Below are 57,509 nucleotides of genomic sequence, written 5' to 3' on the forward strand. Positions count from 1 at the left end.
GGGCGGGGGAAATCAGCCGCAGGGGGGACGGGTAGCGCCGGCCATGACGCCGAGGGCCACGTGATCCAGCACGGTAATGTACTTGCCCTTGACGCTGATGAGCCCTGACTTCTGGAAGCGGCCGAGCAGACGGCTGATGGTCTCGACGGTGAGGCCGAGGTAGTTGCCGATGTCGCCCCGGGTCATGGAGAGGCGGAACTCCTTGGCGGAGAAGCCGCGCTCGGAGAAGCGCACCGACAGGTTGTGCAGGAAGGCGGCGAGGCGCTCCTCGGCGTTCTTCTTGGAGAGCAGCAGGATCATCTCCTGATCCCCCATGATCTCGTTGCTCATCAGGCGCATGATCTGCTGGCGCAGCTTGGGCATCTTGCCGGAGAGATCGTCGAGCACGTCGAACGGAATTTCGCACACCATGGCGGTTTCCAGCGCCTGGGCGAAGGAGGGGTGTGCCTGCTTGTGGATGGCGTCGAAACCGACCAGATCGCCGGCGAGGTGGAAGGCGGTGATCTGCTCGTCACCCTGCTCGGTGATGGTGTATGACTTGATGGTCCCGGAACGGATGGCGTAGAGCGACTTCAGCTCGTCACCGGCCTTGAACAACTCTTCGCCCTTCTGGATCGGCTTCTTGCGCTCGATGATGCTGTCCAGCTGATCGAGCTCGTTGTCGTTCAGGGTGAAGGGGATGCAGAGCTGGCTGATGCTGCAATCCTGGCAATGAATTGCACAGCCACCGCTCTGAATACGTCTGCCAGGTTTCTTGTCCGGGATCATAGGCTCAAATGAATAATTGATTTATATCAAACAAGTTTACCACCATCTCATCCGTTTTGGATAGGGTTTCAAAAGGACGCCAGCCCGATCCAGAGGGTATGAAGTCCGTATGCCATGAGCAGCAAGGCGCCGCCCAGGCGCAGGCTGCGCAGGGTCAGCCAGTAACGCAGCCGATCAGCAAGCCCCCCCAGGGCAAACAGGGTTGGCAGGGTGCCGAGGCCGAAAAAGAGCATAATGAGTGCCCCGCCACCGGCCGAGCCTGCCGCCGCGCTCCAGGTCAGCATGGAGTAGACCAGGCCGCAGGGCAGCCAGCCCCATACCATGCCAAAGGGAAGGGCCTGCCAGGCCGATGTGAAGGGGATGAACTTGCCCGCCAGCGGCTTGATATGGGGCCATAGTCTGGCGCCCATGCGCTCCAGCAGCAGCACACCCTGCCACCAGCCGGCCAGATAGAGGCCGAGCGCTATCATCAGCAGGGCCGCAATGAGACGCAGCCCTGCCAGGGCGTGCCTGCCCGCACCCAGCTCGCTGGTGGTGGCCAGCAGCCCCCCCACCAGGGCGCCGGCGATCACGTAACTCAGGATCCGGCCGAGGTTGTAGTTGAGCAGATAGCCGAGCCGGCCCCAGAAGTGCTGCTTCCGGGCGGGAATGGCCATGGAGAGCGCGGCCGAGACGCCGCCGCACATGCCGATGCAGTGACCGGATCCCGCCAGCCCCACCAGCAGGGCCCCCATCAGATCAAGGCTGGCGGTCATGATGCTTGCCATCCTCCTCTGGCGTCTTCTCCCGGGGGGCCGGCTGCTCCTCGTCAAACAGGATGTTGGAGCCCTGCCTGTCGAGATCCTCGAACTGCTCGGAGCGGATGGCCCAGAAGAAGACCACGCCCGCGATGATGACGAACAGGATGGCGATGGGGATGAGGATGAAGATGATGTTCATGATCTCTACCTTGGTGAAGAAGTCGCTTTGACGACTCGGCTCATGTTAACCCCGTTCAGGCCCAGAACCAGCCGCCATCGGCGAGAAATGTGGCCTGCCACGCAGGCAGGCCGTTCAATCCATGGCCGGGATCAGCGATTGAGCCGCATGGAGTTGGTGACCACGATGAGGGAGCTTAAGGACATGCCTGCCGCCGCGAGATAGGGGGGCAGCCAGCCGCTCGCCGCCAGCGGCAGTACCAGCAGGTTGTAACCGATGGACCAGGCAAAGTTCTCCTTGATGATCTTGCGGGTGCGCAGCGCCAGGGTGCGGGCGGCCAGCAGGCGGGAGAGATCGTCCGCCAGCAGGATGGCGTCGGCGCTGTTCTTCGCCAGATCCGTGCCTCCCGCCATGGCGAAGGAGGCGTGGGCACCGGCCAGCACAGGGGCATCGTTGATGCCGTCCCCCACCATGATGCTGATATCCCCGGCCGCCTCCCGGGCCTTGAGGTACGCCAGCTTGCCATCCGGGGTGACCCCCTTGACCAGCTCGTCGACTCCCAGCTCCCGGGCCAGCCTGTCGCTCTGGGCCGAGCCGTCACCGGTGAGTATGGTGGTCTGGAGACCGGCGGCCTGGAAGGCCTGGATCAGCGCCCTGGCATCCGGACGCAAGGTATCCGCGAGCACAAAGCGGGCCAAGGGCCCGTGCTCGTCGGCCAGGTAGATGGCCAACCCTTGTGCGGCATCCTCGTCATCAGCCAGCCCGATCCAGCGGGCGCTGCCGAGGCGATAAGGCTTGCCCGCTATCTTGCCCTCTATGCCGTGACCGATGACGGGAGTGACGTCGCTTGCAGCCGGCAGCACCCCGTCCACCACGGGCTGGCTGCGAAACGCGCGGGCGATGGGGTGTTCGGAGTAGGCCTCCAGGGCCTGGGCGATGGCCAGACACTGTGCCTCGTCGAGCTCGGCCAGCGTCCGAGTCTGCACCAGGCTGATGTTGCCCGTGGTCAGGGTGCCCGTCTTGTCCATCACCACCCGGTTGGCCTTGGTCAAGATGTCCAGCACATGGCCGCGGCGCAGCAAGATGCCGCTGCGGGTGAGATGGGCGGTGGCCGAGGTGAGCGCGGTCGGGGTGGCCAGCGACAGGGCGCAGGGGCAGGTCGCCACCAGCACCGCCAGAGTGACCCAGAAGGCGCGCTCGGGGGCGTGGAAGTGCCAGAAGGTCCAGACCAAGGCGGCAATCACCAGCAGCACCAGGATAAAGTGGCGGGATAGCACGTCTGCCAGCTGGGCGATGGCGGGTTTGTCGTCCAGCGCGTGATCCTGCAGGCGCATGATCTGGGCGAGGCGCGACTCCTCGATGGGGTGGCTGACCCGGATCTCCAGCGGCGCGTCCGTGTTGATGGTGCCGGCGTAGACGGGATCCCCCGCCTGCTTGAGCAGCGGCAACTGCTCGCCGGTCAGCATGGCCTCGTTGAGGCTGGCCTGACCCTGGAGAATGAGGCCGTCTGCAGGCAGGGTGGCGCCGGCCAGCACCCGGACCCTGTCTCCGATCCGCAGCGTCTTGGCCGCCACCTCGCGCTCGCCATCGTCGTCGATCCGGGTGGCCATGACGGGGACCAGGCGCGCCAAGTTGGAGCTGGACTCCGACGCCTTGCGCCTGGCTCTCAGCTCGAGCAGGCGCCCCAGCAGCAGAAAGAAGACGAACATGGTGATGGAGTCGTAATAGACCTCGCCGGTGTTGAAGACGGTGGCCCAGAGGGAGGCGACGAAGGCTCCGATGAGGGCCAGCGACACCGAGACGTCCATGGAGAGGTGGCCCTGCTTCAGGCTGCGCCAGGCCCCCTGGTAGAAGGGCTGGGCCGAGTAGATCATGATGGGGGTGGAGAGCAGCAGGCTTATCCACTTGAAGTAGATCATGAACTCCTCCTCCACGCTGATGAAGAGGTCCATGTAGAGCGCCACGGCGCACATCATCACCTGCATGGAGCCGAGGCCGGCCAGCGCCATGCGGAACATGTAGCTGCGCACCTCGCGGGCGTAGAGCGCCTCCTGGCTGTGGGTCTGGAAGGGGTAGGCGCGGTAGCCTATCTTGGCGAAGCCCTTGAGGATGTCGCTCAAGCTAAGCCTGTCCGGATCCCACTTGATGCGGGCGCGGTGGGTGGTGGTGTTGACGTTGACATAGTGCAGGCCAGAGAGCTTGCTCAAGTGGCGCTCGATAAGCCAGGCGCAGGCGGCGCAGGTCAGCCCCTCCACGGTGAGCTGGATCTCCCGCATTCGCTGGCTCCCCGTGCCCGTCTCGGTGACGAACTCCTGTTGCACCTCGGCAAGATCATAATGGGTGAGGGCGGCCAGCTCGCTCGGCACCAGCTCCCCCTTGCTGCCCGGTGCGGTGCGGTGTTCGTAGTAACTGGCGAGGCCGCACTCGAGAATGGTCTGCGCCACGGCTTGGCAACCGGGGCAGCACATGGGCTGGACTATGCCTTTGATCTCTAGGGTAAAGTGACTGTCAGTGGGAACCGGTTCACCACAGTGAAAACAGCCGGTCATGGGCATGATCCCTCTTTGCAGCAGCCCTCGTGGGCAAGATAAGGGAGGAGGCGCGCATGCCGGGAGACGGCTGCTGCTCCTCCATGGTTCAACGTCCCTTGGGATCGAGTTCGACGGGGGCCCGGGTCGGCAGTTGTGTCGTCTCCTGCAGGCGCCATTCATGATTGAAGGCGTCGACCCGGACATGCCATTTGCCGGTGACGGGTTTCTCCAGCAGCAGGCGATAGACGCCGTTGCCGTCGGCCGTCAGCAGGTGTTCGCTGTCCAGGCCCGCCAGGGTCGGATGAAACAGGGAGAGGCGCAGCGCCTGGCCGGGGGGAATGTCTCCCGACAGGGGTTTCAGGGTCAGCTCCTTGTCGCTGACCGAGAGGGCGATGCGGATGCCGAGGGCCTCGGCGCGATCGAACTTGCTGAGATCCTGGTTGATCTCCTTGCCCTGCTTGTAATAGTCCTCCGCCACCAGGTTGACACCGTCCTGGCTGGCGATGATGGCGGTGGCGATGCTGCCGATGACGGCGGCGCAGGGGAGGGCGATGATGAACCAGGGCCAGAATTGGCGATACCAGGGTTGGGACATGGTGTTACCGAAACCTATGATTAACAAGATGGAGGCTTTTCAGCCAACACAAGATAACAAAAAGCCTCGAAGAGTCGAGGCTTTTTGCTGAGTAATCACGTGCTTATCACATGTTACTGCTTATGTTACTGCGCCTGGTGGGACAAACTATAGACATAGGATGCCAGCAGGTGGACCTTGTCTTCACCCAGGATATCCTTCCAGGCCGGCATCACGCCGTGACGCCCGTGGGTGATGGTCTGCTCGACCACCTGACGGGAGCCGCCGTAGAGCCAGGTGTTGTTGGTGAGATCCGGCGCCCCGAAGGCGATGCCGCCCTTGGCATCCGGGCCGTGGCAGGCGGCGCACATGGCAAAGCGCGCCTCACCCTTCTTGGCTTCCACTAGATCCACCTTGCGGCCGGAGAGGCTCAGCACGTAGGAGGCCACCTCCTTCACCCCGTCCTGACCCAGGATCTCGCCCCAGGCGGCCATGACCCCCTGACGACCGCCCATGATGGTGGTCTTGATCTGGTCGGGCTGGCCACCCCACTGCCATTCGCTGTCGGTCAGGTTCGGGAAGCCGCGACCACCGCGGGCATCGGAGCCGTGGCACTGGGAGCAGTTCTGCAGGAACAGGCGTTGACCCACCTTCAGGGCTTCAGGATCCTTGGCGATCTCGGTGATCTCCTTGTAGTTCTTGCCGTCCGCCTGATAGGTCAGCTCGCGGAACTTGGCGCCATAGACCTCGTCGGCCTTGGCAAGCTCACGGTCGTATTCCACCGCGCGCCCTTCGGCCTTGGCAGACTCGGCTGCAGCCTTGGACTCGGCCAGCGAGCGAACGTCCTGGTTGGAGCTCTGCCAGCCCAGCAGACCCTTGAAATTGCCAAGGCCCGGGAAGGCGAGCAGGTAGATGAGCCCGGTGACGATGAAGAAGAGGAACATATAGGACCACCACTTCGGCAACGGGTTGTTGATCTCCTCGATGCCGTCGAAGGCGTGGCCCATGGGCTTGCCCTCTTCGGTTCCCATCTTGTCTCTCATGCACCAGGCCAGCAGCAGGAAGCAGCCGAGAATGGTGCCAAGACTGATGACGGTCACAAAAATGCTAAACAGAGTGCTCATTATTGCTTCGCTCCTGCGTTCTTGTTATCAGCACTGGGTTGCTCGTCGTCGGCAAAGACCAGGTTGGCGGCCTCGTCGAAGGAGGCCTTGCGGCGCTTGCTGTAGGCCCAGACGATGATGCCGATCATGATGGCCATCAACAGCAGGGTGTACAGGCCGCGGAAGGTGCCGTAATCCATATTTCGACTCCTTATTTCAGGGCATGACCCAGTGATTGCAGATAGGCCACCAGGGCATCCAGCTCCGTCTTGCCCTTGACCGCGTCGCCCGCGCCCTGGATATCGGCATCCGTGTAGGGCACGCCGAAGTGATCCCGGAACAGGGCCAGCTTCTTGCCGGTCAGCTCGCCGCTCAGCACGTTGGTCTCGAGCCAGGGGAAGGCAGGCATGTTGGACTCGGGCACCACGTCGCGCGGGTTGATGAGGTGGGCACGGTGCCAGTCATCGGAGTAGCGGCCACCGACCCGGGCCAGATCCGGACCGGTACGCTTGGAGCCCCACAGGAAGGGGTGCTCCCACACGCTCTCGCCGGCGACCGAGTAGTGGCCGTAGCGCTCGGTTTCGGCGCGGAACGGGCGGATCATCTGGCTGTGGCAGACGTTGCACCCTTCGCGGATGAAGATGTCGCGCCCTTCCATCTGCAGGGCGGTGTAGGGCTTGAGGCCCTCCACCGGCTCAGTAGTCTGCTTCTGGAAGAACAGCGGGGTGATCTCGACCAGGCCCCCCAGGCTGATGGCAAAGATGATGCCGACCACCAGCATGGGAACGCTCTTTTCAAAAATTTCGTGACGGTTGTTGTTGCTCATGCGTTAGACCCCTTCAAATCAGGCTGGCTGTGCGACGGGTTCCAGGGAACCCTTGGGCGCAGTGACGGTGCGATAGGCGTTGTAGGCCATCAGCAGCATGCCGGTGACGAAGAAGCAGCCACCCAGGAAGCGCACGAAGTAGAAGGGATAAGAGGCCTGCAATGCCTCCACGAAGCTGTAGGTCAGGGTGCCGTCGTCGTTGACCGCACGCCACATCAGACCCTGCATCACCCCGGAAATCCACATGGCGACGATGTAGAGCACGGTGCCCACGGTCGCCAGCCAGAAGTGGACGTTGATGAGCTTGATGCTGTACATGCGGCCCTGGCCGAACAGGTTCGGGATCAGGTGATACACGGCGCCGATGGACACCATGGCAACCCAGCCCAGGGCACCGGAGTGAACGTGACCTATGGTCCAGTCGGTGTAGTGGGAGAGGGCGTTGACCGTCTTGATCGCCATCATGGGGCCTTCGAAGGTGGACATGCCGTAGAAGGACAGGGACACGATCAGGAAGCGCAGTATGGGGTCATAGCGCAGCTTGTGCCAGGCACCCGACAGGGTCATGATGCCGTTGATCATGCCGCCCCAGGAGGGGACGAACAGGATGAGGGACATCACCATGCCCAGCGACTGGGCCCAGTCGGGCAGGGCGGTGTAGTGCAGGTGGTGCGGACCGGCCCAGATATAGAGGGAGATCAGCGCCCAGAAGTGCACGATGGAGAGGCGGTAGGAGTAGACAGGGCGGCCCGCCTGCTTGGGCACGAAGTAGTACATCATCCCAAGGAAGCCTGCGGTCAGCAGGAAGCCCACCGCGTTGTGGCCATACCACCACTGCACCATGGCATCCATGGCGCCGGAGTACATGGAGTAGGACTTCATGCCGGACAGCGGCACTTCCATGTTGTTGACGATGTGCAGCACGGCCACCGTGATGATGAAGGCACCGAAGAACCAGTTCGCCACATAGATGTGGGAGGTGGTGCGCTTGGCCAGTGTGCCAAAGAAGACGATGGCGTAGCTGACCCAGACCACGGCGATGGCGATGTCGATAGGCCACTCCAGTTCGGCGTACTCCTTGGAGGTGGTGTACCCGAGCGGGAGGGAGATGGCGGCCGAGAGGATGATCGCCTGCCAGCCCCAGAATACGAAGGAGGCGAGCGGGCCACCGAACAGTCGGGTCTGGCAGGTGCGCTGCACCACGTAGAAGGAGGTGGCCATCAGCGCGCTCACGCCAAACGCGAAGATGACCGCGTTGGTGTGCAGGGGACGCAGGCGACTGTAGGTCAGCCAGGGGGTATCGAAGTTGAGGGCAGGCCAGATCAACTGGGCTGCAATCAGTACACCCACCGACATACCGACAATTCCCCAGACGATCGTCATGACGGTGAACTGGCGCACAACGGTGTAGTTGTACTCAGGGTGGTTTGTTGTATGGCTCATCGTTGTATTCCGCTTCCGATGCTGTTGTTTGTCGTGCCCGGTGTGCTGGGCCATTTTCACCCCTGTTTTGCAAAATCCTCTCGTTAACATCTGTTAATAAAAGGAAAAGCAAAAGGTGGTTAAATGAAAATTCATTGAGAATGATACTGAAGTGACCAGTAAAATAACAGTACAAACAGTGATATATTTGGCTCCAGCGGGTCTGGTGTCCGCCAGTTTTTACCTTGCGCCAGATCACGAAAATCGCATTTTCAAAGTACCTTACAGGGCTGTTTTTTCATGAAAGAGAGACTCACTTCACGCAAAATCGGGCACTTGACCTTGGTGCTGGCCATTTTGCTCTCCCTGATGGCTTATCGGACCTGGTTTTCGGGCCCCCAAAGCGCGAAATCGGAGGAAACAAATGATCAGATTTGTGATCTGTCCCACAGCCCCTGCCCCCTGCTTGTCGGCGATGCCCCCCTGACGGTCAGTGTCGTCGGCCTGCCGATCCGTCCTGAACATGACTTTGTCTTGCGCCTTCAGGGAGGTAATCCGGCCATCACACCGGTCACATCCTGGCTGGAGGGAAAGGAGATGTTCATGGGACGGATCCCGGTGCAATTTGAGGCCGGCAGCGGGGGCTGGCAGGGAACGACCCAGGTGGGGAGCTGCACCACGGAGACCATGGACTGGTTGCTCACCATCGAGTGGAGCAATGGCCAGCGCCAGCAGCTGGCGCTTTCCGTCGCCCGCTGACCGGAGAGAACCTCAGGTGCCCCGGGAGGGGGGAGAAGTGAAAATTGATTTGAATTTTTCAGGCAGGACGGTACCTTGCATTCACTATCAAGGAGTGAAGCTCATTTAATCATGACTGAAAAACAAGCATTTTATCGCACCCTCAACCAGCAGGCCCAGGCATTGCTGGAGGGGGAGCCCGATCTGATCGCCACCCTGGCGAACCTCTCCGCCCTGCTCAACCAGGAGCTGACCGACATCAACTGGGTCGGCTTCTACCTGCTGCAGGGGGAGACCCTGGTGCTGGGGCCCTTCCAGGGCAAGCCCGCCTGCGTGCGCATTCCGGTCGGGCGTGGCGTCTGTGGCACCGCGGTCGCCGAGGGCAGAACCCAGCTGGTGGACGACGTGCACCAGTTTGCGGGTCACATCGCCTGTGACGGTGCCAGCAATTCGGAAATCGTGATCCCCCTTCGCCGCGCAGGCGAGATCATCGGGGTGCTGGATATCGATAGCCCAATCTTTAACCGTTTCGACGAGCAGGACCGCATCGGCCTCGAAGAAACGGTGCAAATTTTGGAAAGCATGCTCTAAGTCATTGCTAGATGGTTCGCAAAAGGTCCCAAGCTCTCTATAATGGGGCCTTTGTTGTGTTCGGGGCTGCCCCGTGCGTCTATATGAAAGCCAAGGTTATACATGGAAAACACTGAAAAGCTGAAGAACAGTAAAGAGATCGTCGCCTACCTGGTCGAGAAATTCCCGGCCTGCTTCATCGCCGAAGGAGAGGCCAAGCCGCTCAAGATTGGCATCTTCCAGGATCTGGCTGCGCGTCTTGCCGACGACGAGAGAGTCTCCAAGACCATGCTGCGCTCTGCTCTGCGTCAATACACCTCCAGCTGGCGTTACCTGCATGGCCTCAAGGCTGGCCAGGCCCGTGTCGATCTGGACGGCAACCCGGGTGAACTGCTGACCGAAGAGCACATCGAACACGCCAAGCAGGCCCTCAAGGAGAGCAAGGAGCGTGTCTTTGCCAGCCGCCGCACCAACACCAAAGAGAAGGAAGACAAGCCCAAGCAGCCTCGTCGTCCCGCTCCGCGCAAGGCTGAGGCCGCTGCCAAATCCGGCAAGCCGAAAGTGGCGCCCAAGGCGGCTCCCGTTGCCGACGAAGCCCCTCTGGTCAAGGTGGATGCCGCGACCCTGAAAGTGGAACAGGGGGTGCGCGTCGTGCTCGGCAAGTCTCCCGTGCCTGCCACCATCAAGGAAGTGACCAAGGATGACGTACAGGTTCAATTGCAGACCGGCATGATGTTGCGGGTCAAGTTCGAGCATCTGGTTCTCTAAGGAGACGAATGTTGAAGCATGGCGTGATTCGTTTTTCCCTCGTTGCCTGTAGCCTGGCGCTTGCCGGGCTCGCACAGGCCATCGAGCCGGTGCTCAAGGAAAGTGATTTGCCTGTGTTGGCTCAGGAGAGCCAACATGCTACGGCCAGCAAGCGAATTGCCAATCTGTTTACCCGCTCCCACTACAAACAGTTCAAGCTGGACGATGCCTTTTCCTCCGTGGTTTTCGACAAGTACCTGGAGAATCTGGACTACAGCCGCAACCTGTTTCTGGCCTCTGACATCAGCCGTTTTGAAAAGTACCGTACCGGCTTTGACACCGACCTCGAGAGAGGGCGGCTGGCGCCGGCCTACGAGATGTTCAACCTGAGTCAGCAGCGGCGTTACGAGCGGTTTGAATACGCCCTCAAACTGCTCGACACTCCCTTCGATTTTACCCAGCAGGACGACTACGTCTTCGATCGGGAAGGGGCCCCCTGGCCCAAGGATGAAGCCGAGCTCGACGAGCTGTGGCGCCAGCGGGTCAAGTTCGATGCCCTGAGCCTCAAGCTCAGCGGCAAGGAGTGGCCCGAGATCAAGGAGCTGCTTGGCAAGCGTTACAACAACGCCATCAAGCGGATGTCCCAGACCGAGAGCGAGGACGTGTTCCAGCTCTTCATGAACTCCTTCGCCCGTGCCATCGAGCCGCATACCAGCTACCTGTCGCCGCGCAGCGCCGATCGCTTCAACACCGAGATGAACCTCTCGCTGGAAGGGATCGGGGCCGTGCTGCAGGCGGAAGATGACTTCACCGTCATCCGCTCCCTGGTGCCGGGCGGCCCGGCGGCCAAGTCCAACCACCTGAAGCCCGATGACAAGATCACCGGGGTGGGGCAGGACGACGGCAAGATCGTCGATGTGATCGGCTGGCGTCTGGACGACGTGGTCGAGCTCATTAAGGGCCCGAAAGGCAGCAAGGTGAAGCTGGAGATCCAGCGCGGCAAGGGCGCCAGCGCCAAGACTGAGCTGGTGGAGCTGACCCGCGACAAGGTGCGCCTGGAAGACAGGGCCGCCAAGTCCAAGGTGATCACCGCCGAAGGCAAGAAGATAGGGGTGCTCGAGATCCCGAGCTTCTACGTCAACCTGCACGACGACGTGATCAAGGAGCTCTCCAGCCTCAACAAGCAGAAGATCGACGGTCTCATCGTGGATCTGCGCGGCAACGGCGGCGGTGCCCTGACGGAAGCCTCGGCCCTGAGCGGTCTCTTCTTCACGAGCGGTCCCGTGGTACAGATCCGTGATCACATGGGTCGCATCACCGTCAACGGCGACGACGACGGCAATGTCTATTACGGCGGCCCCATGTCGGTGATGATCGACCGCTACAGCGCCTCGGCCTCCGAGATCTTCGCCGCCGCCATGCAGGACTACGGCCGCGCCCTGATCCTCGGCGAGAACTCGTTCGGCAAGGGCACGGTGCAGCAGCATCGCAGCCTGGCCAAGGTCTACGACTTCTACGAGCAGCCGCTCGGTCACGTGCAGTACACCATCGCCAAGTTCTACCGCATCGACGGCGGCAGTACCCAGAACAAGGGGGTGGCACCGGACATCGCCTTCCCCACGGCGGTGGCGCCGGACGAGACGGGGGAGAGCCGCGAGTTCAACGCCCTGCCCTGGGACAAGATCGCCTCGGCCAGCTACGAGCGGCTGGGTGACTTCTCCCGCCTGCTGCCCAGGTTGAAGACGGCCCACGAGGCGCGGATCGCCAAGGATCCCGAGTTCGCCTACGTGCTGCAGGACATCAAGGAGTATCAGGTGGACAAGGACAAGAAGTCGGTCTCCCTGAATGAAGCCGTGCGGCTGGACGAGCAGGCCACGCAGGACGAGAAGGCGCTGGTGCGAGCCAACGAGCGACTGGCCCGTCTTGGCAAGCCGGCGGTGAAGAGCCTGGATGAGCTGCCCACCGACTTCGAGGCGCCCGACGAGTATCAGGTCGAAGCGGCGAACATCACCGCGGATCTGGCGACCCTCAGCAAGCAGGGCTGATCCTCGGCAGCGGTATCCGCAGTCTACAAGGGCGACGTTGGTCGCCCTTTCTTTTGCCTGAATGCAAACTATTTGACCCTGCCGATCCGTTGTGACAGCCTCTGACACGTCGATAACAAAGCGTGGAAGCACACAATAATGACCGATCACTCCCAGGCCATGACGGCCAAATACCGCCAGGACTACCGGGCGCCCCTCTACTGGTGCGACAGCATCGATCTCGATTTCCAGTTGCAGGAGCCCCTGACCCGGGTCACCGCCATCTCCCGACTGCGTCGCAGCGGCGATCACAACGAACCCCTGGTGCTGGACGGCGAGGGACTCACCCTCGTCAGCGTCAGCGTGGACGGCGTGCCCTATCAGCAATACGAGCAGGGAGAGGGCAGTCTGACCCTGTTCAACCTGCCGGCCGAGTGCGTGCTGACCCTGGTCACCGACATCGATCCCGCCGCCAACACGGCGCTGGAGGGGCTCTACAAGTCCGGCGACGCCTACTGCACCCAGTGCGAGGCGGAGGGCTTTCGTCGCATCACCTATTACATGGACAGGCCGGACATCCTGGCCCGTTACAGCACCCGCATCAGCGCCGACAAGGCCAAGTACCCCTATCTGCTCTCCAACGGCAACAAGGTGGCGAGCGGCGATCTGGAGGGTGGCCGCCACTTCGTGCAGTGGCAGGATCCCTTCCCCAAGCCCAGCTACCTGTTTGCCCTGGTGGCCGGTGACTTCGACGTGGAGCGCAACCATTACGTCACCCGGAGCGGTCGCAAGGTAGCCCTCGAGATCTTCGTGGACAAGGGCAACCTGGACCGCGCCGGTTTCGCCATGGAGAGCCTCATCAAGTCCATGCGCTGGGACGAACAGCGCTTCGGCCTCGAGTATGACCTCGACATCTACATGATCGTGGCGGTGGACTTCTTCAACATGGGCGCCATGGAGAACAAGGGGCTCAACATCTTCAACTCCAAGTTCGTGCTGGCCAACCCGGCCACCGCCACCGACGCCGACTACCACGGCATCGAGCGGGTGATCGCCCACGAATACTTCCACAACTGGACCGGCAACCGCGTCACCTGCCGCGACTGGTTCCAGCTCAGCCTGAAAGAGGGGCTGACGGTGTTCCGGGATCAGGAGTTCTCCTCCGATCTGGGTTCGCGCGGCGTCAACCGCATCAACAACGTGCGCACTGTGCGCGGCCCGCAGTTTGCCGAAGACGCGGGCCCCATGGCGCACCCCATCCGCCCGGATGTGGTGATCGAGATGAACAACTTCTACACCCTGACCGTCTATGAGAAGGGCTCGGAAGTGATCCGCATGATGCATACCCTGCTGGGCGAGGCCGCCTTCCAGGCAGGGATGAAGCTCTATTTCGAGCGCCACGATGGCTCGGCCGCCACCTGCGACGACTTCGTGCAGGCGATGGAAGACGCCTCCGGGGTGGATCTCGGCCGCTTCCGCCGCTGGTACAGCCAGTCCGGCACCCCTGAGCTGACCGTGACCGACGAGTACGATGCCGCCAGCGGCGTCTACCGCCTCCATGTGCGTCAGCACACCCCACCGACCCAGGATCAGCCGCAAAAGCTGCCGCTGCATATTCCGCTCGATATCGAGCTGTACGATGAGCAAGGGGCCGTGATCCCGCTGCAGTATCAGGGCAAGGCCATCGGCAATGTGCTGAACGTGCTGGAAGAAGAGCAGACCTTCGTGTTCGATCGGGTACCGGTCAAGCCGGTGCCCTCATTGCTGCGGGACTTCTCGGCGCCGGTCAAGCTGCACTTTGATTACAGCGACGAGGCGCTCGCCTTCCTGATGCGCCATGCCCGCAACGAGTTTGCCCGCTGGGACGCGGCCCAGATGCTGGTCAACAAGGCGGTGATCGCCGGGGTGGCCCGGGTGCAGCAGGGGCAGGAGGTGCAACTCTCCGGGGCGCTGCTCGGTGCCTTCGTCGCCATCTTCGACGACGCCGCGCTGGACCCGGCCCTCAAGGCGGAGATCCTGGCGCTGCCGGGGGAGGCGACCCTGGCCGAGCTGTTCGAGGTGGCGGACATCGACGCCATCCATCGGGTGCGCAATGCCATCCATGACCAACTGGCCGAGGCCTTCGGTGCCCGGCTGGCCAGCACCTATGAGGGGCAGCGCCTGACGGGCTATCGGGTGACCCATGCCGACACCGCCAGGCGTGCCCTCAAGGCCGTGGTGCTCGGCTATCTGGCGGCCCTGGATCCAGAGCAGGCCGATGCCCTGGTGCGGGAGCAGTACCAGGGGGCTGACAATATGACCGACACCCTGGCGGCCTTGCAGGTGGCCAACGCTCATCTGCTGCCATGTCGCGCCGCACTGATGGCCGACTTCGAAGGCAAGTGGGCCCATGACGGCCTGGTGCTGGACAACTGGCTGCGTCTGGTGGGCAGCAAGCCCGCCGCCGATGTGCTCGGCGACGTGAAGCAGGCGATGGCGCACCCCACCTTCAGCATCCGCAACCCGAACCGGCTGCGGGCGCTCATCGGCAGTTTCGCCACGAACCAGGTACAGTTCCACGCCGTGGACGGCAGCGGTTACCGCTTCCTGACCGATCTCCTGATCGAGCTCAACGAGGTCAATCCCCAGGTGGCGTCCCGCCTCATCACCCCGCTCATCCAGTTCAAGCGGCTTGACGAGGGGCGCAAGGCGCTCATTCGCACCGAGCTGACCCGTCTGGCCAGGCTGGACGGGCTGGCGCGGGATCTGTTCGAGAAGGTGAGCAAGGCGCTGGCGCAGTAAGCCCATCGGCAGCGGGCAGGGGAGCCAGGCTCTCCTGCCCGTTTTTCATGACTATTGCCGGGAGGAGGGAAAATGCGGCAATACACCTTTCGGCTGGCCCTCGGGCGCGACGAGATCATGCTGATGTACCAGGGGCACGTCAGGCGGCTGGTGGTGCGCACCGAGCAGGGGCTGACCCTGGAGCTGGGGTTGGAGAAGCTGCGCGGCTTCGTGTCGGACAGCGGTGTATACGGCTACTTTCGGCTGAAAACCCAGGACGATCATCGCTTCATTTCTCTGGAACGCATAAATTAACAAAAGTTGAACATTATTCCGGGTAAATATCTGCTTTAAGTCACTATCTATCCGGTAAATTCCTCAGCATCCAGTGTGATTTTCTAAAATTTGCCAACTTGGCAAAATTTATCACAACCCAAGCCGTGATCTGCCCCTTGTTTTTAACATCTCGTTATCACCTTTGCTCGCCTTCCTCGATCCAAGCCATTACACTTCGCTGCAACTCTGTACCGGTGGGCATCCTGGGTGGATGTCGCCGTGTCTGTGATGTCGTCCGATAAGGAAACTAGCAATGGCATTGAAAGACGCCCCTACCTCAGTTCTGCTCGAAAACGTTCTCAGCCTGGTCCATCAGAAATTGCCCAAAAACAGCGCTTCCCTGGTCGAATGCTTCGTTGCCAAGTTCTACGGCAACATGGCGAGCACCGATCTGCACGATCGCAATGACAGCGATCTCTATGGCGCCGCCCTCAGCCTGTGGAATGCGCTCAACCTGCGCACCGGCACCGATCCCTACATCCGGGTCTACAACCCTGAGCTGACTCGCCACGGATGGCAGTCTCCCCATACCATCGTCGAGATCATCCTGCAGGATTCCCCCTTCCTGGTTGACTCCATCCGCATGGCCCTCAAGCGTCGCGGCATCACGGCGCACATGATGCTGCACCAGCCGCTGCACCTGATCCGCAGCGAGGGAGGCAAGATTGGCGCCATCCTGGATCTGGACAACACGGCGTCCCAGACCTCGGTGGAGACCGCCTTCCTCATCGAGATCGATCACCTGACCGAGGAGGAGGAGATGGAGGCCCTGACCGCCGAGCTCAACTCGGTGGCACGGGAAGTGGCCCTGGCGGTCGGGGACTGGCAGCCCATGCTGGCGCGCCTGAACGAGATCATCGAGGAGCTGCCCAAGCGCAAGCACCCGGTCAGCCAGGCCGAGGTGGACTCCTGTGTCGCCTTCCTCAAATGGGTCGCCGCCCACAACTTCACCCTGATGGGCTATCGTCGCTACGACGTCAAGGCGGTGGAGGGGGATCACGAGATCCTGCCCCGGCCCGAGTCCAGCCTGGGCCTGATGAAGAACTCCATCAAGGACGAGGGGCAGCGCCTGGGCACCATGCCGGCCAGCGCCCGCCACGCGGCCCTGAGCTCCTCCTTGCTGATCCTCACCAAGTCCAACAGCAAGTCCAGGGTGCACCGCCCGGCCTACGTGGACTACATCGGCATCAAGCGTTTCGACGAGCACGGCAAGGTGGTGGGGGAGGATCGCTTCATCGGTCTGTATGCCTCCTCCATCTACAACACCAGTGCCACCCAGATCCCCCTCATCAGTCACCGCCTCGAGCGCATCATGGCCGCCTCCGGCTTTGAAACGGGCTCCCACGCCTACAAGGCGCTGCTGAACGTGCTGGAAACCTACCCGCGCGACGAGCTGATCCAGGCCCGGGAAGAGGAGCTGCTGGCCACCGGTCTCGGGGTGCTGGAGATGCAGGAGCGCGACATGCTGCGCCTGTTCGTGCGCCGGGATGTCTACGGCCGTTTCTTCTCCTGCATGGTCTACGTCACCAAGGAGCGCTACAACACGGCGCTGCGCATCAAGACCCAACAGATACTGCAGAAATATTTCGGCAGCAGCGAGGAGGTGGAGTTCAACGTCTACTTCACCGAGGGCGTGCTGGCACGGACCCACTACATAGTGCGGGTCAACAACAACAACGTGGATGTGGATGTGAACGAAGTACAGAACAACCTGATCGAAGCCGCCCGCAGCTGGGATGACCGCCTGGACTCCGTGCTGCTCTCCCACTATGGCGAGGCCCGCGGCAACGAGCTGCGCCGTCGCTTCAGCACCGCCTTCCCCCGCGCCTACAAGGAAGACGTGCTGCCGGGCTCCGCCGTCGCCGACATCATGGCCCTCGACGGCCTGAGCGAGGCCGAGCCGCTGGGCATGTTGTTCTATCGCGCCCAGGAGGAGGAGAACGATCGCCGGGTACGCCTCAAGCTGTTCCACCGCGCCGAACCCATCCATCTCTCCGACGTCCTGCCCATGCTGGAAAACATGGGGCTGCGAGTCATCGGCGAGACCCCGTACCAGGTGCGCACCCCTACCGGCGAGGTGTTCTGGATCCTGGACTTCTCCATGCTGCTGCGCGGCGATCAACCGTTCGATCTGGAGCAGAGTCAGCAGCGCTTCCAGCAGGCCTTCGCCGCCATCTGGAACAAGCAACTGGAAGATGACGGCTTCAACCGTCTGGTGCTGGGGGCCGGTCTCAGCGGCCGCCAGGTCTCGGTGCTGCGTGCCTATGCCAAATACATGCGCCAGACCGGTGTCTCCTTCAGCCAGTCCTACATCGAGGAGACCCTGACCCGTTATCCGGATATCGCCGAGCTGCTGTTCACCCTGTTCGAGCAGCGCCTGGACCCTGCCGGCAAGCAGGACGCCAAGGTACAGGCCAAGCTGCACGAGCAGCTCGCCGCCAAGCTGGATCAGGTGGCGAACCTGGACGACGATCGCATCATCCGCCGTTATGTGGAGATGATCGACGCCACCCTGCGCACCAACTACTACCAGCTGGACAAGGAGGGCAAGATCAAGCCCTACATCTCCTTCAAGCTGGCGCCTTCCAGCATCACCGACATGCCGCTGCCGCTGCCGAAGTTCGAGATCTTCGTCTATTCCCCGCGGGTGGAAGGGGTGCACCTGCGCTGGGGCAAGGTGGCCCGTGGCGGCCTGCGCTGGTCCGATCGCAAGGAGGACTTCCGTACCGAGGTGCTGGGTCTGGTGAAGGCGCAGCAGGTGAAGAACACCGTCATCGTGCCGGTCGGCGCCAAGGGCGGCTTCTACTGCAAGCAGATGCCGGCGGGCGCACCCCGTGCCGTCATCCAGGAAGAGGGCAAGGCCTGCTACCGCCTGTTCATCCGCGGCCTGCTCGATGTGACCGACAACATCATCGGCGGCGAGGTGATCCCGCCGAAATCCGTGGTGCGTCACGACGAGGATGACTACTACCTGGTGGTGGCTGCCGACAAGGGCACCGCCACCTTCTCCGACATCGCCAACGAAATCAGCCTGGAATACGGCCACTGGCTCGGCGATGCGTTCGCCTCCGGCGGCTCGGTCGGCTACGACCACAAGAAGATGGGCATCACCGCACGCGGTGCATGGGAGTCGGTCAAGCGTCACTTCCGCGAGATCGGCGTCAACTGCCAGACCACGGACTTCACCTGCGTCGGCATCGGCGACATGGCGGGGGACGTGTTCGGCAACGGCATGCTGCTCTCCGAGCACACCCGGCTGGTGGGCGCCTTCAACCACATGCACATCTTTGTCGACCCGACCCCGGATGCGGCCAGAAGCTTCGTCGAGCGCCAGCGCCTGTTCGAACTGCCGGGCTCGAGCTGGGATGACTACAACCGTGAGCTGATATCGCAAGGGGGCGGCATCTTCCTGCGCTCCGCCAAGTCCATCAAGCTGAGTCCCGAGATGCAGACCCTGCTCGGCACCGACAAGGCCAGCATGGCCCCGAACGAGCTGATCAAGGCCCTGCTCTGCCTCAACGTGGACCTGCTGTGGAACGGCGGCATCGGCACCTATGTGAAGAGCGCTCGCGAGAGCGATGCAGATGTCGGGGATCGCAGCAACGACGTGCTGCGGGTCAACGGCCGCGATCTGCGTGCCCGCATCGTGGGCGAGGGGGGCAACCTCGGCTTCACCCAGCTTGGCCGGGTGGAGTACGCGAGCCAGGGTGGCCGCATCAACACCGACTTCACCGACAACGTGGGCGGGGTGGACTGCTCCGACAACGAGGTGAACATCAAGATCCTGCTCAACCAATTGGTGGCAGCCGGCGATCTGACCCTCAAGCAGCGCAACCAGATGCTCTACGAGATGACGGATGCGGTGGCGCAAGTCGTCATCACCAACGCCTACCGCCAGTCCCAGTCCATCTCGGTCACCGCCTTCCGTGGCGCCGAGCAGCTCAAGGAGCAGCAGCGCTTCATCCAGGGGCTGGAGCGCGAAGGCAAGCTGGACCGCGCCCTCGAGTTCCTGCCCTCCGACGAGGAGCTCTCCGAGCGGATGGCGGCGGGGCAGGGGCTGACCCGGCCCGAGCTGGCCGTGCTGGTGGCCTACGGCAAGATGGTGCTCAAGGAGCAGCTCAACTGCCCGGAAGTGACCGAGGAGCCCTTCCTCGCCAACATGCTGGTCACCAGCTTCCCGGCCCAGCTGCAGCAGCAGTTTGGGGCGGCACTGGCCCAGCATCCGCTGCGGGGCGAGATCATCGCGACCCGGGTGGCCAACATGCTGGTCAACGACATGGGGCTCAACTTCGCCAGCCGTATGAAGGACGAGACCGGTGCCTCGGTAGCGGAAGTGGCCTGCTGCTTCGCCATGGCCCGGGAGGTGTTTGGCCTCGGCACCCTGTGGCGCGACATCGAAGCCTGTGACAACCTGGTAGACGCCAACACCCAGCTCGAGCTGATGTTCTACAGCCGTCGCATCGTGCGCCGTGCCACCCGCTGGTTCCTGCGTGCCCGCAACCGCAGCTGGAGCATCGGCGAAAACATCGCCTTCTTCCGTCCGGCCTTCGAGACCCTGGGGGAGCACCTCTACGAGGTGATGGACGAGAGCGAAGTGGCCGAGCACAGACAGGCGGTCGCCGCCCTGATGGCCAAGCAGGTGCCGGAGGCCATCGCCCGTCAGGTGGCGCACATGAGCAGTCTCTTCTCCTGCCTGGATCTGGCGCAGATCGCCGCGGAGCACAAGACCGACATCCTGCGCGCCGCCAACGTCTACTACCGTCTCGGTGCCAAGCTGGATCTGCACTGGTTCCTCGAGCAAATCAACCACCAGCCGGTGGGCAACCACTGGCAGGCGATGGCGCGGGCCTCCTTCCGCGAGGATCTGGACTGGCAGCAGCGCAGCCTCACTTCCGTGGTACTGGAAGGGTGCAAAGAGCAGGGGGAATGCGCTACCATACTGGCCGACTGGATTTCGGAGCATGAGCAGCTCTTGTCCCGTTGGACCCACATGTTGGCCGACTTCAAGACCACCAGCACCCACGAGTTCGCCAAGTTCTCCGTGGCCTTGCGAGAGTTGAACCTGCTCCAGTTGAATTGCCGAACTTCGATATAACGTTTATTGGCATCATCAAAGCCCCGGCCAGTCGCCGGGGCTTTTTTTAAGGAGCAAGCATGCTGTACCCCCTCGCCAGGCATTTCCTGTTCAAGCTCAATCCGGAACAGGCCCACGATCTCTCCATCAAATATTTGCCCCGCCTTCTCGGTACACCGCTCGATTGTTTCTTCCGCCATTCACTGCCCCAACGCCCCGTCACCTGCATGGGGCTTAATTTTGCCAATCCGGTCGGTCTGGCGGCCGGGCTGGACAAGGATGGCGAGTGCATCGATGCCTTTGGGGCCATGGGATTTGGCTTTATTGAAGTCGGTACCGTGACCCCCAGACCCCAGAGCGGCAATGATAAGCCGCGCCTGTTCCGGGTTATTCCAGCAGAGGGGATCATCAACCGGATGGGATTCAACAACAAGGGGGTCGATCATCTGGTCGCCCGGGTACGGGAAGCCAAATATCAGGGCGTCATCGGCATCAATATCGGTAAGAACAAGGATACGCCCATCGAGCAGGGCAAGGACGATTACCTGATCTGCATGGACAAGGTGTATGACCATGCCGGTTATATTGCGGTCAATATCTCCTCGCCAAACACCCCGGGTCTGCGTCAATTGCAATACGGCGATGCATTGGATGAATTGCTGGCCGCATTGAAACAGCGCCAACAGGAGCTGGCGGAAAAATATAAAAAGTATGTGCCGCTGGCCGTTAAAATTGCCCCCGACTTGAGCCAGGATGAAATTAACCAGGTGGCGGCCTCCCTGATCAAAAACGGCATCGATGGGGTCATCGCCACCAATACCACCCTCGAGCGCGACATGATTTATGACATGCCCCATGCCGGTGAAGCGGGGGGACTCAGCGGCCGTCCGCTCCAGCACAAGAGCACCGAAGTGATCCGTCAGCTGGCCAAGGCCCTCGATGGTGCACTGCCCATCATAGGGGTAGGGGGCATCGACAGCGCCATGGCGGCCCGGGAGAAACTGGCGGCGGGTGCCACCCTGGTCCAGATTTACAGCGGTTTTATTTATAAGGGGCCGAGCCTGGTGAAAGAGATCGTCACCAATATATAAAAAATAACCGGCGGCCCTTATTTAACGTTGCTCAAATTCTCGACATGGAATAAAGTCGAGGGACGGCTTAGATAAGGGCTCCACCATGTGCATCCAACCCAATGATAATTGGCAGTGGCATTATGACGCTCAGGATGATCGTCTGATGCTGGATTTATCCGATCGCATGATATTTGCCACCGAATATAAAGGTCGGCAACTCGTCCCCAGCTCCTTCACCACCCAGCCTTTTTGCGTGGACGATGCCGCCCTCTATTACCAGTTGATGGACAAAGCCGCCGAACTCGATTGGAGTGTGCCCCATCAGGTTCAGCTGGTACTCAATGCCATCGCCGTCAGCCGCTTTTATAAACCCTTGATGCCACAAAGCTGGTTCTTTCATGAACAGCAGACTCACTTTATTCCGGATATGGGCGCCCTGGTGTGGATGGAGACTCCCCATGGCCGGGGGGAATTCATGGTCATCGAAGCCGGCGAGCAGGCCAGCGTCTGTCTGAATCTGACCGAGGAACTGGTGCTGACCACCAGCAAGACGCTGCCACGGTTTGCCGTGATCAAGGTGATGAATAACCGGATGCAATCCAGAGTCCGGGTGCAGGCACAATATCGCCACGTCAGCTGACCTCGAATATTGCGAGCGTAGCAGGTTGAAATATGAGCAGGCCTGCAGCCATCCTGTCCCGTTATTTGCCGCCGTACTGCCAATCTGTGTGATTTTTGCCCCCGGCGGGCAAGACCTTCGATATCGTTCCCTTGAAATAGGGAGGCATCGCCCGTTCATTCCGGAGATCCTGCTGCCTGCGAGGGGAGGAGGGCGACCTCATGCCGTACCCGGCGCCGTTAATATTCGTGTGATGCCCAAGGTTCGGGTGCCGAGCGCGGGCCGATAAGGTATAATGCGGCACTATTTTTATGGCATCCCCGTGAGCGTGATGAAAGAATTTTTTGCAACCTGCCCCAAGGGGCTGGAAAACCTGCTGGCCGTCGAGCTGACCAATCTGGGCGCGGAGCAGGTCCGTGAGACCGTGGCCGGCGTCCACTTCAAGGGCGAACTGGCCATCGGCTACAAGGCCTGCCTGTGGAGCCGCTTCGCCTCCCGCATCGTGCTGGTGCTCTCCGAATTCCAGATGAACGACGATCTGGATCTCTATCTGGGAGCCCACACCATCCCCTGGGAAGAGCACTTCTCCGGCACCGCCACCATAGCGGTGGACTTTACCGGGACCAATGCTTCCATCCGCAATACCCAGTACGGGGCGCTCAAGATCAAGGATGCCATCGTCGATCGCTTCACCAAGCGCGGCCACGTGCGCCCGGACGTGGACAAGAAGTCCCCGGACATCCGCATCATGGCGCATCTGGGCAAGGGCAAGGCCAACATCACGCTGGACTTGTCGGGTCCGGCCTTGCATCAGCGCTTCTATCGCCAGGGCACCGGTGAGGCGCCCCTCAAGGAGAACCTGGCCGCGGCCATGATCGCCCGCAGCGGCTGGGCCGGCGAGCCCATGATGGACCCCATGTGCGGTTCCGGTACCCTGCTGATTGAAGCGGCCTTTATCGCCGCCGACATGGCGCCGGCCCTGCGCCGCGAGCGCTTCGGCTTCGATCGCTGGCTACAGCACGATGGCGAATTGTGGCAGAGCCTGCTGATGGAGGCCCAGGTGCGTGCCAAGCGCGGCATGCAGCGCTGCGAAGTGAAGCTGTTCGGCTGTGATGCGGACTCCCGCGTGCTGGCGAAGGCCCGTGACAATGCGAAAGCCGCCGGTGTGGCCCACCTCGTCACCTTCAAGCAGGCCGACGTCACCGCCCTGGAGAACCCGCTGCCCATGCCGGCCGAAGGGGAGGCGCGCCAAGTGGGCATGCTCATCTCCAACCCGCCCTATGGCGAGCGTCTTGGCGAGTTCCCGGCGCTGCTGGAAGTGCACCAGGCGCTCGGCGATGCCCTGCGCCGCAGCTTCCAGGGCTGGCGAGTCACCATCCTCTCCGCCTCGCCCGAGCTGCTGAGCTGCCTGCGCCTGCGCGCCGACAAGCAGTACCGCCTGTTCAACGGGGCGCTCGAGTGCCAGCTGCGCAACTACCAGATCGCGCTGGACTCCGTCGCCTCCCAGAAAGAGGTGGCCCAGGACTTCGCGAACCGCCTGCGAAAGAATCTGAAGGCCCTGGAGAAGTGGGCCAGCAAGGAAAACCTCGACTGCTATCGCCTCTATGACGCGGACTTGCCGGAATACAACGCCGCCATCGACCGCTACCGGGATTATCTGGTGGTGCAGGAGTATGCCGCGCCCAAGGACATTCCCGCCCAGAAGACCCGTCAGCGTCTGCTCGATATGGTGCAGGCCGCCATCAAGGTGACCGGCATGGACGGCGAGAAGGTGATCCTGAAGGTGCGCGAGCGTCAGGAGGGCAAGCAGCAGTACCAGAAGCTCTCCGAAGAGCAGCACCGGATGGAGGTGCAGGAGTACGGGGCGCGGCTGTGGGTCAACCTCTACGACTACCTGGACACCGGCCTCTTCCTCGATCACCGTCAGACCCGCCGCATGCTGGGCCAGATGGCCAGGGGCAAGCGCTTCCTGAACCTGTTCGCCTACACCGGCAGCGCCACGGTGCACGCGGGGCTGGGCGGCGCCCGCGAGACCACCACGGTGGACATGTCGCGCACCTATCTCAACTGGGCGCAGGACAACATGCGCCTGAACTCGCTGGTGGGCCGTGAGCACAAGTTCGTGCAGGCGGACTGCCTGAAGTGGCTCTCCGAGGCGGATGAGCAGTACGACCTCATCTTCATCGATCCGCCCACCTTCTCCAACTCCAAGCGGATGGACGAGAGCTTCGACGTGCAGCGGGATCACCTGCTGCTGATGCAGCACCTCAAACGCCTGCTGGCGGCGGACGGCACCCTGGTCTTCTCCAACAACAAGCGCCACTTCAAGATGGACCTGGCCGGACTCGAGGCCATCGGCCTGAAGGCCCAGAACATCACCGGCAAGACCCGGCCGAAGGATTTCGAGCGCAACCAGCATATCCACAACTGCTGGATCATCACCCACGCCGAGGCGCAGGGCTAATGCTGACCCTGTTTCACACCGACGGTTGCCACCTGTGCGAGCAGGCCTGGGCGCTGGTGGAGCAGGCCGGGCTGGCGGGGCTGACCCGCCGCTGCGACATCCTGGACGATGACGCCTGGCTCGCGGCCTACCGGGTGCGGATCCCGGTGCTCTGCGATGAGGCCGGCCGCGAACTGGGCTGGCCCTTCACCCTGGTGGAGCTCCAGGCGTGGCAGGCCCAGGGGTGATACCGATTTGACGATGAAACGGGGGCAGATCCAGTCTGCCGCCCGTTTTTTCATAAGCAACAAGGAACAAACATGGCTCTTTTGACATTGCACGGCGCCTCCCTGTCGTTCAGTGACTTCCCGCTGCTGGATCAGGCCGAGCTCACCATAGAGCGGGGCGAACGCCTCTGCCTGGTGGGGCGCAACGGGGCGGGCAAGTCCACCCTGATGAAGGTCATCGCCGGCGAACTGCCGCTGGACGACGGTCGCCTGGTGTTGCAGCAGGACTTGAAAGTGACCCGTCTCGAGCAGGATCCCCCCGCCTCGAGCGAGCTCACCGTGTTCGATTACGCCGCCGAAGGGCTGGCCGGGGTGGGGGAGCTGCTCAAGCAGTATCACCATGTCTCCATGGCGCTGGCGAGCGACCCCTCCGATGCCAACATTCGCACCATGAGCCAGTTGCAGGAGCAGCTTGACTATCAGAACGGCTGGCAGTTCGAGACCCGCATCAACCAGGTGCTGACCTTGCTCGATCTCGACCCCGATGTGACCCTCGACAGCCTCTCCGGCGGCTGGCTGCGCAAGGTGGCCCTGGCCCGCGCGCTGGCCTGCGATCCGGATCTGCTGCTGCTGGACGAGCCGACCAACCACCTGGACATCGATGCCATCAACTGGCTGGAAGAGTTCCTCAAGGACTTTCGCGGCGCCATCGTCTTCATCTCCCACGACCGGGAGTTCATCCACAAGCTGGCGACCCGGATCATCGATCTCGATCGCGGCGTGATCACCTCCTGGCCCGGCAACTATGACGACTACCTGCAGGGCAAGGAGGAGTGGCTGCGGGTCGAGGAGCTGAAAAACGCCGAGTTCGACCGCAAGCTGGCCCAGGAAGAGGTGTGGGTGCGTCAGGGGATCAAGGCCCGCCGCACCCGCAACGAGGGGCGGGTGCGCGCCCTCAAGGCGATGCGCATGGAGCGTACCCAGCGCCGCGAGCTGCAGGGCAAGGCCAAGCTGCAGCTGGACGAGGCGGGCCGCTCCGGCAAGCTGGTGTTCGAGACCGAGGGACTGGGTCTGGACTTTGGCGATCGCACCCTGTTCCAGGGGCTGGATTTGCAGGTGCTGCGCGGGGACAAGATAGCCCTGGTTGGCCCCAATGGCTGCGGCAAGTCGACCCTGATCAAGCTGCTGCTGGGCCAGCTCGAGGCGTGCCGCGGGTCGGTGCGCCAGGGAACCAACCTGGAGGTGGCCTATTTCGATCAGTACCGCGAGCAGCTCGATCCCGAGAAGACGGTGGTGGACAACGTGGGGGAGGGCAAGCAGGAGGTGATGGTGCGCGGGCGTTCCCGCCACATCCTCGGCTACCTGCAGGACTTCCTGTTCGAGCCCAAGCGGGCGCGTACCCCGGTGAAGGCCTTGTCAGGGGGCGAGAAAAACCGTCTACTGTTGGCCAAGCTCTTCCTCAAACCCAGTAACTTGTTGATTCTCGATGAACCAACCAACGACCTGGATGTCGAAACGCTGGAATTGCTGGAGGAGCTGCTCACCGATTACCCGGGCACCCTGCTGCTGGTCAGCCACGATCGCCGTTTCATCGACAATACGGTGACAGGCTGCTGGCTGTTTGAAGGGGATGGGCGGATCAGCGATTATGTCGGGGGCTATGCCGACATGATGGCCACCCGCGCCCAGCAGGCTTCCCTGCTGGCGGCCAAGGCGGCGCCGGTCAAGGTGGCAGAGCCTGTCGCGCAGGCGGCAGAGCCGGCGAAAAAAACGCGCAAACTCTCTTACAAGTTGCAACTGGAGCTGGATAATCTGCCGGCCCGGCTGGAGCAGCTGGAAGCCGAGCTCGATGCCCTGCAGGCCGAGATCAACCACCCCGGTTTCTTCTCCCTGCCCGCGGAGCAGACCCAGCCCAGACTGGATGCATTGAATGCGGCAGAAGCCGCATTGGAACACGCCTTCTCCCGCTGGGAGGAGTTGGAAGCGTTGAAACATCAAGACTAAGGAAGTAGATGAAAAAGCAATTATCCATGCTGGCCATCCTGGTCGGCGCCAGCCTCAACGCGCAGGCGGCACAAAGCTCCTTTTTCACCATCGTCGATGACGAAGTCAAAGGCTATGCCAGCGCGATCAGCGCGGATGGCAGCGGCCTCGTCGGGATCAACACCAAGAACAACATGGCCGAGTACTTCTCGACCGTGCGCTCTGCCGACTTCCTGGTCGATCGTTTCCGTTTCGAGCAGGGCTGCTTCTTGTCTAGCTCCGTCTGCGACTCCTTCTGGGATGACAATGCCGGTTTTGCCTACCAGTGGCGCCGTGACTTCCTCGACAAGGTCGATCAGCGCAACAACCTGGGTTACGTGCAACAGAGCGAGACCGACGGCCTGGTGACCGCGCTGGGGGAGGTGCCGGCGGATCGAGTGGGTTACAAGATGGATGGCAAGCTGCGCACCGCCTTTGCCATCGTCAATGACGGCAATCCGGTCGCACTGAAGGATGCGGCCAGCACCCATGGCGTGAGCGTACCGGCCGCCATCAAGAAGCTGGACAACGGCCAGTATCTGGTGACCGGCACCGCCGCCACCGACAAGTATCGCCACAAGGTAGGCGGCGATTTCTACAAGTGGTGCTTCGAGGGCAACGACGATGAGTACGGTGACTTCCGATACTGCCCAGGTGCCGATACCCAGGCCAGCTTCTGGCTGCTCAATGGCTCCGGCGGCCTCAACAAGCTGATGCAGGCACCCGACTATGCCCATCGACGGGATGAGGTGCTGCAGACGGCCTCCGCGCTCGGCGCGGCCGAATACAATGGCACCCTCTATGGCGTGGGTTACAGCTCCACCGGCGAGGTGGGGTCGGGGGACCTGGATGGCCGCAACCTGGCCAGCTACTGGGCTCTGGATCTGAACGCCGGCACAGTGGGCGCCACCAAGGTCATTCCGCTGCCGGATGGCGAGCCGGGCAAGGACGACGGCGTGCTGCAACATAGCTGGGCAGTGGCGGTCAACGACAACGGCTACGTGATAGGCAACCAGCGCTACCGCATCAACAAGGGTCAGAACCGCCCGGTGGAGATGTTCCTGTTCAATCTGGGCAAGCCCGGCACGGCGGCCACTCTTCCCCTGCAGGACAAGCCGCTCTCCGGCTCCGGCTCCGAGGCGGCGGCCATCAATGACCACAACATGGTGGTCGGCTGGCGCGACTCCCGTCATCAGACCCAGCCGGTGGTCAACGGCACCAACCGCATGCAGGAGGCCTTCCTGCTCAACGCGGCTGCCCCGAGCAACAGCTGGTATCTGAACGACCTGATCTGCGGCCTGAACGATGCGGGTGCCAAGCAGTGCGCCCAGAACGGTTACTACTACCACATCGCCTATGCCAGCGGCATCAGCAGCGATGGCACCATAGCCGCGACCGCCTACCGCTACGCCAGCGAGAGCGATCTGAACAACCGCACCAATGCGACCGTGGTGGCCGTCAAGCTGACGCCGGCGGTGGCGGACTACCAGGGCAACACGCCGGCCAGCTATGTGGTCAGCAATGCCCCGGTCAACAACCAGACCGGTCAGGATGGTGAAGGTGGCGGTGGCAGCCTGTTCTGGTTGACTCTGCTGGCCTTGCCCTTTGCCTGGCTGCGTCGTTACCAGCGATAAAAATGTGTCATGAAAAATTAATGCGCTTCAGTATCTTGTGTCACAACCCCTGAATAGCATGGAATTTTTTGTTTGACCCTGCCTCCCCCCTGGGGTAAAGATGAAGGCGACCGGTGAAAAACTGGTCGCTTTTTTTGTTCCACGAAGAGGGTCGTAGATGATGAAGAGACAGAAACGGGACCGTCTGGAGAGAGCTCGCGCTCGTGGTTATCAGGCTGGCGTAGTCGGCAAACAGAAAGAAGCGTGTCCGTATCAATGCCTGGATGCCAGAGGGCACTGGCTTGGTGGTTGGCGCGACGCCATGGAAGGGCGAGGCTCAGGCCTCTTCATGAAGTAACCGATACTTCATCACTCATTTCAAATAGGAAAGGGGCCTTGGCGGCCCCTTTACGTTATCCCTCTGGCACTGAACCAGAGCGGAAGATCAGAATGCGGTGGTGTCTTTGAACAGACCCACTTTCAGGTCGGTCGCGCTGTAGATGGGACGACCGTCCACTTCCACCACGCCGTCGGCAATGCCCATGACCAGCTTGCGATTGATGACGCGCTTGAAGGTGATCTTGTAGGTGACCTTCTTGGCGGTCGGCAGGATCTGACCGGTGAACTTGACTTCACCGACACCCAGCGCACGGCCTTTGCCAGGGCCGCCTTTCCAGCCCAGGAAGAAGCCGACCAGTTGCCACATTGCATCCAGCCCCAGGCAGCCCGGCATGACGGGATCACCGGGGAAGTGGCAATCGAAGAACCAGAGGTCCGGGGTGATGTCGAGCTCGGCCAGGATTTCGCCCTTGCCATGCTCGCCGCCGTGGTCATTGATCTTGACGATGCGATCCATCATCAGCATGTTGGGGGCGGGCAGCTGGCTGTTACCCTCACCAAATAATTCGCCACGGCTGCAGGCAAGCAGCTCTTCACGGGTAAAGGACTCTTTGCCTTGTTCGCACAGGGAGAGGCGGGGATTAGTGGTGTCGTTGTCTAGGGTCACGCTGTTTATCCTTCATATGGGTCAAAGCCGGGCCAATTTAGCGTACAGTTGTTCGCCAAACAACTCCGATCACTTCATTCAATGGCCGAATAGCCGGTCGAGCAGGCGCCGCAGCAGGCCGCTCTTGGCGGTCGTGCCATTGAGCTCGTCCAGCCGCTCCTGAATGCGGCCAAACAGGGTATCCGGCATGTCGGGTTCACCCGCGACGCAACCGGTCAGCAGTTCGATGGCCTCTTCCACGTGATCCACCGGATGGATATGGAACTGGCCAGCCTCGACGGCGGCGATCACCTCGTCGGAGAGATTGAGCTGCTGGGCGTTGGTGCCGGGCAGCAAGATACCTTGCTTGCCGGTGAGACCGTGGATCTTGCACACCCGGAAGAAGCCTTCGATCTTCTCGTTCACGCCGCCCACCGCCTGCACGTTGCCAAACTGATCGACCGCACCGGTGACGGCGAAGTGCTGGTAAATGGGCTGGCGGGCGAGGGCGGAGAGCAGGGCGCACAGACCGGTCAGGGAGGCGCTGTCGCCATCGATCTCGTGGTAGGACTGCTCGAACACCAGGTTGGCCGAGAGGGGGGAGGGGTTCTCGGCACCGAACTTGTTGGAGAGGTAGCCGTGGATGATCATCATCGCCTTGGCATGGATGTGTCCGGCGAGTTCCGCCTTGCGCTCGATGTCCGCCACGTCCCCGTCCCCCAGGTGAACGGTGGCGGTCAGGCGCACCGGCTCGCCGAAGTCGTAGGGGTGACCCGCGACCTGGATGACGGAGAGGCCGTTGATCTGGCCGACCTCCTCACCGTCGGTCTGCAGCAGGATCTGGCCGTCGATGACCCCCTGATCCGACTGTTCCACCAGGTAGTTGAGGCGGTAATCCTGCTCCTCCAGGGCGAGCATGATGTGCTCATCGGTCACGCTGCCTGCTTCCAGCTCGCGGGCCAGGCTGTCGGCCATGCGCATGATGGCGCCGAGCTGTACCTCTTCGATGGAGAGCCACTCCTGATGATCGCACAGGCGGCTGGCGTGGCGACAGAGGGCGAGAAGGGCGCTTGGGGTGAAATCCAGCAACTCCCAGCGCTCGCGCAGCCAGGCCAGATATTGCAGAAATTCGGGCAAGTCCTCTTCGATATTGACCTCGGAAACCAGGTCGGCGCGCAGGAAGATGCGTTCCGCCATGTCTCGGTCCAGCATCTGGAACTCGGCCACCTCCAGTCGATCGCCCACCAGGATCAGCTTGAACCGGATCGGTGTCGCCTCCGGGGTGAAGAAAGGCGTCAGCGTCTTGCCTTCCTGATAGGCATTCCAGTCCAGCTCGCCTTTTTGCATGGCGTTCTTGAGCTTGAACCAGAGGTGGGGCTGATCCAGCAACTCGTCGAGTTGCAGGATGAGGTAGCCGCCGTTGGCTTCCCGCAGCAACCCCGGCTCCAGCAAATGCTGGTTGGCATAGACCGAGCCTTGTTCCGTCTGGTAGTTGATGGAGCCGAACAGGGTGTCCCAGTTCAAGTCGCGACCATAGATGACGGGGGCCTGCTGGTCTTCATGATGAATGAGCAGGTTGATGAGCACGGGGTGCTGGAACTCGAGCCCCTGGGCCACATGGGCGGCAAGATCGGAGAGAAAGTCCACGATCTTGGGGTCGTTGTTCTGCTTGCGGATGATCCGGGTGACGAGGCGCTCGGCATCCAGGTGATGGCTCATCAGCTTGAGCAATTCACCGACCATCTCGCAGAACTCGAAACCGGAGCCCGGTTGCAGCCTGAGCCAGATGGGCTTGAACGGGTTGTTCAGGTTCTCGGTGTAACAAAGATCGAACAGATCGCCATCCTTGCCATTGGAGGTGGCGATCAGGGTCTGGCAGACATTCTCATAATCCGCACCGGGGAAGCCGTTGAGGATCATGACCGGGCAGTCACCGTCAAAACTGGCCAACCGCTTGATGCCCGAAATGGCTCTGGGCTGCAGGGCGGCAAAAGGGATGGGGTCGAGTTCGCTGAGCGCGGGAAACTGCTCAATCGTGAAAGCGGGTTTTAGTTGTTCTGATGTTAATTCAGCCACTTAAGACATCCGGTCGGGAATAGGATCAATTGTCAGCATTATACACAGTTCAATTGAGGGGAACAGGAAACAAGCATCATCGATTTAACATAATATACATTATGCGCGGTTAGGTTAGGCCCGTTCAGGGGTGCCAGAAACACAGCAACCGCAAGGGCTACCGCCGTGCCTGCACCTTTCGAGTACTTCGCCAGGATCTCGTACCACGCCTTTTTCAGCTCGGGATCCGTGGCCCTGACTGCCGCCAGACTTATCAGCACTTCGCTGACGTCCAGGCCGATTTCCTGGGCAATCTTTTTTGCAGTGGCATCAGTGAGTTGCATCTTTCCAGTGGTCAGGCTGGAGATGTGCGACTTGGTAAAACCAAGCTCGGCAGCTACTTGCTGGTATTGGCTGAAATTTTTGGCCCTCATGTAGGCTTGAATCAGCGCTTTAGAGTCCATGTTTCTGTCTCCTGAGTGGTTAGACAATCGGCCCATCATACTCACTTTTCGTCCAAATGCCTCGGTTGTCATTGCGCTAATTAACTGATCTAATCCAGGTCATTTCATTAACTTGCTGACTGACCCATGACCCACTCTAGCCCACAAAACGAAGATCTGCCCGCGCTCATCGAGCGCAAGGTCTACTGGCAGCCAGAGCCGACAGGCGATTACTCCGCCTGCATCGCGGGTCAGGTGGAGATGTTCCGCGACCTGCACGAGCTGCGGGTCTATCTGTCGATGACGTACCCCGACACCGTATTCGAGCTGGTCGAGGTCACAGAAGAGACCTGGCAAGGCTTCTATGACCAGGGAGTGTTTTTCGATGACTGGTCATAACGCCGTGATGCTGATTGACGGGGGTCGCTCATGATCACCTCTACCTCTGGCGTGCTTCGTGATGCCATGACCATGCCCAGCGACGTGATGCCGATAAATAGGGTTATCGGCGCCAACACCCTGATCGACTATCTGTCCTTTACCTGGGCACCGGATGAACTGCGCCGGATGACCGACTTGGCCAAGCAAGGCGCACTGCTCAAAGCCATCCCGCGCTTCGACACGGCCAACAAGGCGCTCCAGGCGGCGTTTGCTGCCCCTGCGGTGGAAGGTCTGCGCTACCTGTGGAAACGTCCGGTGGGCTTCGCTCCCCTCGCCCGTTTTGACAAGGTGACGGAACGGCTGTGTGAAAAGGCCGCCCCCAAACCCTTGGCCGTCAAAGCCCCCTCCCCTGTGCTCACGCCGTCCATGACCGAAATGATGGAGCAGGCCCTGCACTCTGGGTACAAGTCCCGGGCTGACATGCGCCAGGAGCTCAAGGCCGTCTGCTCTGCCCTGCTCCAGTTCTCCGAGTTCGAGGTTGTCCAGGGTGCCAAGTATTGGGAAGCCTATAACGACTTGATCGACTGCTACGGCGTTCAGTTCCTGGATGCCCTCTGCTGCAACGAGATCGAGCTGTGGCTTGAAGAGCTGAATCAGCGTATCGGGGTGCCCATCCCCGAGCCGCGCTTTACCATGCGCCCTCGCCGCTCCGGTCTGCATGGCTACGCCAATTCCGCCGACCTGCTGTGTGATGGCCTCCCCTGCGGCCTCATTGGTTGGGGTGCGGCAAACCATGGCTGTATGGTGAGTTTTTCCGGCGTGGGTTGTGCCGCCCTGGATTTCCAGGCTTTGCATGCTGTTATCTCTCACATTCCTGGCGTGCGCATCACGCGGGTGGATCTCGCCCTGGATGACTACAGCGGCGAACACATCACCTACCAGGGTGCCATTGCCGGCGCCGAGGCTGGCGAGTTCCATCCCCAGCGGGGCCGCGCCCCGTCCTGGATGAAGATTGAATCCGGCGAGTTCGTGATCTCCGAGGTGTCCAAGGGCATCGCCAAGCGCTTTGGCATGGTGCCGACCAAGGGCTGTTCGTTCTACGTGGGCAGCCGCATCAACGGTAAATGCGCTCGGGTATACGAAAAGGGCAAACAGATGCAGTCGGCAGAGTATCCGAACTGGGTACGCGCCGAAGGCGAGTTGCACAACAAGGACCGGATTATTCCGCTGGACGTCCTGATAAACCCTGACCCCTATTTTGCGGGCATGTATCCGCAATTTGAAAAGTGGCTGACGGCGATACAGCAAGCGGAAATAAAACCCGTGCGTCTGACCACCTTTAAAAACAAGTTCAAAACGTCCAGGGACAACGCCGTATTTAATATGTCCAGGATGGCGGGTCGCCTTGTTAATTGGTTAGCAAACATCGAGGGGCTATCCCCTGAGAAGATTGTTAACCAATTAACTGCGCACCTGGAAGAAAGTGATATTCCGGCGCGATTAAGAATGCCGCTCCCTCCTGACCTGGATGAGCTGCCCCTATTTTCGACCTAACCAAGGTTCTTCAACGAGGTAATAACAATGTCTATTCTGTCCGGTGTTCTGGTCACTCGCGTGACCCATGGCTATGGTGTTTCCCGCAAATCTGGCGCTCCGGTGCCTTATGACTTTGCCCAGGTGGAATACCTGGCACTGGCAAATAACGTCAACAAGCCGGAGTGCAATATCACCTCCTGGGGTTATGAGGTTCGCCAATTGGCCCTGCGTAATGACGCCGCCACCATCAAAGAGCTGGTCGATTGCCCTAAATTGGTGGCCGTGGATCTTGTCCTGGAAGCCGATCCCCAGAATCCGACCCGTAACGTGGTCGTCGGTTTCCAGCCCACCAAAAAGCCGCTGTAATCGGCGCGCAACGAGGAGGAGGAGCGAGGGCGCGCAGCGACCGACGACGAGGGCGCAATCATGCTTTGTCTCGATATTACCTCTGAGGGATATACCCGCCTTGCAGAGGGGGATTCATGTCAATACGTGCTCCTGACTTTCCAGGAGCACACCAAACTCACCGATATATCCAACTGGTTTCAGTTCGATATAGCGGTTGTAGGAATAGCCTTTAGCTCTGGCATCGTTATATGGGCTTTGGGTTTAAAAGTGGGCGCAATTGCCCGATTAATCGTAGGTGCAAAAAGAGGATAAACGAGTATGCAAAATTATATCCGTAATGGTTCCATCGCTCTGGTGGGTTCCCTGGTCGCCATGGGGGCGAATGCTGAAGGTGGTGGTGCTGCTGCCGCTGCGGGGGCGGCTCTGGATCAGGCGCAAACTGACGTGAACATGACGTCGCCGAAGGTGATGATGGTCGTGGCTTCGGTCGTCGCCGTCACCATCCTGATCGGCCTGATGCGCAAAGCCTAAGCATGTCTTTGCTTATCGGGACGCTGTGGTTCCTGTTCTTTGTGGAAGGCTACAGATCATCGTTTTCGATATGACACAAGGCGGCCTCGGTCGCCTTTTTTATTGGGGGTCGTGTGAGGGTCCTTTATTTTCTGTTCCTGGTGCCGCTGGGGGCCTTTGCGAGCTGTCCGGCTGGGCTCCATTTGCAAAATGTGCCGATAGGCACTGCAATGCCTTATTGCGTTAAATGGGAATCTTCTACCCTGGGCGGGTGTCAGGTTGAATGCCCTGGCGTCTGTGTTGAAACACCTGCCACGGGTACTATGGGGCCTATAGAGTCTAATGGAGTGGAGTGTACTGTTGGCAATGGTGGTGAAGGTGGTGGAGATACTGGGGGCAGTCCTGGTGGGGATGGTAGCCTTCCTGGTGATACCGATTATATTGATGGTTGGCAGTATTTTAATCATTACGGTTATGAGAAAGTCGGTTATACCCTTTCAAAGATTAACACCAATTTAGGTAAGCAGTTGACGGGCGTTAATTCACGGCTTTCTGATTTAAAGGAGTATTCTAATCAGATTGCTGGTAATGCATTTAAAACTCAATACGAGTTGTCTGGTGTTAACGATAAGCTTAATGAGGCGCTGCCTTATATAAAGGAAATCCCAGGTCGTATAGAAGGGACCAATCTGTATTTGTCTCGCATGGAGGCGGATTTTGATTTGGCTAACGCTCAATTAAAAAAGATTGCTGATAATATTGGTTCTCTTGGCGGTGGCGGTGGTTCTGACTTGGGTACGCTTCCTGGTGATGCTGCGGCAATTAAAAGCATGATGCAAACCGCTATGGGGTGGTGGGGCGGTACTCCTGGGGCGTTAAATTCCATTAGTTATGGTTTGTCGTCTATGTCTACTGATGTTGCCCAATTGAAGGGCATGACTGAGTATTTTGAAAAGCAGCAGGTGGGTTTTCAGGGACAGATGGCCGGTGATTTGGCGGCTATTAAAGATATGATGAAAAATGGTCAAGGTTCCGATGGCGAGGGTAACGCGGGCATAGACTATTCAAAAATGCCAGGTGCAGCGGATAATCCATTACACGTGGCCGAATCAAAATATGAATCCACACTGTGCCAGGATGGTGATAATTGCGCGTTTAACCTGGGAGAAATCAATAAACAGTATGATGACAAGAAAACGGAGTTAAAAGATAAATACAAGGCGATTAAAGATGAAATTGCCGAGATATTTAGATTCCAATTCTCCGGTTCGGCTTCGGTGCCCAAGTGTTTTGATATGTATTCATTCGCTGGCAAGTCGTATTCTATTTGTCCTGATGTGGGCGCTTATTGGGAGCTGTTGGCGGCAGTCATGATGTTTATTTTCTATTTTATCGCCTTAATGATGGTGGCAAAGAGGTAAATCATGGAGTGGCTAGGTGATTTGTTTAGCGGGTTATTCAACGATATATATAATCTTGCTGTCCAGGTAACGGCCTGGATAACGGTGAAACTGGCGATTGAATGGGTCGAGTTCAAGCTGTTCATGCTGGCCTTCTCCTGGGATGTTGCCAGGGAAATCCTGATTAACCTGCAATTCAGCGACTTGATTTCGCAGTCCTTTAATAACTTGCCGGATTCGGTACGGGAGATATTGCTCTATCTGCACTTTGACAAGGGCCTGTCCATCATCACCCAGGCATTTGTTACCCGTTTCCTGCTTAACATATTCGGGTGGTGAGCCATGTCCATCAAAATCCATCACGGCGCCCCTGGTTCTTATAAGTCCTCCGGTGCCATTCATACCGATGTGATCCCGGCCATCAAGGCGGGTCGCTACATCATCACCAACGTGCGGGGCTTCTCGGTGGAGCGCTGCCGCGAGGTGCTGGGTAAGGATGTGCCAGACGGCTTTGAGGTGCTCTATGTTGAGACCGAATCCCAGGAGGGGCGTGATCATCTGGCTCGGTTCTACCACTGGGCACCCAAGGGGGCATTCTTCCTGGTCGATGAGGTGCAGCGGATATTTCCGCCTGCCTGGCGCCAGAGTGACCTGGATAGACTCGATTATCCTGGCGGGCCGGATAAGGCCAAGGAAGATGGCCGACCGGAAACTATCGACGTGGCCTTTGATATGCACCGTCACCACAACTGGGATTTCGTATTAACGACTCCGAACATTAAAAAGGTGCACCAGGTAATCCGGGCTGCGGCGGAAACCGCGATTCGCCATACCAATATGGCGATATTGGGGATTGGTGGCCGTTATAAGACCGTGCTTCACCTTTCCGATAACTCCGGCACCTCTTTATCTGACGTGCTGCAAGCCAAGCCATTCAACAAGGTGCCGAAATATGTTTTCAAGCTTTATGACTCGACTACAACCGGTAAAGTCTCGGATACAATCGCAGGCAGTTCGGTACTACGAGATCCTAAAGTTCTCTTTATTCTGGCGGTTTGGGGACTCTGTTTATATTTTGGCTTCATCAAGCCTGAGTATATTGACGCGCCTGCTAAGGCCCCTGCGCCCTCTCCTGCCGCTGCTTCGACTCCTGGGGCGGTGGGTGCTTCGCCCACTGCTGATGTACGTCCTGGTGGCGCTCCTGCTGCGTCTGCTGATGGCGTCTTTGCTGTAGGGCCCTTTGCGGGCTATCGCCTCATCATCAACTGCCATGTACTGACCAAAAACAGCCGGGACGTCTACAACGTCGAGTATTGCTTTGCCCTGCGCAAAGGCGATGACGAACAAGCCATCTATGCCGAGGAGTGGCCGCAGTTCTTCGTGGACTTGAAGCCGATGACGGCCTGCCATGCGGTGATCCAGTACCAGGGGCAACCCGTGGATGTGTACTGCGACCCTGACGGGGATGCGCTGCGTAAACGGGTCAATGGTGCCCTCTTCGCGGGCCGGGATAGCGCTAGTGAGCCAGTCGATGACCGGACATAACAATATCGGTGTCCGGGTATAAAAAGTGGTCACTGCGTAACGCGGTTTCTTATGTTAAATAAGGCTGTTAAAAGGAGTTGATGTGCTTGGTATCGTTGTGGTTTTCATTGATATTGCCATTCTGATCACGATTGGGAGAAATCCCGACTATTCCACCAAAGCCCGTTGGGCCTGCTTTGCCCTGGTCGTGCTGTTCTCGCTGCCTCCCCTGCTCTGGCTGTTTGGAGGGCACCTCATGGAGCTGGAGGCTAAGTGGCAGCATCACTGCCGTGCTAAACGCCGCGCTCGTGCTGCTGCCACTCGTCTCAAGAATGGCCGCTGACTTCCAGGGAGTTGGGCACCCATAATCTGCAGCAGCCCATCAGCATATGGTGAGCTGCGCGAACCATGATAAACGCCTTGCCGGAGGGCGCTTGCGTCCCGAGGACCTATGCCCCTCAAGTGTCCGCCTCCCTGGGGTGATTCACGACATTGAGCTCCTCCGCTGCAATAACCCCCTTCCCTGCTAAACCCGTTTTAATGCCTCGTCAGAGCGACCAGCCGAAGGCTATGGGGCGCTTGCTGTGACTACATATGCCTCCAGTCGAAGACAAAATGCGCAAAGGTCATTTTTATTTCAATATGGCCGAGTCCAGAGAAGGTATTAAAAGTTCAAACCTTTTATTGTCTAGTTGCATTTTGTTTATATACAAATTTGCATAAATGCCACTGTTTTTTGATATTCTCTCCTTTACCTCTTCAATATATTTATCAGGAGTTCTACAGCCGAAGTAGATCTTTTTTATTGATTTTGGGTTGACTCTTAAATAATAAGGTGCCAGTTTGTTATCGTTTAGATAACCAGAGCCAGCACCATTATTACTATAATCTGGGATATATTTTAAATATTCATCATCCTCTTTGTTATTTTGGCATTCTTTTATCACATTTAACTCTATCATTTTTGTGATAGCTATATTGAGTTTTTTGTCGTTTATTAAATCGCTTTTTTTAAGCTTTATGTAGTCAGCTTGGCCTGTTGGGATTATATATCTGTGTTCTTTTTCATAAATCCAGCTATCGCCTTTTGTTAACATCACATTATAGATAATATAGTGATGTAGCAAATCAGGTTCTTTTATATTCCACATCTCTTCGAATAAGTCATGCCTGACACTATTGTACTTTACTTTTTGTAATTTTGAGTGGTGTTTTAGTCTCTCTTTAGTGTCATGAAATAATACTTCATTGGTTTCATAACCTATACACAGACCTTTGTGATCATCTGCATAGTGGGCCCACATAAGTAAATTTCTTTGTGTTTCACTGAATGAGATGACACCATTCATAGTCATTGTATTATTAAGAGCTCCAATAACTTGATCTTTAGTATAATTTGGTACGGTAATTTCACTAATGCTATTAATATAATCACTAATATCACCAGGTAGCAAAGATTCAAAAGGATCATTTAGGTGTATTGGTGAGGATATTTTTAATGTTGGTTCGTCAAAAAAATCTAGTGGTAGATGTGAATAGTATTTATAAAAAATGGCCATTTAGGATCCCCCCGTGTAGTAATACGGGGGGAATTCTACCCGCCTGGCTCCCAGGGCGTCCACAACGAAAAGGGGGCTTGCGCCCCCTCCCCTGTCTAGTTGATGCCTAGCTTCTTCCTCCAGTAGAAGGTTTCCTTCTGCTTATCTGATCGCTCTGCATGGATGACGGCCAGCGCCTCGATCCTTCTTCTGTCGAACCTCACACCGTTGGGAGAGATCAGGCAGTCATTCGCCATCCGCCACCCCTCCCAGGCTTTGAAGATCGTGGGCAGCTCCCGCCCAGATGCCATACGCATTAGCCGTTTATAGACAGGTGGGATCTCTTTACCCTTATCCCAATATGTGACCTGTCTCACAGAAACGAAACATAGATTTGCCGTCTCTTCTTCCGATAAGCCGCATTCAAACCAGCGAAAAATGAAGTTTTTGGTCAACTCTCGTTCCATCCAAGTAAATACCTGATAAACCAGCAAAATTGCGTGGGCTGGCTTATCGGCAGGTTTCAGATGGGCATTTAACAAAACCTGGCATTATGCGCGGTTAATGGATTTCAGGGAAACCGGCGGGCGATGGTTCGCCACCTCTGTATGACTTTTGTCGCGCCTTGATCTTGATGAACAGGTATTCGTGACTTGTCATCTGTTATCTCTCACCGCTCACGACCTCTACATCAGCCTGTCCAGCGGTTTGCGACTGGCGCTCTCGTGGCGTTCGCTGTTGCCGGTGTGCAGATATTTGGAGGTGGTGTCTATGCTGTCGTGTCCGGCGTCGGCTTGCACGTGGGACAGCGGCCGGCCATGCAGATTGATGTCGTGGGTGATGCCGGTATGGCGGATGGAATGTGGCGTCAGGGTGCGCATCTCGGCGGCATCCTGGGCAAAGCCATCCTGCTCGGCAATTATTGCGGCCTGCTCGAAGACCGCCATCACCAAGTCGCGCAGTTGGCGGATCCCGAGGTTGGCATTGAGCTCGCCTTGCTCCCGGCCATGGGCGGCTGCCTTGTGGCGCACGAACAGCGGCGTCTGTTCGCCCGGGGTTGGCAGCGGCGAGAGCCCAAGAAAGGTGCGATAGCGTGCCAGCGCCTCCAGCAAGGCCTGGGAGACGGCCACGGTGCGGCGTTTGCCGCCTTTGCTGCGGGGTATGTCATAGCCCCAGACCCCGGTCTTGCTGTCGCGGCGAAACTGGCTCATGACGGGACTGAAGCCGGGTCTGGCCGCCACCTCGGAGATCCGCAGATAACAGGCGTACATCAGGCAGATGAGAAACCGGCTGCGCTCATGCTGAGCCGGACATTCGGTTGCCAGCCGTTCGGCGGCCTGCATCACATAGGACCACTGCAGTTCGGTGAAGGATTGGGCCTCTTCGCCCGTATCCTGGCTGTCCGGTCGCTTCACCCGTTGCAGCAGGAGCGCCGGATTGCGGTCCATGTACTCCTCCTGAATGAGATACTGGAAGAAGGCGGACAGGATGGCGAGCTTGGTTTTCATCGCCTGTTCGCTCAGACGATACGGCAGTTCCCGGCCGAGCTCACGTTTGCCCAGAAACGGACGCCACTGGGGATTGGGCAACCTCTCCCCCCACTCCTTGTCGAATACGAACTGGGCGACGTTGCGATAGGCAATAAGCTCGGACGGCGGTGCCTGACAATAGTCGAGATAGCGCATCATGATGCGCCTGGTGAGGTCTTTCGGGCTGATGGCCACCTCGCAGAAGCACCAGTGCAGGAAGGTGGTCAGCTCGCTGCGGTAGGTCTTGTAATTGTTTTCGCTATGGCGCTGCTCCAGCAGCCAGTCGACGGCCAGCTCGTAGACGAGGCCCGCATCGGGGACAGTGCCAAGGCTCAGGGTGGCCAGGTACTGGTTGACCTGAGGGTTGCCGGCCTCCAGATGATTGACGCCATCGAACAGCGGCATGGCGGGTGGCAGTGAGGGATTTGTCATGGTGGTACTTGTGGTGTCGTTTGAATGAGTCTGGGTGGGCGCCACTGAACCCTGATGCCGATAAATGGGGTTATCGGCATCAGGGCCTGCCGGTTGTCTTGAGGTCGATGACCTGGAGATCCCGGTGTGGCCCCCATCATGACGAATACCAGGATTATTCAATGAATATGCAGCTTGGTTGGAAAATTCTCGGGGTAAATACCATTTAAAATGACTTTAATTGCTTTTTAAGTGCATATCCAGAGGGCCGCCGTTTTCTCGCAGCCCCCTGCCCGTTCGTTCGTGTCAGGCCACGCTCTTGAGGGCCTTGCCCTTCGGCGGCTCGGCATCCGCCTTCTCTTCCCTGGGGACACTTCCCTGCCCTTTGCCTCCGCGCAGCACGTTCTGCAGCTGATCCCGCTGCTCGGCCAGGTAAAAGGCCAGGCTCTCCTGCTGCTCTGGTGCCAGCGCGATGGGGGCACCTGCCAGCAGCGTCATCAGTTCGTCGGCGGTATCCAGCAGCTTGTCATAGGCATCGGCCTCTTTCTTGCTGGCAAAGGTCATCTTCTCCACTCCCCCACGGACCACAACATACTTGATTTCAACGGCCATAGCGGCGTCCTCCTCTTATAGTGCACATGAGTATATGTATGGATATACAGTATTGCAAATCAGGATATGGAGGACGCGCAACCCAGCCCAGTGACGCTGAGCGAGTTGCGTTGACACTCCCCCTCGCCTGTCGCCCGTTATTCAGCCTTTTGCGCAGGCTGAAGGCCTTTCTTGGCGACAAGTCGGTGGTACGGCAAGACAGCGAAGGTGTTTTAGGGTAAATTTTATCAATTCCTTCAACAGGTTGAATCGTATGTCGGATCCGCACTCCGTGATCGTCTGTCCGGCCTGTGACTTGCTGATCGAACGCAAGTTGCTGCCGCTGCGCCGTCACGCCCATTGCCCCCGCTGTCACCAGCACCTCTACGGGCGCTATGCCTTTCGCCCTTCCCAGTTGATGGCGCTCACCATCACGGGTTTCCTGTTGTTGCCCTCCGCCTTTTTTGAGCCCCTGATCTATCTGCGTCTGGCCGGGGTCAACTCCGATGCCAACCTGGTCAAGGGCATACTCATGCTGTTTGCAGAGAGCGAAGTCTGGGTGGCGAGTCTGGTGCTCTGGTGCGCCGTGCTGGCGCCGACGGGGCTGTTGCTCGGAATTTTTGCCCTCGCCTCCGGTCTGGCCAAGCGCTGGCACCTGCTGGCGCTAACGCTGAAGTCGGTCGAGGTATTCCGGCACTGGGCCATGCTGGAGGTCTACATCGTCAGCCTGCTGGTCGCCCTGTTCAAACTGATCGACATCGCCGACGTGCGTCTGGGAGGCGGTCTGCTGAGCCTCGGCTGCCTGATGCTGCTCAACATGACGCTCTTGATCCTGTTCGATCCCGCCCCCTACTGGGAGCGGATACCGCTGCAACCAGCCTCTCTGGAGCCGGAACATGCACCCGACCAGCGCCCGTGAACTGGGGCTTTGCCGCTGCCATACCTGCGGCTTGCTGGTGCGTTACCAGAGCGCCATGAACTGCCCGCGCTGCCACACCTCCTTGCAGATGCGCATCCCCCATTCGCTTGCCTGGTCGTGGGGCCTGCTGGCGCTGGCCACCTTCATGCTGCTGCCGGCCAACCTGCTGCCCATCACCCACTTCTACAACAAGGGATTATTGCAGTCCGATACCATTTTCAGCGGTATCATGGCGCTCTATCGCAGCAAGATGTCCGGCATTGCCACCATAGTGCTGACCGCGAGCATCATAGTACCCATCGGCAAGATCCTGGGCCTTGGCTGGATCTGCTGGCAGTTGCAGCGCAGCAAGCCGGTGCGGCGCAAGCGCCAGCTCATCATGTACCGCATCATCGATTTCATCGGGCGCTGGTCCATGCTGGATCTGTTCGTCATCTCCCTGATGGTGGCCCTGGTGGATCGCGGCGTGCTGCTCAACGTGCGTGCAGGCCCTGGGGCGACGGCCTTCGCCGGGGTGGTGGTGCTCACCATGATGTCGGCCCGGATGCTCGATACCCGCCTGTTGTGGGACAAGGCGGCCCGTTAATCTCTTTTGTCTCGGATGTGCCGTGCCATCACGGCCAATGTAAGGAGTCGGTATGATCGGGGCTGAACCCGTCATTAAGAAACATCGCTGGTTATCCCCGGTCTGGCTGTTGCCCTTCATCGCCCTCTTGCTGGCGGGAGGCTTCATCTATCAGCAGTGGGCGAGCAGTGGCCAGCTGATCCGCATCAACTTTGCCCAGGGCAACGGCATCTTGCCGGGCAAGACCCAGCTGCGCTATCAGGGGGTGGCCATCGGCGTGGTCCAGGAGCTGGAGCTGGCGCAGGATGGTCGCAAGATCGCCGTGCTGGCCAAGGTCGACAGCCGCGCCCGCCCACTCATTCGCAAGGGGTCCGACTTCTGGCTGGTGAGCCCCAAGGCGTCGCTCACCGAGATCTCTGGCCTGGATACCCTGGTGTCCGGCAACTACATCAACCTGCAGCCCGGGCGGGAGAACAACCCGCTGGAAGATGAATTCGACGCCCTGGACGGCCCTCCCCCCGGCTATCAGGCCCAGGGGCGCACCCTGCACCTGACGGCCGACTCGCTGGGGTCGGTCGGCATCGGAGCCAAGATCTACTTCCGGGGCCTGGAGGTGGGCAGCGTCATCAACACCCGCCTCGGGGAAGAGAACCAGCACGTGATCCTGGATCTGGTGATAGAGCCGCGCTTCGAGCATCTCGTCAAGGTGGACAGCCGCTTCTGGAACATCAGCGGCATCAAGGGTTCCTTCAGTCTGGCGGGCGTCAGCGTGGAGGCCGGCAGCCTCACCTCCATCCTGAGCGGCGGCATCGCCTTCGATTCTCCCAAGGCTTCTCCCGTAGCCGAGAAGGGGCTCAACTTCGTGCTCTACAAGGGGCTGGCCGAGGCGGCCAGGGGCGAGCGCATCACCATCCAGGCGGGCGATCTGCCCATCAAGGAGGGCATGCCCATTCTCTATGAAGGGATAGAGATTGGTCGGGTCGACCCCATTCGACTCACCGAGCAGGGCCGGGTCGTCACGGCGCTGATCAACCCCGAGCAGGCGTTTCGGATGACCGGCAAGAGCCGCCTCGTCTGGGAGACTGTCTCCCTCTCCCCGTCCGGGCTCAAGCATGCGGATCGCCTGCTGGCCGGGCCCGCCATCCGCCTCGACTATGCGGCGGGCGAGCGGGTCAGCACCATGGCGCTGGAGAGCCAGGCCCAGCGCGGCGGCATCCCGCTGACCCTGCAGGCGGATGACCTCGCGGGATTGACCGAGGGGGCGCCGCTCTGGTTCAAGGGCCTGCAGATAGGCCAGCTGGGGGCGCTGACCCTGGACGCCGGCGGCAATGCCAGCGTCGATCTGCTGGTGAACGAGCGGTACCGCCACCTGCTGCAGCGGGCTCGCTTCTATCGCGCCTCCCCCTTGCAGGTCGAGGCGGATCTGAGCGGCGTCAAGGTGGAAACCAGCCCAGCGAGTGCCTGGCTGGGGGGCGGGATCAAGCTGGTGCAGGCACCGGAGGGCGAGCGCATCGATCGCCTCTACCCCAGCCAGGAGCTGGCCCTGCTGGGCAGCCGCCATGCCAAGCCAGAACGCTGGGTGCTGCGCGCCGAGCAGGCCGATGGAATAGGCGTTGGCTCCCCCGTCCTCTACCTGGGGCTGGAGGCGGGCAAGGTCAAGACGCTGAAGGCCGAGGGCAGCGGCGTGGCGATCACCCTGGAGATCGATGCCGTCTATGCGCCCCTGCTCAAGCAGCAGCCCCAGTTCTGGAAGAAGGCCGCCATCGACGGCAAGATCCGGCTCGACGGGGTACAGGTCAAGATGGGGAACCTCGCCACCCTGCTGCGCGGCGCCATCGAGTTCGACAGGCTCGGCACCGGTCGCAGCAGCCATCAGCTCTTTGACAGCAAGGAACAGGCCGGTACCCAGGTGCGCACTCTCACCCTGACCGCCGATCACAACCCGGGTCTCGGGGTGGGCAGCCCCATCCGCTATCGGGGGGTGGACATCGGCAAGGTGGAGCAGGTCGAACTGGATCCCTCCCTCGGACAGGTTCGTTTCAAGGCCGAGCTGGATCAGCAATATGCCGCCCGTTTCCTGCAGTCCGGGGCGCGCTATACCCTGGTGCAGGCCAAGGTCGGGCTCGGCGGGGTCGCCCATCTCGACACCCTGATCAAGGGCGCCTTCGTGGAGGCGAGCCCCGGTCAGGGGGCGGGCAAGGAGCGCTTCCCCCTGCACCAGAGCGGCCCCGTCGGCCTGGCGCTGACCCTCAAGAGCCCCTCCGTCGATGGCATCGGCGTCGGCAGCCCCCTGCTGTTTCGCAAGATGGTGGTGGGCAGCGTCACCGGCGTGACCCTGGCCCGGGATGGCAGCGAGGTGCTGATCGACGTGAATGTCGACGGGGAGTACGCCCACCTGGTGCGCGCCAACAGCCGCTTCTGGAACGTCTCCGGGGTCAAGGCCGACATCGGCCTGACCGGCGGCACCATAGAGGTGGAGACAGTGCAGAGCCTGCTGGCCGGCGGCATCGCCTTCAACACCCCGGAGCGGGAGATGGGCGCCACCGTCAAGGCCGGCCACCACTACCCGCTCTATGGCAAGGCGGAGCAGGAGTGGCTGGCGTGGAGCCCCCGCATCCAGCCCTGATGGGCCGCTGATCTTTTGACACAAGCCCGGCCCAGTGCCGGGCTTGTTCGTTTTACCCATCGTCCATTCAGAATATTCCGCCCCCTGTGGTACTATGTCGCCCCTCTTTTGGGTCAGCGAGATTGCGCCGTGCACGACAATACCTACCTTCCCGAACACTTCCTGCGTCATATCGCAGACATCATGCCGGCCCATCTATCCATGGATGCGTTCGTGGCAAGTTGTCGGCGACCGCTGCGGCGCAGCATCCGGGTCAACACCCTCAAGATCTCGGTACCCGACTTCATGACACGGATGGCGCCATTGGGCTGGCAGCTGGATCCCGTGCCCTGGTGCGAGACCGGCTTCTGGCTGACGCGCAGCGATGAGAGCGTGCCCCTTGGCAACACCGCCGAGCACCTGTGCGGCCTCTTCTACATCCAGGAAGCGAGCTCCATGCTGCCGGTGACGGCGCTCTTTGCCAGCGAGCGGGTGAAGCGCGATGGCATGCTGCTGGATGCGGCGGCGGCGCCCGGCTCAAAGACCACCCAGGTGGCGGCCCTGATGGACAACCAAGGCATGCTGGTTGCCAATGAGTTTTCCAGCAGCCGGCTCAAGGTGCTGAGCGCCAACATCCAGCGCTGTGGCGTGACCAATGTCGGCATGACCCATTTCGATGCCAAGGTCTTTGGCCAGTGGCTGCCGGAAACCTTCGACGCCATTCTGCTCGACGCCCCCTGCTCCGGCGAGGGGACGGTGCGCAAGGATGAAGACGCCCTGCGCAACTGGAGCCTCGAGAGCATCGAGGAGATAGCGGCGGTGCAGCGGGGTCTGCTGGAGAGCGCCTTCCACGCCCTCAAACCCGGCGGCGTGCTGGTCTACTCCACCTGTACCCTGAGCCTGCAGGAGAATCAGGCCGTCTGTCAGTCGCTGCAGGAGAAGTTCGGCGATGCCCTGAGCGTTGACTCCCTGGCCGACCTCTTCCCCGATGCAGAGAAGGCCTGTACCCCGGAGGGATTCCTGCACGTCTGGCCCCAGATCTTCGACAGCGAGGGCTTCTTCGTCGCTAGGCTGCGCAAGCACCACTCGGTGCCCAACACCATGTTCAAGCCGGGCAAGCTCGGCAAGTTCCCCTTCTCTCCTCTGCCTGAAAAAGAGGCCGACCCCATGCTGCGGGAGATAGCGGCGAGCTTCGGCATCGCCCCCAGTGGCCGGCTGTTTGGGCGCAACGATGAGATCTGGCTCTTCCCCCGCGCCTTCGAGCAGGTACAGGGCAAGCTGCGCTTCGATCGCATCGGCATCAAGTTGGCGGAAACCTTCAAGAAAGGGTATCGACTGACCCATGAATGGGCGCTGGCCTACGGCACGCTGGCCACACGGGGATGCGTCGAGCTCGATGCCGCCAATGCGCGGGAGTTCATGATGGGCCGGGATGTCTGGCCCGAGCAGGATGCGGGGAGCGGCGAGGTGATCGTCCGCTATCAGGGGCACCCGCTCGGCATGGGGAAATGGGTGGGGAGCCGCATCAAGAATGCCCTACCCCGTGAGCTGGTACGGGACAACAACCTGTTCAATGAGTGAGGCCGGCACCCAGGAGTGAAAATGGCGCCTGTTCGAGTCTGAAAAACCCACACTCTGGTTGAACTTTTACCCGGTTCTTGAAATGCCCCTAGCCTTGTCTAAGCTTAAGGCTATCCGCATACCAGTTAGCGCACGGCTCTGCAAGGAGCCAATTCCCCTATGCCAGGTACAAGGAATTCGTACCTGGCTTTTTTTATGCTCCGTCTCTGTCCTACTCCAGGGCCTCCACCGGCGAATGCTCGGCGCGCACCCGGGTGACCAGTTCGTGCTGGTAGAGCAGATCGATCGCCTGCTCGATGAGGGAAGCCTGGCTGTCCTCCAGATGGAGACCCAGCTCCTGCAACCGTTCGGCGTGACGATTGCTTATCCAGCATTGCAGCCGGCTATGGGTCTCCTGCTTGCGCTTCACATGCTGGCGCTGCCGTTCGGCATTGTCTTGTGCCCCGGCGCTTTTGATTTCCTGGCTCATATGTCCTTGCTGAATTGGATAAACTCGACACGTTATCTCTCACGCCTTCCTGTACGGAGAGCATCGGGAGGCAAATCCTCCCCTGCGGATAGGTATGCGGAGAAGTGCGGCAAATATATCATCAAATCAACTAGATGCCATTTAACATAAGAAACAAAGTGACGCGGTTTTTCAGAGCAGGCCCGCGAGGGCGTGATCGGAGAACTTGTGTGCGTCGTCGAAGTACTCCTGCAGGGTGCGCATGTCCTTGTGGCGAGTCACCTCGATGATCTTGTTCATGGGCTTGCCCGCCGTCACCGCCGAGGTGATGAAACCTCGGCGCAGGCTGTGGCCGCTGACATGGAGGTCGTCGATGGCCTGGCCGGTACGACGCTTGATCATAAGGTTGATCCCCTGTGGTCCCAGGGGATCGGCCGTGAGTTGTCCCCAGCGGTTCATCCGGCGAAACAGGGGGCCCGCCTCTATCCGGCTCTTCTTCAGCCAGCACTGCAGCGCCGACACCGGGCAGTAGTGCTGGCCCGGGATGAGGGCGATCTCGGACTCATGGAGCTGATGCTTGCTCGGCTTGAGGCGAAGCCGTATCCCCTGCCCCACGAACTGCAGGTCATCCACCTCGATCCTGGCCGCCTCCGAGCGGCGCAAGGCGCCGCTGAACATCAGGAGCAACAGGGTGTAATCCCGAAGCCCCGCCAGGCTGTTGGTATCTATCTCGTCCAGCACGCAGGCGAGCGGTGTCAGGGTCAGCGCCCCCGTCTTGCGTTTGCGGTTGTCACCGAGACGCACTATGCCGCGCATCATCTCCTTGATCTCCGCATGCTCGGTCGGCATGGGATGGATGCCCTTCTGCTTGAAGGCATAGCGAATACCGGCAAGCCGTCGTACCAGAGTGGCTGGTTTGCGAGGCTCCCCGTTGCGAAGCTCCCCCTTCCCCTCTTCCTTGTCCAACCATACCCAGTCCGCCAGGATGCCGTCCGCCTGATCCGCGAGAAAGTTCATGATGTCGTGGTGAGTGCTCTGCAAGGGATCCAGTCCGTGCAACTGGCACCAAAAGACAAAGATACGGGTATCCGCCTGGTAGGCATTGAGGGTGGAGCCGGCTTTGGCACTGCGTAAAAAACGTCTGGCCCGGCTATTGAGCTGTGAGTCGAATACGGCCTGCAGCGAGTGCTGTGCCGGACTTGGGAAGGTGGAGTGGGTCACTTAACTCTATGATTTAATGTGAAGTTGAGGAGGATCTTACAGGATCTTGCGGATCCATCAAGTATCGATAATGAATATTATCGATACTTATAGAGGTATGTATTTAAGCAGCTTCCAACCTCCTCTCATTTCATCGACAAATTTGATACCGGGTATATTGTTATTCAGGTAGCTATCCCATCGGAGAGTATTTGTGAGAGATAACGACATGGCCTATTGATATTATTGAGGGGGTTGCCGTAATGATTTGAAATAAACAGCCCCGATATTCGGGGCTGTTTATGATTATTTCTTCGCCAGCTTGAATAATTCGAAGAAATTGCGGCTGGTGGCCTCGGCCAGCTCGGCGAGCGGGATCTGGCGCAGGTCGGCGATAAACTGGGCAACGTCCCGAACGAAAGCCGGTTCATTTTCCCTCCCCCTGTGGGGAACGGGGGCAAGGTAAGGGGAATCCGTCTCGACCAGCAGGCGCTCCAGGGGCAACGCCTTGACCACCTCCTGCAAGGCTGCGGCATTCTTGAAGGTGGCTATCCCTGAAATGGAGATATAGAACCCCATTTCCATCGCGGCCTGTGCCATCTCGAGGGACTCGGTGAAGCAGTGCAACACGCCGCCCACCTGGCTGGCCCCCTCCTCCCGCATGATCTGCAGGGTATCCTCTTGGGCATCCCGGGTGTGGATGATGAGGGGCTTGTTCAGCGCCCGCGCCACCCGGATATGTTCCCGGAAGGAGGCCTGCTGCACCTCCTTGTTCTCCGGCGAATAGAAGTAGTCGAGCCCGGTTTCACCAATGGCCACCACTCTCTCATCCGCAGCCTGGGTCAGCAGCAGTTCACCATCCACGCCGGGATCCTGATTGAGGGGATGCACCCCGCAGGAGGCAAACACCTGGGGATAGGGCGCGATGGCGGCCAGCATGGTCGGAAACTGCGCCTGGGTCACGCTCACGCAGAGAAAATATCCCACATCCTGTTTTGCCGCCTTGGCCAGCACATCGGCCATGTCGGTCTGCTTGCTGCCATAGCTCAGGCGATCGAGGTGGCAATGGGAATCAACGAGTAACATAGACAACCTTGTTCATAACCAGCGGTGGAGCCAGTTCATCAGATGAATGGTGGGATTGGAGAGCTGCCCCGGCTGACAGGCCTCTTTGAGTGCGACGAGTTGCTGCTCCGCCTCGAGCAGCCGCTCGCTGCCGTGACGATCGGCCAGTTGCTGGCTGAGGGTCGCCAGATCCGGCATCGCCAGCTGGTGATGGCCACAGCCCGCCTGGGTCTTGAGCGCATCGCATAGGAAGAGCTGCAGCCAGTGCAGCCTGACCTGGCAGTCCTCCGCCAGCTGGGCGCAGACGCTGGTCGCCCGGGTCGGCGTCTGGGACAGGGAGACGAAACTCTCCAGCAGCTCCCGGCGGGCAGCGTCCTGCTGCTCCTCGATATAGCGCAGCACCCGCAGCGGCGCTCCCTGGCAGATCCGCACCTGAGCCTGGGTAGCCTGATACCCCTGTTGTGCCAGCCAGGCCAGGGTCTCACCCTCCGCCGGCAACCGGCAGACATGCTTGTGACAACGGCTGAGAATGGTGGGCAACAAACGGGAGATCTGGGAGGCGATCAGCAGCAAGAGGCTGTCACCCGCCGGCTCCTCCAGGGTCTTCAGCAAGGCGTTGGCGGCGGATTCGGTCATGCGCTCGGCATCTTCAATGATCACCACCTTGCCGCGGCCGAGCTGGGCCGTGCTCTGCAAGCGGCTGCAGAGCTCGCGGATGGCCTCGACCCCTATGGTCTTGCCCTCGGGCCCCAGGGTGCCGAGATCCGGGTGATGGCCCTTCTCGAACAACTGGCAGGAGTGACACTGGCCGCAGGGCTCGCCCCGTTGCGGTTGCTGGCACAGGTGCAGTCGGGCCAGGCGCTCGGCCAGCAGCTCCTTGCCAAGGCCGGGATCCCCGAGCAGCAGCCAGGCGTGCCCGAGCCGTCCGGCCTGGGCCGTCTGGCTCAGGGCATGCCAGTCAGGGATCAGCCAGGGATGCATAGCCCCTCGCTTGCGAGGTAGTGATCCAGCGCGGTCTCGATGGCAGCCTTGACCCGGTCCGGCGTCTGGCCGGCATCGATCACCAGGATGCTGTCATCCTTTGCCGCAAGTTCCAGATAGCGGGCGCGGGTGCGCTCGAAGAAGCTGAGCTGCTCCAGCTCGATCCTGTCCAGCTCGCCGCGGTGGCGGGCCCGCTGCAGACCGATGGCGGGATCGATATCGAGATAGAGGGTCAGGTCCGGCTTGAAGTCGCCGAGCACCGCCCGCTTGATGGCTCCGATGAGATTGGCATCGATGCCGCGCCCGCCACCCTGGTAAGCCTGGGAGGAGAGATCGTGCCTGTCCCCCACCACCCAGATCCCCTCGGCCAGCGCCGGTTTGATGCGGGTCTCGACCAGTTGGACCCGGGAGGCGTACATCAGCAGCAGCTCGGCCTCGACGGTCAGACGCTCGTCGTGCACCTCCTTGACGATGGCGCGCATCCGCTCCGCCAGCGGTGTGCCGCCCGGCTCGCGGGTGCACTCGATGCGCTCGATGCCGTGGGCCCGCAAATAGTCGGTCACGTAGCGCACAGCGGAGCTCTTCCCTGCCCCTTCCAATCCTTCAATCACGATAAATTTAGACATTAGGGCTTCTTCAATATGTATTCGCGTACCGCCCGATTGTGTTCATCGAGGGTCTTGGAGAAATAGTGGGCCCCGCCTCCCTTGGCGACAAAGTAGAGATAGTCGGTCGACTTGGGATTGAGGGCCGCCTCGATGGACGCCTTGCCCGGCATGGCGATGGGGGTAGGCGGCAGGCCATCGATCACATAGGTGTTGTAGGGGTTCACGTCGGTCAGATCGCTGCGGCGAATGTTGCCGTCGTACCTGTCTTTCACCCCGTAGATGACGGTGGGATCGGTCTGCAGCTTCATGCCGAGGCGCAGGCGATTGACGAACACAGAGGCGATCTGGGCCCGTTCATCCGGCTGACCCGTCTCTTTCTCTATGATGGAGGCCATGATGAGCGCCTCATAGGGGGTCTTGTAGGGCAGATTGGCCTGACGCTTCTCCCAGGATGCGTCCAGGAAGGCTTTCATGTCCTGGTAGGCGCGGCGCAGGATGGAGATGTCGCTGGCATGGGTGGTATAGGCGTAGGTTTCCGGCAGGAACCAGCCCTCCAGCTTGCCATTCTCGATGCCGAGCTCCTGGGCCAGATCCGCCTCGCTCTGCTCCACGGTGAGGCGCTCCAGATAGGGGGCGCTGGAGAGCTGCTTCAGCCAGTCTTCGAAACGTGAACCCTCGACAAAGGTCAGGCTGAAGTGAAACTCCTTGCCGGAGGCGAACAGGGAGAGGGTCTCCTTGAGCGGGGCCCCCTCCTTGATCTCGTAAGTGCCTGACTTGATGGCCACCAGTTCGGGATGGCCGCGCAGCCAGAGCCGCACCGCCCAGGGACTGGTTTCCCCCTCCCCCAGCTCGGCAATCAGGCGCGCCGCGTGGGCGCCTTTCTCGACGGTAAAGAGGCGGGTCGGCCCCTTGTTGGTGAGCGTCTCCACCTGCTGCCATTTGTAATATACGTATCCCCCCGCGGCGGCAACGGTCAACGCCGCCCCCGCGAGCAGGGTGTAGAGCCGATTAAACTTCAATGACCAAACGCTCCTGTAAACGGCGGATCAATACCGGGCTGGGATAGTGCACATCCCCGATGCTGGTGATCGGCACTATGCCCATCAGGGTATTGGTCAACCATACTTCTTCGGCCTGCCACAGCGACTCCAGCGGAGCCTCCACGACACGCAGTTCAATGCCCATCTGTTTAAGCATCGTCATCACTCGCTTGCGCATGATGCCATCGATCCCGGCGCGGGAGAGATCCGGCGTGAACACCGTCCTGCCGCGACGCCAAAACAGATTTGCGCTGACCCCTTCTACCAGAAATCCCCGGCTGTTCAAGACTATACCTTCGACCCCGCCGCGCGCCGCAAGTTCGCGTTTCAGCATCACTTGTTCGAGGCGCCCCAGCGTCTTGAGGCCCGCCAGCATGGGGGCCTCACCGAGCGGCTGCTGACAGACCAGGGCCGCGATACCGTGCTGCTGCCAGCCAGGATAATGCTCCGGGTAGGGGGCGAGGGAGACGATGCGGGTCGGTGCATCGCAGCCGCCGCTGTCATAACCCCGTCCGCCAACGCCTCGGGTCAATACGACCTTGACGACAGCCTGCGTCTGTCCTGCCGCCATTTGCGCCACCTCGGCGGCAAGGGCATCCCAGGGTTGTTCGGCAAGGCCGAGCCTGGCGTTGGCATGCTGCAACCTGGCCAGGTGCGCCGGCCACCAGACCACCTCCCCTGCTTTCACCAGCATGGTGGTGAAATGACCGTCACCATACGCCAGACCACGATCCCTGGCGCTGAGGCTTTCTGTCGCTATTCCATTAATCAGCAAGGGGATCCCTCCGATAAAAAAGGCCCGATACTGGGTATCGGGCCTCATGGTTCGCCCAAGGCGAATTATACGCGTTTGAAGATCAGGGAGCCATTGGTGCCGCCAAACCCGAAGGAATTGGACAGGGCATACTCGAACTGGCCTGCCTTGGCCACATGGGGCACCAGATCCAGATCGCACTCCTCATCCGGGTTGTCCAGGTTGATGGTGGGGGCCACCATCTGGTCGCGCAGGGAGAGCACGGTGATGATCGCCTCGATGGCGCCCGCCGCCCCCAGCAGGTGGCCAGTCATGGACTTGGTGGAGCTGACCATCAGGGACTTGGCATGTTCGCCAAACACCTTCTTCATGCCGCGCAGCTCGGCCACATCGCCGAGGGGGGTGGAGGTGCCGTGGGCGTTGATGTAACCCACCTGCTCGGGCGCGATGCCGGCATCCTTGATGGCGTTCTTCATGGCGCGCGCGCCACCGTCACCGTCAGAGGGCGGTGCCGTCATGTGATAGGCGTCGCCACTCATGCCAAAACCGACCAGCTCGGCGTAGATCTTGGCGCCACGGGCCTTGGCGTGTTCGTACTCTTCCAGCACCAGTACGCCGGCACCGTCACCCAGCACGAAGCCGTCGCGATCCTTGTCCCAGGGACGGCTCGCCTTGGTGGGCTCGTCGTTGCGGGTGGAGAGCGCCTTGGCAGCGGCAAAACCACCCATGCCCATGGGGGTGGAGGCCTTCTCGGCGCCGCCGGCGACCATCACGTCCGCGTCACCGTAGGCGATCATCCGGCCTGCCATGCCGATGGCATGGGTACCCGTGGTACAGGCGGTAGTGACGGCGATGTTCGGACCCTGCAGGCCTTTCATGATGGAGAGATGACCGGACACCATATTGATGATGGTGGACGGCACGAAGAAGGGACTCAGCTTGCGGGGGCCGCCGTTGACGAGGCTGCTGTGGTTCTGCTCGATGAGACCCAGGCCGCCGATGCCGGAACCGATGGCGACGCCAACCCGCTCCGCGTTTTCTTCGGTGATGGCCAGGCCGGAATCGTCCAGGGCCTGCACGCCCGCCGCCACGCCGTACTGGATGAAGAGATCCATCTTGCGGGCTTCTTTGCGGTTGATGCCGAACGCTTCGGGGTCGAAATCTTTGACCAGGCCGGCGAAACGGGTCGCATACTCGCTGGCATCAAAATGGTCGATGAGGGAAATGCCGCTCTGCCCCTTGAGCAGGGCTTGCCAGCTGGATTCGGCAGTGTTGCCCACCGGGGAAAGCATCCCCAAGCCGGTCACCACGACTCTGCGTTTTGACACTGAGGTAGTCTCCGAGAGGTGTTTTGAAAGGGGTAAACATAAAAGAAGCGGCCCTTGGGCCGCTTCCTTCAGAACAGGAACTTATTCCTGATTAGCGGTGATGTAGTCGATAGCCGCTTGAACAGTGGTGATCTTCTCGGCTTCTTCATCAGGAATTTCGGTATCGAATTCTTCTTCCAGCGCCATTACCAGTTCAACGGTATCCAAAGAGTCAGCGCCCAGGTCGTCGACGAAGGAAGCAGCGTTCTTCACGTCTTCTTCTTTAACACCCAGTTGTTCGATGATGATTTTCTTTACGCGTTCTTCGATGTTGCTCATGACCTGAATTTTCCTTTAAAAATACGCTATTGCGTCTGGTTGGGGTAGTGTATTCAATTGACGTGAGTTTGCAAGTGACTTGCCGCTGGTCAAACCACGAAATTCGCCAAACTTCGGCGTATTATCGCAAATTTGAACAGAACTCACGACAAATTGATTACACCATGTACATCCCGCCATTAACATGCAGGGTTTCGCCGGTGATATAGGCGGCATCATCCGATGCCAAGAATACCACAGCGGCAGCAATTTCCTTCGGATCGCCCAAACGGGCGGCAGGCACCTGGTTCATGATGCCGGCGCGCTGTTCTTCGTTGAGCGCCTTGGTCATGTCGGTCTCGATGAAACCGGGAGCAACCGCGTTCACCGTGATGCCACGGGACGCCACTTCACGGGCCAGCGACTTGGTGAAGCCGACCAGACCTGCCTTGGCAGCAGCATAGTTGACCTGACCGGCATTGCCCATGGTACCGACCACGGAGCCGATGCTGATGATGCGACCGTTGCGCTTCTTCATCATGGCACGCAGCACCGGTTTGCTCAGACGATAGAGAGAGGTCAGATTGGTATTGATGATCTCGTTCCACTCGTCATCCTTCATCCGCATCAACAGGTTGTCGCGGGTAATGCCAGCGTTGTTGATCAGGATGTCGATGTCACCGAAGCGTTCCTTGATGGCGGCAAAGACAGTCTCGATGGATTCCTGGCTGGTCACGTTCAGTGCCATGCCACAGCCCTGCTCGCCCAGATAGGCGCTGATGGCCTCGGCACCGCTCTCGCTGGTCGCCGTGCCCACCACTTTCGCACCACGGGCAGCAAACGTCTCGGCAATCGCACGACCGATGCCACGACTGGCACCGGTGACCAACACAACCTTATCGGTAAAACTCATGACTTGCTCCTGTTTACTTGATCTGGGCCAGTGCCTGCTCGAACGAGGCTGCGTCGTTGGCGTGAATGCCTTCCACCCGCGCATCGATGCGCTTGGCCAAGCCAGTCAGCACCTTGCCCGGCCCCATCTCGATCTCGAGGGTAATGCCGTCGTTGGCCATGCGCTCGACCGTCTCGGTCCAGCGAACCGGGCTGAACAGCTGGCGCACCAGGGCCTGCTTGATGGCGGCCGGATCCTGCTCACAGGATACGTCGACATTATTGATGACGGCGATGGCGGGAACCTTGATCTCGATCCCATCCAGGGCGGCGGCCAGCTTTTCGGCGGCCGGTTTCATCAGCGCGCAGTGAGACGGCACGGAAACCGGCAGCGGCAGCGCACGCTTGGCGCCCGACTCCTTCATCAGCACGTTGGCGCGCTCGACGGCCTCTTTGTGACCGGCGATGACCACCTGGCCCGGGGAGTTGAAGTTGACCGGAGAGACCACCTGACCTTGCGCGGCTTTCTCGCAGTTGGCGGCGATGCTGTCATTGTCCAGCCCGATGATGGCGGCCATGGCACCGGTGCCTTCCGGCACGGCCTCCTGCATGGCCAGACCACGCAGCTCGACCAGCTTGACCGCATCGGAAAACGCCAGCGCTCCGCTGCACACCAGGGCGGAGTATTCCCCCAGGCTGTGGCCGGCCATCACGGCGGGAGTTGCCCCCCCCTGCTGCTGCCACAGGCGCCACAGGGCGACGGAGGAGGTCAGCAGTGCGGGCTGGGTGCGCCAGGTCTTGTTCAGATCCTCGGCCGGCCCTTCCATGACCAGGGCAAACAGGTCATAGCCCAGCACCTGGCTCGCCTCGGCGAAGGTCTCTTTAATCACGGCGTGTTGCTCGGCAAGTTCAGCCAGCATGCCGACGCTCTGGGAGCCTTGTCCCGGGAAGGCAATGGCAAATCGGGTCATCATTGATTCCTTTAAGGTAAGACGAATTCGGTAAGCGGGCGCCCGGAGTCAGACGCCGCTCGGTATCAGAGGCGAACCAGCGCAGAGCCCCAGGCAAAACCGCCGCCGAAGGCTTCCAGCAGGACCAGCTGGCCGGGTTTGATGCGGCCGTCACGCACCCCTTCATCGAAGGCGATGGGCACGGAGGCCGCGGAAGTGTTGCCGTGACGATCCAGGGTCAGGATCACCTTGTCGAGCCCCATGCCGAGTTTCTTGGCGGTGGCGTTGATGATGCGGAAGTTGGCCTGATGGGGCACCAGCCAGTCCAGCTCGCTCGGCTCGATGTCGGCGGCGGCCAGGGTTTCGGTGACGATTTCGCTCAGGCGAGTGACCGCCACCTTGAAGACGTCGTTCCCCTTCATGTACATGTAGGCTTCGAGCTCGGCCCCCGGCATGCCACGACGGGGTTGCGGCAGCTTGAGCAGCTCCCCGTAACGGCCATCTGCATGCAGGTGGGTGGAGAGGATCCCCGGCGTCTCGCTCGCGCCGATGACCACGGCCCCTGCCCCATCCCCGAACAGGATGATGGTGCCGCGATCCTCGGGATCACACATGCGTGAGAGCACGTCGGCGCCCAC

54 protein-coding genes (1 of these 54 running past the window's edge) are annotated in these 57,509 nt (G+C 60.2%); 26 read left to right on the forward strand and 28 right to left on the reverse strand.

Going from position 1 to position 57,509, the window contains the following annotated elements:
• Positions 1-12: 12 nt before the first annotated feature.
• From BN1132_RS06765 to ccoN, 9 genes are all read right to left on the reverse strand, one after another.
• Positions 13-768 carry an FNR family transcription factor gene (locus BN1132_RS06765; protein ID WP_042076225.1) on the reverse strand — a complete coding sequence of 252 codons (756 nt, stop codon included), beginning with the start codon at positions 766-768 and terminating at the stop codon, positions 13-15.
• Positions 769-836: 68 nt separating this feature from the next.
• Positions 837-1,523 (reverse strand): sulfite exporter TauE/SafE family protein, encoded by a 687-nt coding sequence (locus BN1132_RS06770; RefSeq protein WP_042076226.1) that lies wholly within the window; start codon positions 1,521-1,523, stop codon positions 837-839.
• Entirely contained in the window at positions 1,507-1,707 is a 201-nt protein-coding gene (gene ccoS, locus BN1132_RS06775; protein WP_042076228.1) for a cbb3-type cytochrome oxidase assembly protein CcoS, read from the reverse strand. Before ccoS ends, BN1132_RS06770 begins: the two co-directional genes overlap by 17 nt.
• 131 nt (positions 1,708-1,838) lie before the next feature.
• Positions 1,839-4,235 (reverse strand): heavy metal translocating P-type ATPase, encoded by a 2,397-nt coding sequence (locus BN1132_RS06780; protein WP_042076325.1) that lies wholly within the window; start codon positions 4,233-4,235, stop codon positions 1,839-1,841.
• Between the two features lie 88 nt (positions 4,236-4,323).
• Positions 4,324-4,812, reverse strand: a complete 489-nt coding sequence (locus tag BN1132_RS06785) for a FixH family protein (RefSeq protein ID WP_042076229.1) — start codon at positions 4,810-4,812, stop codon at positions 4,324-4,326.
• 125 nt (positions 4,813-4,937) lie between these two features.
• Positions 4,938-5,915, reverse strand: a complete 978-nt coding sequence (ccoP, locus tag BN1132_RS06790) for a cytochrome-c oxidase, cbb3-type subunit III (RefSeq protein WP_042076230.1) — start codon at positions 5,913-5,915, stop codon at positions 4,938-4,940.
• Positions 5,915-6,094, reverse strand: a complete 180-nt coding sequence (locus tag BN1132_RS06795) for a CcoQ/FixQ family Cbb3-type cytochrome c oxidase assembly chaperone (RefSeq protein WP_042076232.1) — start codon at positions 6,092-6,094, stop codon at positions 5,915-5,917. The genes ccoP and BN1132_RS06795 overlap by 1 nt, the downstream gene beginning before the upstream one ends.
• Before the next feature lie 11 nt (positions 6,095-6,105).
• Positions 6,106-6,720 (reverse strand): cytochrome-c oxidase, cbb3-type subunit II, encoded by a 615-nt coding sequence (ccoO, locus tag BN1132_RS06800; RefSeq protein ID WP_042076233.1) that lies wholly within the window; start codon positions 6,718-6,720, stop codon positions 6,106-6,108.
• 18 nt (positions 6,721-6,738) lie between these two features.
• Entirely contained in the window at positions 6,739-8,163 is a 1,425-nt protein-coding gene (gene ccoN, locus BN1132_RS06805) for a cytochrome-c oxidase, cbb3-type subunit I (RefSeq protein ID WP_042076236.1), read from the reverse strand.
• A gap of 279 nt (positions 8,164-8,442) precedes the next feature.
• Here ccoN and BN1132_RS06810 point away from each other — a divergent pair, with 279 nt between their 5' ends.
• The 14 genes from BN1132_RS06810 to rmf all read left to right on the forward strand — a co-directional run bounded on the left by BN1132_RS06810 (position 8,443) and on the right by rmf (position 28,746).
• Positions 8,443-8,901, forward strand: a complete 459-nt coding sequence (locus tag BN1132_RS06810) for a hypothetical protein (RefSeq protein WP_042076237.1) — start codon at positions 8,443-8,445, stop codon at positions 8,899-8,901.
• A gap of 111 nt (positions 8,902-9,012) precedes the next feature.
• A complete protein-coding gene (locus BN1132_RS06815) occupies positions 9,013-9,471 on the forward strand; it encodes a GAF domain-containing protein (RefSeq protein ID WP_042076238.1) in 459 nt (152 codons plus the stop codon).
• Positions 9,472-9,573: 102 nt separating this feature from the next.
• Positions 9,574-10,218 (forward strand): RNA chaperone ProQ, encoded by a 645-nt coding sequence (gene proQ, locus BN1132_RS06820; protein WP_042076240.1) that lies wholly within the window; start codon positions 9,574-9,576, stop codon positions 10,216-10,218.
• An 8-nt stretch (positions 10,219-10,226) separates the two neighbouring features.
• Complete coding sequence (gene prc, locus BN1132_RS06825; RefSeq protein WP_042076241.1) at positions 10,227-12,242, forward strand: carboxy terminal-processing peptidase; 2,016 nt, start codon at positions 10,227-10,229, stop codon at positions 12,240-12,242.
• A gap of 138 nt (positions 12,243-12,380) precedes the next feature.
• Positions 12,381-15,002, forward strand: coding sequence for an aminopeptidase N (gene pepN, locus BN1132_RS06830; RefSeq protein WP_042076243.1), 2,622 nt, complete (start codon positions 12,381-12,383; stop codon positions 15,000-15,002).
• 72 nt (positions 15,003-15,074) lie between these two features.
• Positions 15,075-15,296 (forward strand): DUF2835 family protein, encoded by a 222-nt coding sequence (locus BN1132_RS06835; RefSeq protein WP_042076245.1) that lies wholly within the window; start codon positions 15,075-15,077, stop codon positions 15,294-15,296.
• Positions 15,297-15,570: 274 nt separating this feature from the next.
• Positions 15,571-20,412, forward strand: a complete 4,842-nt coding sequence (locus BN1132_RS06840; RefSeq protein ID WP_042076247.1) for an NAD-glutamate dehydrogenase — start codon at positions 15,571-15,573, stop codon at positions 20,410-20,412.
• 59 nt (positions 20,413-20,471) lie between these two features.
• Positions 20,472-21,482 carry a quinone-dependent dihydroorotate dehydrogenase gene (gene pyrD, locus BN1132_RS06845; protein ID WP_042076248.1) on the forward strand — a complete coding sequence of 337 codons (1,011 nt, stop codon included), beginning with the start codon at positions 20,472-20,474 and terminating at the stop codon, positions 21,480-21,482.
• 85 nt (positions 21,483-21,567) lie between these two features.
• The gene (locus BN1132_RS06850; RefSeq protein WP_042076249.1) at positions 21,568-22,104 is read left to right on the forward strand and encodes a cell division protein ZapC; all 537 of its coding nucleotides are present in this window, start codon (positions 21,568-21,570) and stop codon (positions 22,102-22,104) included.
• 274 nt (positions 22,105-22,378) lie between these two features.
• A complete protein-coding gene (rlmKL, locus tag BN1132_RS06855) occupies positions 22,379-24,547 on the forward strand; it encodes a bifunctional 23S rRNA (guanine(2069)-N(7))-methyltransferase RlmK/23S rRNA (guanine(2445)-N(2))-methyltransferase RlmL (protein ID WP_042076251.1) in 2,169 nt (722 codons plus the stop codon).
• A complete protein-coding gene (locus BN1132_RS06860; RefSeq protein ID WP_042076253.1) occupies positions 24,547-24,774 on the forward strand; it encodes a glutaredoxin family protein in 228 nt (75 codons plus the stop codon). Before rlmKL ends, BN1132_RS06860 begins: the two co-directional genes overlap by 1 nt.
• Before the next feature lie 72 nt (positions 24,775-24,846).
• Positions 24,847-26,757 (forward strand): ATP-binding cassette ATPase Uup, encoded by a 1,911-nt coding sequence (gene uup, locus BN1132_RS06865; protein WP_042076254.1) that lies wholly within the window; start codon positions 24,847-24,849, stop codon positions 26,755-26,757.
• A gap of 8 nt (positions 26,758-26,765) precedes the next feature.
• Positions 26,766-28,409 carry a DUF3466 family protein gene (locus tag BN1132_RS06870; protein ID WP_042076256.1) on the forward strand — a complete coding sequence of 548 codons (1,644 nt, stop codon included), beginning with the start codon at positions 26,766-26,768 and terminating at the stop codon, positions 28,407-28,409.
• Positions 28,410-28,566: 157 nt separating this feature from the next.
• On the forward strand, positions 28,567-28,746 hold the full coding sequence (gene rmf, locus BN1132_RS19415; RefSeq protein WP_005315693.1) for a ribosome modulation factor: 180 nt from the start codon (positions 28,567-28,569) through the stop codon (positions 28,744-28,746).
• Positions 28,747-28,833: 87 nt separating this feature from the next.
• On the opposite strand, the gene fabA is transcribed toward rmf, so the two are convergent.
• From fabA to BN1132_RS06885, 3 genes are all read right to left on the reverse strand, one after another.
• Entirely contained in the window at positions 28,834-29,394 is a 561-nt protein-coding gene (fabA, locus tag BN1132_RS06875) for a 3-hydroxyacyl-[acyl-carrier-protein] dehydratase FabA (protein ID WP_042076258.1), read from the reverse strand.
• Positions 29,395-29,472: 78 nt separating this feature from the next.
• The gene (locus BN1132_RS06880) at positions 29,473-31,449 is read right to left on the reverse strand and encodes a Lon protease family protein (protein ID WP_042076261.1); all 1,977 of its coding nucleotides are present in this window, start codon (positions 31,447-31,449) and stop codon (positions 29,473-29,475) included.
• Positions 31,450-31,487: 38 nt separating this feature from the next.
• Complete coding sequence (locus tag BN1132_RS06885; RefSeq protein ID WP_042076264.1) at positions 31,488-31,892, reverse strand: helix-turn-helix domain-containing protein; 405 nt, start codon at positions 31,890-31,892, stop codon at positions 31,488-31,490.
• A gap of 126 nt (positions 31,893-32,018) precedes the next feature.
• On the opposite strand from BN1132_RS06885, the gene BN1132_RS06890 reads away from it, so the two are divergent.
• The 8 genes from BN1132_RS06890 (at position 32,019) to BN1132_RS06925 (ending at position 37,913) form a co-directional block, all read left to right on the forward strand.
• A complete protein-coding gene (locus BN1132_RS06890) occupies positions 32,019-32,270 on the forward strand; it encodes a hypothetical protein (protein WP_042076267.1) in 252 nt (83 codons plus the stop codon).
• 30 nt (positions 32,271-32,300) lie between these two features.
• A complete protein-coding gene (locus tag BN1132_RS06895; protein ID WP_244462920.1) occupies positions 32,301-33,806 on the forward strand; it encodes a replication initiation factor domain-containing protein in 1,506 nt (501 codons plus the stop codon).
• 27 nt (positions 33,807-33,833) lie between these two features.
• On the forward strand, positions 33,834-34,154 hold the full coding sequence (locus BN1132_RS06900; protein WP_042076272.1) for a hypothetical protein: 321 nt from the start codon (positions 33,834-33,836) through the stop codon (positions 34,152-34,154).
• A gap of 300 nt (positions 34,155-34,454) precedes the next feature.
• Entirely contained in the window at positions 34,455-34,667 is a 213-nt protein-coding gene (locus tag BN1132_RS06905; RefSeq protein WP_042076273.1) for a hypothetical protein, read from the forward strand.
• 326 nt (positions 34,668-34,993) lie between these two features.
• Positions 34,994-36,067 (forward strand): hypothetical protein, encoded by a 1,074-nt coding sequence (locus tag BN1132_RS19925; protein ID WP_157005352.1) that lies wholly within the window; start codon positions 34,994-34,996, stop codon positions 36,065-36,067.
• A 3-nt stretch (positions 36,068-36,070) separates the two neighbouring features.
• A complete protein-coding gene (locus BN1132_RS06915) occupies positions 36,071-36,385 on the forward strand; it encodes a DUF2523 family protein (RefSeq protein ID WP_042076275.1) in 315 nt (104 codons plus the stop codon).
• Between the two features lie 3 nt (positions 36,386-36,388).
• Positions 36,389-37,591 (forward strand): zonular occludens toxin family protein, encoded by a 1,203-nt coding sequence (locus BN1132_RS06920; protein ID WP_084202650.1) that lies wholly within the window; start codon positions 36,389-36,391, stop codon positions 37,589-37,591.
• Between the two features lie 82 nt (positions 37,592-37,673).
• Entirely contained in the window at positions 37,674-37,913 is a 240-nt protein-coding gene (locus BN1132_RS06925; protein WP_042076278.1) for a hypothetical protein, read from the forward strand.
• Between the two features lie 289 nt (positions 37,914-38,202).
• On the opposite strand, the gene BN1132_RS19420 is transcribed toward BN1132_RS06925, so the two are convergent.
• The 4 genes from BN1132_RS19420 to BN1132_RS06940 all read right to left on the reverse strand — a co-directional run bounded on the left by BN1132_RS19420 (position 38,203) and on the right by BN1132_RS06940 (position 41,660).
• Entirely contained in the window at positions 38,203-39,129 is a 927-nt protein-coding gene (locus BN1132_RS19420; RefSeq protein WP_084202651.1) for a DUF2971 domain-containing protein, read from the reverse strand.
• Between the two features lie 95 nt (positions 39,130-39,224).
• Positions 39,225-39,575 (reverse strand): DUF3653 domain-containing protein, encoded by a 351-nt coding sequence (locus tag BN1132_RS06930; protein WP_042076280.1) that lies wholly within the window; start codon positions 39,573-39,575, stop codon positions 39,225-39,227.
• A gap of 219 nt (positions 39,576-39,794) precedes the next feature.
• Positions 39,795-41,069, reverse strand: a complete 1,275-nt coding sequence (locus BN1132_RS06935) for a tyrosine-type recombinase/integrase (protein ID WP_042076282.1) — start codon at positions 41,067-41,069, stop codon at positions 39,795-39,797.
• A 285-nt stretch (positions 41,070-41,354) separates the two neighbouring features.
• Complete coding sequence (locus BN1132_RS06940) at positions 41,355-41,660, reverse strand: YebG family protein (RefSeq protein WP_042076284.1); 306 nt, start codon at positions 41,658-41,660, stop codon at positions 41,355-41,357.
• 253 nt (positions 41,661-41,913) lie between these two features.
• Between BN1132_RS06940 and BN1132_RS06945 the strand changes: the two genes are divergently transcribed.
• The 4 genes from BN1132_RS06945 to rsmF all read left to right on the forward strand — a co-directional run bounded on the left by BN1132_RS06945 (position 41,914) and on the right by rsmF (position 47,309).
• Positions 41,914-42,558, forward strand: a complete 645-nt coding sequence (locus tag BN1132_RS06945; protein ID WP_042076287.1) for a paraquat-inducible protein A — start codon at positions 41,914-41,916, stop codon at positions 42,556-42,558.
• Positions 42,536-43,144 (forward strand): paraquat-inducible protein A, encoded by a 609-nt coding sequence (locus tag BN1132_RS06950; protein ID WP_042076288.1) that lies wholly within the window; start codon positions 42,536-42,538, stop codon positions 43,142-43,144. Before BN1132_RS06945 ends, BN1132_RS06950 begins: the two co-directional genes overlap by 23 nt.
• Before the next feature lie 52 nt (positions 43,145-43,196).
• Positions 43,197-45,749, forward strand: coding sequence for an MlaD family protein (locus BN1132_RS06955; protein WP_042076291.1), 2,553 nt, complete (start codon positions 43,197-43,199; stop codon positions 45,747-45,749).
• Positions 45,750-45,878: 129 nt separating this feature from the next.
• Positions 45,879-47,309, forward strand: a complete 1,431-nt coding sequence (gene rsmF / locus BN1132_RS06960) for a 16S rRNA (cytosine(1407)-C(5))-methyltransferase RsmF (protein ID WP_042076292.1) — start codon at positions 45,879-45,881, stop codon at positions 47,307-47,309.
• A 211-nt stretch (positions 47,310-47,520) separates the two neighbouring features.
• Here the strand turns inward: rsmF and BN1132_RS06965 are convergent, their stop codons facing one another.
• From BN1132_RS06965 to BN1132_RS07020, 12 genes are all read right to left on the reverse strand, one after another.
• On the reverse strand, positions 47,521-47,778 hold the full coding sequence (locus BN1132_RS06965) for a RepB family protein (RefSeq protein WP_042076293.1): 258 nt from the start codon (positions 47,776-47,778) through the stop codon (positions 47,521-47,523).
• 171 nt (positions 47,779-47,949) lie between these two features.
• Positions 47,950-48,939 carry a site-specific integrase gene (locus tag BN1132_RS06970; protein ID WP_042076329.1) on the reverse strand — a complete coding sequence of 330 codons (990 nt, stop codon included), beginning with the start codon at positions 48,937-48,939 and terminating at the stop codon, positions 47,950-47,952.
• Between the two features lie 324 nt (positions 48,940-49,263).
• Positions 49,264-50,043, reverse strand: a complete 780-nt coding sequence (locus BN1132_RS06975; protein WP_042076296.1) for a TatD family hydrolase — start codon at positions 50,041-50,043, stop codon at positions 49,264-49,266.
• A 12-nt stretch (positions 50,044-50,055) separates the two neighbouring features.
• Positions 50,056-51,003, reverse strand: coding sequence for a DNA polymerase III subunit delta' (gene holB, locus BN1132_RS06980; protein WP_042076297.1), 948 nt, complete (start codon positions 51,001-51,003; stop codon positions 50,056-50,058).
• Positions 50,988-51,629 (reverse strand): dTMP kinase, encoded by a 642-nt coding sequence (tmk, locus tag BN1132_RS06985; RefSeq protein WP_042076298.1) that lies wholly within the window; start codon positions 51,627-51,629, stop codon positions 50,988-50,990. The genes holB and tmk overlap by 16 nt, the downstream gene beginning before the upstream one ends.
• Complete coding sequence (gene mltG, locus BN1132_RS06990; RefSeq protein WP_042076299.1) at positions 51,629-52,630, reverse strand: endolytic transglycosylase MltG; 1,002 nt, start codon at positions 52,628-52,630, stop codon at positions 51,629-51,631. The genes tmk and mltG overlap by 1 nt, the downstream gene beginning before the upstream one ends.
• Positions 52,620-53,474: an aminodeoxychorismate lyase gene (gene pabC, locus BN1132_RS06995; RefSeq protein ID WP_042076301.1), complete on the reverse strand. Its 855-nt coding sequence runs from the start codon at positions 53,472-53,474 to the stop codon at positions 52,620-52,622. Before pabC ends, mltG begins: the two co-directional genes overlap by 11 nt.
• Before the next feature lie 17 nt (positions 53,475-53,491).
• Entirely contained in the window at positions 53,492-54,733 is a 1,242-nt protein-coding gene (fabF, locus tag BN1132_RS07000; protein ID WP_042076303.1) for a beta-ketoacyl-ACP synthase II, read from the reverse strand.
• 81 nt (positions 54,734-54,814) lie between these two features.
• Complete coding sequence (gene acpP, locus BN1132_RS07005) at positions 54,815-55,051, reverse strand: acyl carrier protein (RefSeq protein WP_005300909.1); 237 nt, start codon at positions 55,049-55,051, stop codon at positions 54,815-54,817.
• 157 nt (positions 55,052-55,208) lie between these two features.
• A complete protein-coding gene (gene fabG / locus BN1132_RS07010) occupies positions 55,209-55,943 on the reverse strand; it encodes a 3-oxoacyl-ACP reductase FabG (RefSeq protein WP_042076305.1) in 735 nt (244 codons plus the stop codon).
• 13 nt (positions 55,944-55,956) lie between these two features.
• The gene (gene fabD / locus BN1132_RS07015; RefSeq protein WP_042076306.1) at positions 55,957-56,892 is read right to left on the reverse strand and encodes an ACP S-malonyltransferase; all 936 of its coding nucleotides are present in this window, start codon (positions 56,890-56,892) and stop codon (positions 55,957-55,959) included.
• 65 nt (positions 56,893-56,957) lie between these two features.
• On the reverse strand, positions 56,958-57,509 hold the 3' portion of the coding sequence (locus BN1132_RS07020; protein ID WP_042076307.1) for a beta-ketoacyl-ACP synthase III. Its footprint extends 408 nt past the window's final position; only the last 552 of its 960 coding nucleotides appear in the window; its start codon lies beyond the right edge, outside the window; its stop codon occupies positions 56,958-56,960.

Origin of the sequence: Aeromonas sanarellii (assembly GCF_000820085.1) — a bacterium.
In the GTDB taxonomy this organism is placed as follows: Bacteria; Pseudomonadota; Gammaproteobacteria; order Enterobacterales; family Aeromonadaceae; genus Aeromonas; species Aeromonas sanarellii.

What these genes read in the sequence shown, in the direction of transcription:
- BN1132_RS06765 (WP_042076225.1), bottom strand. Translation starts at nt 768, where the DNA reads ATGATCCCGGACAAGAAACCTGGCAGACGTATTCAGAGCGGTGGCTGT.
- BN1132_RS06770 (WP_042076226.1), bottom strand. Translation starts at nt 1,523, where the DNA reads ATGACCGCCAGCCTTGATCTGATGGGGGCCCTGCTGGTGGGGCTGGCG.
- ccoS (WP_042076228.1), bottom strand. Translation starts at nt 1,707, where the DNA reads ATGAACATCATCTTCATCCTCATCCCCATCGCCATCCTGTTCGTCATC.
- BN1132_RS06780 (WP_042076325.1), bottom strand. Translation starts at nt 4,235, where the DNA reads ATGACCGGCTGTTTTCACTGTGGTGAACCGGTTCCCACTGACAGTCAC.
- BN1132_RS06785 (WP_042076229.1), bottom strand. Translation starts at nt 4,812, where the DNA reads ATGTCCCAACCCTGGTATCGCCAATTCTGGCCCTGGTTCATCATCGCC.
- ccoP (WP_042076230.1), bottom strand. Translation starts at nt 5,915, where the DNA reads ATGAGCACTCTGTTTAGCATTTTTGTGACCGTCATCAGTCTTGGCACC.
- BN1132_RS06795 (WP_042076232.1), bottom strand. Translation starts at nt 6,094, where the DNA reads ATGGATTACGGCACCTTCCGCGGCCTGTACACCCTGCTGTTGATGGCC.
- ccoO (WP_042076233.1), bottom strand. Translation starts at nt 6,720, where the DNA reads ATGAGCAACAACAACCGTCACGAAATTTTTGAAAAGAGCGTTCCCATG.
- ccoN (WP_042076236.1), bottom strand. Translation starts at nt 8,163, where the DNA reads ATGAGCCATACAACAAACCACCCTGAGTACAACTACACCGTTGTGCGC.
- BN1132_RS06810 (WP_042076237.1), top strand. Translation starts at nt 8,443, where the DNA reads ATGAAAGAGAGACTCACTTCACGCAAAATCGGGCACTTGACCTTGGTG.
- BN1132_RS06815 (WP_042076238.1), top strand. Translation starts at nt 9,013, where the DNA reads ATGACTGAAAAACAAGCATTTTATCGCACCCTCAACCAGCAGGCCCAG.
- proQ (WP_042076240.1), top strand. Translation starts at nt 9,574, where the DNA reads ATGGAAAACACTGAAAAGCTGAAGAACAGTAAAGAGATCGTCGCCTAC.
- prc (WP_042076241.1), top strand. Translation starts at nt 10,227, where the DNA reads ATGTTGAAGCATGGCGTGATTCGTTTTTCCCTCGTTGCCTGTAGCCTG.
- pepN (WP_042076243.1), top strand. Translation starts at nt 12,381, where the DNA reads ATGACCGATCACTCCCAGGCCATGACGGCCAAATACCGCCAGGACTAC.
- BN1132_RS06835 (WP_042076245.1), top strand. Translation starts at nt 15,075, where the DNA reads ATGCGGCAATACACCTTTCGGCTGGCCCTCGGGCGCGACGAGATCATG.
- BN1132_RS06840 (WP_042076247.1), top strand. Translation starts at nt 15,571, where the DNA reads ATGGCATTGAAAGACGCCCCTACCTCAGTTCTGCTCGAAAACGTTCTC.
- pyrD (WP_042076248.1), top strand. Translation starts at nt 20,472, where the DNA reads ATGCTGTACCCCCTCGCCAGGCATTTCCTGTTCAAGCTCAATCCGGAA.
- BN1132_RS06850 (WP_042076249.1), top strand. Translation starts at nt 21,568, where the DNA reads ATGTGCATCCAACCCAATGATAATTGGCAGTGGCATTATGACGCTCAG.
- rlmKL (WP_042076251.1), top strand. Translation starts at nt 22,379, where the DNA reads ATGCGGCACTATTTTTATGGCATCCCCGTGAGCGTGATGAAAGAATTT.
- BN1132_RS06860 (WP_042076253.1), top strand. Translation starts at nt 24,547, where the DNA reads ATGCTGACCCTGTTTCACACCGACGGTTGCCACCTGTGCGAGCAGGCC.
- uup (WP_042076254.1), top strand. Translation starts at nt 24,847, where the DNA reads ATGGCTCTTTTGACATTGCACGGCGCCTCCCTGTCGTTCAGTGACTTC.
- BN1132_RS06870 (WP_042076256.1), top strand. Translation starts at nt 26,766, where the DNA reads ATGAAAAAGCAATTATCCATGCTGGCCATCCTGGTCGGCGCCAGCCTC.
- rmf (WP_005315693.1), top strand. Translation starts at nt 28,567, where the DNA reads ATGATGAAGAGACAGAAACGGGACCGTCTGGAGAGAGCTCGCGCTCGT.
- BN1132_RS06885 (WP_042076264.1), bottom strand. Translation starts at nt 31,892, where the DNA reads ATGGACTCTAAAGCGCTGATTCAAGCCTACATGAGGGCCAAAAATTTC.
- BN1132_RS06890 (WP_042076267.1), top strand. Translation starts at nt 32,019, where the DNA reads ATGACCCACTCTAGCCCACAAAACGAAGATCTGCCCGCGCTCATCGAG.
- BN1132_RS06895 (WP_244462920.1), top strand. Translation starts at nt 32,301, where the DNA reads ATGATCACCTCTACCTCTGGCGTGCTTCGTGATGCCATGACCATGCCC.
- BN1132_RS06900 (WP_042076272.1), top strand. Translation starts at nt 33,834, where the DNA reads ATGTCTATTCTGTCCGGTGTTCTGGTCACTCGCGTGACCCATGGCTAT.
- BN1132_RS06905 (WP_042076273.1), top strand. Translation starts at nt 34,455, where the DNA reads ATGCAAAATTATATCCGTAATGGTTCCATCGCTCTGGTGGGTTCCCTG.
- BN1132_RS06915 (WP_042076275.1), top strand. Translation starts at nt 36,071, where the DNA reads ATGGAGTGGCTAGGTGATTTGTTTAGCGGGTTATTCAACGATATATAT.
- BN1132_RS06920 (WP_084202650.1), top strand. Translation starts at nt 36,389, where the DNA reads ATGTCCATCAAAATCCATCACGGCGCCCCTGGTTCTTATAAGTCCTCC.
- BN1132_RS19420 (WP_084202651.1), bottom strand. Translation starts at nt 39,129, where the DNA reads ATGGCCATTTTTTATAAATACTATTCACATCTACCACTAGATTTTTTT.
- BN1132_RS06930 (WP_042076280.1), bottom strand. Translation starts at nt 39,575, where the DNA reads ATGGAACGAGAGTTGACCAAAAACTTCATTTTTCGCTGGTTTGAATGC.
- BN1132_RS06935 (WP_042076282.1), bottom strand. Translation starts at nt 41,069, where the DNA reads ATGACAAATCCCTCACTGCCACCCGCCATGCCGCTGTTCGATGGCGTC.
- BN1132_RS06940 (WP_042076284.1), bottom strand. Translation starts at nt 41,660, where the DNA reads ATGGCCGTTGAAATCAAGTATGTTGTGGTCCGTGGGGGAGTGGAGAAG.
- BN1132_RS06945 (WP_042076287.1), top strand. Translation starts at nt 41,914, where the DNA reads ATGTCGGATCCGCACTCCGTGATCGTCTGTCCGGCCTGTGACTTGCTG.
- BN1132_RS06950 (WP_042076288.1), top strand. Translation starts at nt 42,536, where the DNA reads ATGCACCCGACCAGCGCCCGTGAACTGGGGCTTTGCCGCTGCCATACC.
- BN1132_RS06955 (WP_042076291.1), top strand. Translation starts at nt 43,197, where the DNA reads ATGATCGGGGCTGAACCCGTCATTAAGAAACATCGCTGGTTATCCCCG.
- BN1132_RS06965 (WP_042076293.1), bottom strand. Translation starts at nt 47,778, where the DNA reads ATGAGCCAGGAAATCAAAAGCGCCGGGGCACAAGACAATGCCGAACGG.
- BN1132_RS06975 (WP_042076296.1), bottom strand. Translation starts at nt 50,043, where the DNA reads ATGTTACTCGTTGATTCCCATTGCCACCTCGATCGCCTGAGCTATGGC.
- holB (WP_042076297.1), bottom strand. Translation starts at nt 51,003, where the DNA reads ATGCATCCCTGGCTGATCCCTGACTGGCATGCCCTGAGCCAGACGGCC.
- tmk (WP_042076298.1), bottom strand. Translation starts at nt 51,629, where the DNA reads ATGTCTAAATTTATCGTGATTGAAGGATTGGAAGGGGCAGGGAAGAGC.
- pabC (WP_042076301.1), bottom strand. Translation starts at nt 53,474, where the DNA reads ATGAGGCCCGATACCCAGTATCGGGCCTTTTTTATCGGAGGGATCCCC.
- acpP (WP_005300909.1), bottom strand. Translation starts at nt 55,051, where the DNA reads ATGAGCAACATCGAAGAACGCGTAAAGAAAATCATCATCGAACAACTG.
- fabG (WP_042076305.1), bottom strand. Translation starts at nt 55,943, where the DNA reads ATGAGTTTTACCGATAAGGTTGTGTTGGTCACCGGTGCCAGTCGTGGC.
- fabD (WP_042076306.1), bottom strand. Translation starts at nt 56,892, where the DNA reads ATGACCCGATTTGCCATTGCCTTCCCGGGACAAGGCTCCCAGAGCGTC.